The sequence below is a fragment of the Nocardia amikacinitolerans genome (assembly GCF_900215415.1).
In the GTDB taxonomy this organism is placed as follows: domain Bacteria; phylum Actinomycetota; class Actinomycetes; order Mycobacteriales; family Mycobacteriaceae; genus Nocardia; species Nocardia amikacinitolerans.
Genome location: NZ_OBEG01000001.1, coordinates 1,672,188 through 1,729,858 on the forward strand (window position 1 = coordinate 1,672,188; position 57,671 = coordinate 1,729,858).

50 protein-coding genes and 1 pseudogene (1 of these 51 only partly in view) are annotated in these 57,671 nt (G+C 68.6%); 35 read left to right on the forward strand and 16 right to left on the reverse strand.

All coding sequences use genetic code 11. The features are described 5' to 3' along the window. The first annotated feature begins 135 nt into the window (after window positions 1-135). From CRP45_RS07685 to CRP45_RS07720, 8 genes are all read left to right on the forward strand, one after another. Entirely contained in the window at window positions 136-1,245 is a 1,110-nt protein-coding gene (locus CRP45_RS07685) for a lycopene cyclase family protein (RefSeq protein WP_372509844.1), read from the forward strand. Beyond that, window positions 1,245-2,177 carry a non-homologous end joining protein Ku gene (gene ku, locus CRP45_RS07690; RefSeq protein WP_097244347.1) on the forward strand — a complete coding sequence of 311 codons (933 nt, stop codon included), beginning with the start codon at window positions 1,245-1,247 and terminating at the stop codon, window positions 2,175-2,177. Before CRP45_RS07685 ends, ku begins: the two co-directional genes overlap by 1 nt. 126 nt (window positions 2,178-2,303) lie before the next feature. Beyond that, the gene (locus CRP45_RS07695) at window positions 2,304-2,723 is read left to right on the forward strand and encodes a DUF4247 domain-containing protein (protein WP_097244348.1); all 420 of its coding nucleotides are present in this window, start codon (window positions 2,304-2,306) and stop codon (window positions 2,721-2,723) included. A gap of 12 nt (window positions 2,724-2,735) precedes the next feature. After that, window positions 2,736-3,161, forward strand: a complete 426-nt coding sequence (locus tag CRP45_RS07700; protein ID WP_067780720.1) for a DUF350 domain-containing protein — start codon at window positions 2,736-2,738, stop codon at window positions 3,159-3,161. A 2-nt stretch (window positions 3,162-3,163) separates the two neighbouring features. After that, on the forward strand, window positions 3,164-4,732 hold the full coding sequence (locus CRP45_RS07705) for a polyamine aminopropyltransferase (RefSeq protein ID WP_097244349.1): 1,569 nt from the start codon (window positions 3,164-3,166) through the stop codon (window positions 4,730-4,732). A 47-nt stretch (window positions 4,733-4,779) separates the two neighbouring features. Beyond that, entirely contained in the window at window positions 4,780-5,334 is a 555-nt protein-coding gene (locus CRP45_RS07710) for a GNAT family N-acetyltransferase (protein WP_097244350.1), read from the forward strand. 506 nt (window positions 5,335-5,840) lie between these two features. Continuing rightward, window positions 5,841-6,494: a response regulator transcription factor gene (locus tag CRP45_RS07715; protein ID WP_179830785.1), complete on the forward strand. Its 654-nt coding sequence runs from the start codon at window positions 5,841-5,843 to the stop codon at window positions 6,492-6,494. A 159-nt stretch (window positions 6,495-6,653) separates the two neighbouring features. Continuing rightward, window positions 6,654-7,292 (forward strand): MerR family transcriptional regulator, encoded by a 639-nt coding sequence (locus CRP45_RS07720; RefSeq protein ID WP_067780711.1) that lies wholly within the window; start codon window positions 6,654-6,656, stop codon window positions 7,290-7,292. On the opposite strand, the gene CRP45_RS07725 is transcribed toward CRP45_RS07720, so the two are convergent. Next, a complete protein-coding gene (locus CRP45_RS07725) occupies window positions 7,262-7,936 on the reverse strand; it encodes an HAD-IA family hydrolase (protein WP_097244352.1) in 675 nt (224 codons plus the stop codon). The two genes, CRP45_RS07720 and CRP45_RS07725, sit on opposite strands and share 31 nt — an antisense overlap. Window positions 7,937-8,205: 269 nt before the next feature. On the opposite strand from CRP45_RS07725, the gene CRP45_RS07730 reads away from it, so the two are divergent. The 11 genes from CRP45_RS07730 to CRP45_RS07780 all read left to right on the forward strand — a co-directional run bounded on the left by CRP45_RS07730 (window position 8,206) and on the right by CRP45_RS07780 (window position 28,136). Then, entirely contained in the window at window positions 8,206-9,933 is a 1,728-nt protein-coding gene (locus CRP45_RS07730) for a fatty acyl-AMP ligase (protein ID WP_097244353.1), read from the forward strand. Beyond that, window positions 9,930-15,533 (forward strand): type I polyketide synthase, encoded by a 5,604-nt coding sequence (locus CRP45_RS07735; RefSeq protein WP_097244354.1) that lies wholly within the window; start codon window positions 9,930-9,932, stop codon window positions 15,531-15,533. The genes CRP45_RS07730 and CRP45_RS07735 overlap by 4 nt, the downstream gene beginning before the upstream one ends. After that, entirely contained in the window at window positions 15,530-18,595 is a 3,066-nt protein-coding gene (locus tag CRP45_RS07740; protein ID WP_097244355.1) for a type I polyketide synthase, read from the forward strand. The genes CRP45_RS07735 and CRP45_RS07740 overlap by 4 nt, the downstream gene beginning before the upstream one ends. Continuing rightward, window positions 18,592-19,407, forward strand: coding sequence for a thioesterase II family protein (locus CRP45_RS07745; RefSeq protein ID WP_097244356.1), 816 nt, complete (start codon window positions 18,592-18,594; stop codon window positions 19,405-19,407). The genes CRP45_RS07740 and CRP45_RS07745 overlap by 4 nt, the downstream gene beginning before the upstream one ends. Further along, entirely contained in the window at window positions 19,404-20,420 is a 1,017-nt protein-coding gene (locus tag CRP45_RS07750) for an AfsA-related hotdog domain-containing protein (protein ID WP_097244357.1), read from the forward strand. The genes CRP45_RS07745 and CRP45_RS07750 overlap by 4 nt, the downstream gene beginning before the upstream one ends. After that, window positions 20,417-22,063, forward strand: coding sequence for an FAD-dependent monooxygenase (locus tag CRP45_RS07755; RefSeq protein WP_179830787.1), 1,647 nt, complete (start codon window positions 20,417-20,419; stop codon window positions 22,061-22,063). Before CRP45_RS07750 ends, CRP45_RS07755 begins: the two co-directional genes overlap by 4 nt. Before the next feature lies 1 nt (window position 22,064). Beyond that, the gene (locus CRP45_RS07760) at window positions 22,065-23,015 is read left to right on the forward strand and encodes a cyclase family protein (RefSeq protein ID WP_097244359.1); all 951 of its coding nucleotides are present in this window, start codon (window positions 22,065-22,067) and stop codon (window positions 23,013-23,015) included. Window positions 23,016-23,113: 98 nt separating this feature from the next. Further along, window positions 23,114-25,354, forward strand: a complete 2,241-nt coding sequence (locus CRP45_RS07765) for an MMPL family transporter (RefSeq protein WP_218841096.1) — start codon at window positions 23,114-23,116, stop codon at window positions 25,352-25,354. A 68-nt stretch (window positions 25,355-25,422) separates the two neighbouring features. Next, on the forward strand, window positions 25,423-25,869 hold the full coding sequence (locus CRP45_RS07770) for a nitroreductase family deazaflavin-dependent oxidoreductase (RefSeq protein ID WP_097244361.1): 447 nt from the start codon (window positions 25,423-25,425) through the stop codon (window positions 25,867-25,869). Further along, a complete protein-coding gene (locus CRP45_RS07775; RefSeq protein ID WP_097244362.1) occupies window positions 25,866-27,437 on the forward strand; it encodes an MFS transporter in 1,572 nt (523 codons plus the stop codon). Before CRP45_RS07770 ends, CRP45_RS07775 begins: the two co-directional genes overlap by 4 nt. A gap of 27 nt (window positions 27,438-27,464) precedes the next feature. After that, window positions 27,465-28,136, forward strand: coding sequence for an MspA family porin (locus CRP45_RS07780; protein WP_097244363.1), 672 nt, complete (start codon window positions 27,465-27,467; stop codon window positions 28,134-28,136). Window positions 28,137-28,165: 29 nt separating this feature from the next. Here the strand turns inward: CRP45_RS07780 and CRP45_RS07785 are convergent, their stop codons facing one another. Beyond that, a complete protein-coding gene (locus CRP45_RS07785; protein ID WP_097244364.1) occupies window positions 28,166-28,789 on the reverse strand; it encodes a hypothetical protein in 624 nt (207 codons plus the stop codon). Window positions 28,790-28,987: 198 nt separating this feature from the next. Beyond that, window positions 28,988-30,109: a serine hydrolase domain-containing protein gene (locus tag CRP45_RS07790; RefSeq protein WP_179830788.1), complete on the reverse strand. Its 1,122-nt coding sequence runs from the start codon at window positions 30,107-30,109 to the stop codon at window positions 28,988-28,990. A gap of 411 nt (window positions 30,110-30,520) precedes the next feature. Between CRP45_RS07790 and CRP45_RS07795 the strand changes: the two genes are divergently transcribed. Then, a complete protein-coding gene (locus CRP45_RS07795; protein WP_245909966.1) occupies window positions 30,521-30,871 on the forward strand; it encodes a hypothetical protein in 351 nt (116 codons plus the stop codon). Between the two features lie 194 nt (window positions 30,872-31,065). Then, on the forward strand, window positions 31,066-31,566 hold the full coding sequence (locus CRP45_RS07800) for a hypothetical protein (RefSeq protein ID WP_097244366.1): 501 nt from the start codon (window positions 31,066-31,068) through the stop codon (window positions 31,564-31,566). Window positions 31,567-31,594: 28 nt separating this feature from the next. Here CRP45_RS07800 and CRP45_RS07805 read toward each other — a convergent pair whose 3' ends face one another. Then, window positions 31,595-32,401, reverse strand: coding sequence for an LLM class flavin-dependent oxidoreductase (locus CRP45_RS07805; protein ID WP_097244367.1), 807 nt, complete (start codon window positions 32,399-32,401; stop codon window positions 31,595-31,597). A 75-nt stretch (window positions 32,402-32,476) separates the two neighbouring features. Here CRP45_RS07805 and CRP45_RS33710 point away from each other — a divergent pair, with 75 nt between their 5' ends. Both CRP45_RS33710 and CRP45_RS07810 read left to right on the forward strand, forming a co-directional pair. Then, complete coding sequence (locus CRP45_RS33710) at window positions 32,477-32,617, forward strand: hypothetical protein (protein ID WP_179830789.1); 141 nt, start codon at window positions 32,477-32,479, stop codon at window positions 32,615-32,617. A gap of 35 nt (window positions 32,618-32,652) precedes the next feature. Continuing rightward, the gene (locus tag CRP45_RS07810) at window positions 32,653-32,895 is read left to right on the forward strand and encodes a hypothetical protein (RefSeq protein WP_179830790.1); all 243 of its coding nucleotides are present in this window, start codon (window positions 32,653-32,655) and stop codon (window positions 32,893-32,895) included. Between the two features lie 330 nt (window positions 32,896-33,225). On the opposite strand, the gene CRP45_RS07815 is transcribed toward CRP45_RS07810, so the two are convergent. Next, window positions 33,226-33,906, reverse strand: a complete 681-nt coding sequence (locus tag CRP45_RS07815) for a nuclear transport factor 2 family protein (protein WP_067780675.1) — start codon at window positions 33,904-33,906, stop codon at window positions 33,226-33,228. A gap of 290 nt (window positions 33,907-34,196) precedes the next feature. Between CRP45_RS07815 and CRP45_RS07820 the strand changes: the two genes are divergently transcribed. Next, on the forward strand, window positions 34,197-35,024 hold the full coding sequence (locus CRP45_RS07820) for an MHYT domain-containing protein (protein WP_097244369.1): 828 nt from the start codon (window positions 34,197-34,199) through the stop codon (window positions 35,022-35,024). A 400-nt stretch (window positions 35,025-35,424) separates the two neighbouring features. Here the strand turns inward: CRP45_RS07820 and CRP45_RS07825 are convergent, their stop codons facing one another. Further along, window positions 35,425-37,191 (reverse strand): GNAT family N-acetyltransferase, encoded by a 1,767-nt coding sequence (locus CRP45_RS07825; protein WP_097244370.1) that lies wholly within the window; start codon window positions 37,189-37,191, stop codon window positions 35,425-35,427. A gap of 59 nt (window positions 37,192-37,250) precedes the next feature. Here CRP45_RS07825 and CRP45_RS07830 point away from each other — a divergent pair, with 59 nt between their 5' ends. Beyond that, window positions 37,251-38,030, forward strand: a complete 780-nt coding sequence (locus CRP45_RS07830; protein WP_067780663.1) for an alpha/beta fold hydrolase — start codon at window positions 37,251-37,253, stop codon at window positions 38,028-38,030. A gap of 63 nt (window positions 38,031-38,093) precedes the next feature. Here the strand turns inward: CRP45_RS07830 and CRP45_RS07835 are convergent, their stop codons facing one another. The 4 genes from CRP45_RS07835 to CRP45_RS07845 all read right to left on the reverse strand — a co-directional run bounded on the left by CRP45_RS07835 (window position 38,094) and on the right by CRP45_RS07845 (window position 40,454). Beyond that, entirely contained in the window at window positions 38,094-38,606 is a 513-nt protein-coding gene (locus CRP45_RS07835; protein WP_097244371.1) for a nitroreductase/quinone reductase family protein, read from the reverse strand. A 93-nt stretch (window positions 38,607-38,699) separates the two neighbouring features. After that, window positions 38,700-38,858 carry a hypothetical protein gene (locus tag CRP45_RS33715; protein WP_157107611.1) on the reverse strand — a complete coding sequence of 53 codons (159 nt, stop codon included), beginning with the start codon at window positions 38,856-38,858 and terminating at the stop codon, window positions 38,700-38,702. A 720-nt stretch (window positions 38,859-39,578) separates the two neighbouring features. After that, the gene (locus CRP45_RS07840; protein ID WP_097244372.1) at window positions 39,579-40,007 is read right to left on the reverse strand and encodes an NUDIX hydrolase; all 429 of its coding nucleotides are present in this window, start codon (window positions 40,005-40,007) and stop codon (window positions 39,579-39,581) included. A gap of 15 nt (window positions 40,008-40,022) precedes the next feature. Beyond that, window positions 40,023-40,454, reverse strand: coding sequence for a DegT/DnrJ/EryC1/StrS family aminotransferase (locus CRP45_RS07845; RefSeq protein WP_143861367.1), 432 nt, complete (start codon window positions 40,452-40,454; stop codon window positions 40,023-40,025). Window positions 40,455-40,691: 237 nt separating this feature from the next. Here CRP45_RS07845 and CRP45_RS07850 point away from each other — a divergent pair, with 237 nt between their 5' ends. Continuing rightward, window positions 40,692-42,068, forward strand: a complete 1,377-nt coding sequence (locus tag CRP45_RS07850) for a DUF4365 domain-containing protein (protein ID WP_097244374.1) — start codon at window positions 40,692-40,694, stop codon at window positions 42,066-42,068. Between the two features lie 812 nt (window positions 42,069-42,880). On the opposite strand, the gene CRP45_RS07860 is transcribed toward CRP45_RS07850, so the two are convergent. From CRP45_RS07860 to CRP45_RS33205, 3 genes are read right to left on the reverse strand one after another with little or no spacing between them, the layout of a single operon-like run. Next, window positions 42,881-46,186 (reverse strand): DEAD/DEAH box helicase, encoded by a 3,306-nt coding sequence (locus CRP45_RS07860; RefSeq protein ID WP_179830791.1) that lies wholly within the window; start codon window positions 46,184-46,186, stop codon window positions 42,881-42,883. Window positions 46,187-46,200: 14 nt separating this feature from the next. Next, the gene (locus tag CRP45_RS33200) at window positions 46,201-46,614 is read right to left on the reverse strand and encodes a hypothetical protein (protein WP_143861368.1); all 414 of its coding nucleotides are present in this window, start codon (window positions 46,612-46,614) and stop codon (window positions 46,201-46,203) included. Window positions 46,615-46,626: 12 nt separating this feature from the next. Beyond that, on the reverse strand, window positions 46,627-47,055 hold the full coding sequence (locus tag CRP45_RS33205) for a hypothetical protein (RefSeq protein WP_143861369.1): 429 nt from the start codon (window positions 47,053-47,055) through the stop codon (window positions 46,627-46,629). Here CRP45_RS33205 and CRP45_RS35265 point away from each other — a divergent pair. The 3 genes from CRP45_RS35265 to CRP45_RS07870 all read left to right on the forward strand — a co-directional run bounded on the left by CRP45_RS35265 (window position 47,024) and on the right by CRP45_RS07870 (window position 49,311). After that, on the forward strand, window positions 47,024-47,458 hold the full coding sequence (locus CRP45_RS35265; protein ID WP_425436917.1) for an MmyB family transcriptional regulator: 435 nt from the start codon (window positions 47,024-47,026) through the stop codon (window positions 47,456-47,458). The two genes, CRP45_RS33205 and CRP45_RS35265, sit on opposite strands and share 32 nt — an antisense overlap. Window positions 47,459-47,692: 234 nt before the next feature. Further along, window positions 47,693-48,730: a fused (3R)-hydroxyacyl-ACP dehydratase subunits HadA/HadB gene (locus CRP45_RS07865; RefSeq protein ID WP_097244377.1), complete on the forward strand. Its 1,038-nt coding sequence runs from the start codon at window positions 47,693-47,695 to the stop codon at window positions 48,728-48,730. Window positions 48,731-48,831: 101 nt separating this feature from the next. Next, window positions 48,832-49,311 (forward strand): nucleoside deaminase, encoded by a 480-nt coding sequence (locus CRP45_RS07870; RefSeq protein ID WP_097244378.1) that lies wholly within the window; start codon window positions 48,832-48,834, stop codon window positions 49,309-49,311. Between the two features lie 49 nt (window positions 49,312-49,360). Here the strand turns inward: CRP45_RS07870 and CRP45_RS07875 are convergent, their stop codons facing one another. Then, window positions 49,361-50,170, reverse strand: coding sequence for a DUF1460 domain-containing protein (locus CRP45_RS07875; protein ID WP_245909967.1), 810 nt, complete (start codon window positions 50,168-50,170; stop codon window positions 49,361-49,363). A gap of 151 nt (window positions 50,171-50,321) precedes the next feature. Between CRP45_RS07875 and CRP45_RS07880 the strand changes: the two genes are divergently transcribed. The 6 genes and pseudogenes from CRP45_RS07880 (at window position 50,322) to CRP45_RS07905 (ending at window position 56,748) form a co-directional block, all read left to right on the forward strand. Next, window positions 50,322-50,819 (forward strand): MarR family winged helix-turn-helix transcriptional regulator, encoded by a 498-nt coding sequence (locus CRP45_RS07880; RefSeq protein ID WP_097244379.1) that lies wholly within the window; start codon window positions 50,322-50,324, stop codon window positions 50,817-50,819. After that, complete coding sequence (locus CRP45_RS07885; RefSeq protein WP_245909968.1) at window positions 50,812-52,437, forward strand: MDR family MFS transporter; 1,626 nt, start codon at window positions 50,812-50,814, stop codon at window positions 52,435-52,437. The genes CRP45_RS07880 and CRP45_RS07885 overlap by 8 nt, the downstream gene beginning before the upstream one ends. 121 nt (window positions 52,438-52,558) lie before the next feature. Then, window positions 52,559-53,713, forward strand: a complete 1,155-nt coding sequence (locus tag CRP45_RS07890; RefSeq protein ID WP_097244381.1) for a hypothetical protein — start codon at window positions 52,559-52,561, stop codon at window positions 53,711-53,713. An 87-nt stretch (window positions 53,714-53,800) separates the two neighbouring features. After that, window positions 53,801-54,094 (forward strand): annotated as a pseudogene (locus CRP45_RS07895) (OsmC family protein); the annotation flags it as partial. 24 nt (window positions 54,095-54,118) lie between these two features. After that, window positions 54,119-55,423 (forward strand): bifunctional o-acetylhomoserine/o-acetylserine sulfhydrylase, encoded by a 1,305-nt coding sequence (locus tag CRP45_RS07900; protein ID WP_097244382.1) that lies wholly within the window; start codon window positions 54,119-54,121, stop codon window positions 55,421-55,423. Between the two features lie 383 nt (window positions 55,424-55,806). Further along, window positions 55,807-56,748: a formylglycine-generating enzyme family protein gene (locus CRP45_RS07905; RefSeq protein ID WP_097244652.1), complete on the forward strand. Its 942-nt coding sequence runs from the start codon at window positions 55,807-55,809 to the stop codon at window positions 56,746-56,748. A gap of 77 nt (window positions 56,749-56,825) precedes the next feature. On the opposite strand, the gene CRP45_RS07910 is transcribed toward CRP45_RS07905, so the two are convergent. Next, window positions 56,826-57,485: a GAP family protein gene (locus CRP45_RS07910; protein WP_097244383.1), complete on the reverse strand. Its 660-nt coding sequence runs from the start codon at window positions 57,483-57,485 to the stop codon at window positions 56,826-56,828. A gap of 60 nt (window positions 57,486-57,545) precedes the next feature. Beyond that, window positions 57,546-57,671: the 3' end of an AI-2E family transporter gene (locus tag CRP45_RS07915; RefSeq protein ID WP_097244384.1), read on the reverse strand. 1,023 nt of this gene lie beyond the right edge of the window; only the last 126 of its 1,149 coding nucleotides appear in the window; its start codon lies beyond the right edge, outside the window; it ends in the stop codon at window positions 57,546-57,548.

The following is a 57,671-nucleotide window of genomic DNA, read 5'->3' on the forward strand; positions in this document are numbered from 1 at the left end:
ACGGCCGCTGGGCACCGCGCGACAACGGCCGCTGGGCACCGCACGACAACGGCCGCTGGGCACCGCGCGACAACGAGCGGCCGGGGCCGAGCGGCGGCAGGCGGCGCGGCCCGACCGACGGCGGCGGCGGCGGCCATCGTGACCGACATCGTCGTCTGCGGCCTCGGTCCCGCCGGGCGGGCCCTAGCGCACCGGTGCCTTGCCAGCGGCATGTCGGTCATCGCGGTAGATCCCGCCCCCTCCCGGCAATGGACCGCGACCTACGCCGCCTGGGCGGACGAGCTGCCCGGCTGGCTGGATCCGGCGGTCACGGCCGCGACGGTCGCGCGCCCCGTCGCGTGGGGCGCGCGCCGCCACGAACTCGATCGCGCGTACGTGGTGCTCGACACGAAGCGGTTGCAGGACTCGCTGGACCTGACCGGCGCGGAGATCGTCGCCGAGCGTGCCGTTCGGCTCGACCGACACGGCGTGACGCTGGCCTCGGGCCGGACCCTGACCGCCGAGCGGGTGATCGACGCGCGCGGGATCGCCCGCTCCCCCGCCCGCGCCGAACAGACCGCCTACGGCGTGCTCGTCGACGAGACGGCCGCCGCGGGCATGGAGCCGCTGTTCATGGATTGGCGCGCCGACAACGGCGCGCATCCGGCCGCGCCGCGCTCGTTCCTGTACGCGGTTCCGCTGGGCGGCGGCACGATGCTGCTCGAGGAGACCTGTCTGGCCGGGCGGCCCGCGCTGGACACCGGCGAACTGCGCACCCGCCTTCGGCACCGGCTGCGCGCCCGCGGCATCGCGCTCGGCGGCGACGAGCCCGTCGAGCGGGTGCGGTTCCCGGTCGAGGGCGGCCGACCCGGGCAGCGCGCGTTCGGCGCGGCGGGCGGATTCACCCATCCCGCAACGGGATACAGCGTGGCGGCCGCACTCGCCGCGGCGGACGCGGCGGCGGCGGGAGAGAACCTCTGGCCGCCGTCGGCCCGCGCGGTGCGGGCCCTGCGCGCGGCCGGGCTGCGCGCGCTGCTCGCGCTGCCGCCCGCCGACCTGCCCGCCTTCTTCGACGCCTTCTTCGACCTGCCCGCGCCGCTACAACGCGCCTACCTGTCCGGCCGCACCGACCTGGCCGGGACCGTCGCGGCGATGGGCGCGCTGTTCGCGTCGCTTCCGGCCGGATCGCGGTTCCGAATCGCCGCCGCGACCTCGGGGATTCCGGTTCGCTCGCGCGGCAGGGGTGGTTCGGCCATCATGGAGTGATGGCACGAGCTATCTGGAAGGGCTCGATTGCATTCGGGCTGGTAAACGTCCCGGTCAAGGTGTACACCGCCACCGAGGACCACGACATCAAATTCCACCAGGTGCACGCCAAGGACGGCGGCCGGATCAAATACCAGCGCGTCTGCACCGTCGACAACAAACCCGTCGAGTACGTCGACATCGCCAAGGCGTACGAGTCGCCCGACGGCGACCGGGTGATCCTCTCCGACGAGGATTTCGCCCGCCTGCCCGCCGCGGAGAAGCACGAGATCCCGGTGTTGCAGTTCGTGCCGTCCGACCAGATCGACCCGATCCTGTTCGACAAGAGCTACTACCTGGAGCCGGACTCCACCACGCCGAAGGCCTACGTGCTGCTGGCCACCACGCTCGAGCGCATCGACCGGACCGCGCTGGTCCACTTCACGCTGCGCCAGAAGACCCGGCTCGCCGCGCTGCGGGTGCGCGAGGGCATGCTCGTGTTGCAGACGCTGCTGTGGCCCGACGAGGTGCGCGCGGTCGAGTTCGAGTCCCTGCAGGACGCGTCGGAGCCGCGGCCGCAGGAGATCAAGATGGCCGAGACGCTGGTCGAGTCCATGTCCGACGATTTCGATCCGAGCCAGTTCACCGACGAGTACCAGATCGAACTGCAGAAGATCCTGGACGAGGCGATCGCCAGCGGCAGTGACCGGGTGACCACCAAGCCCGAGGCCGCGCCCGCCGAGATGGACGCCGAGGTGGTCGATCTGGTCGCCGCGCTGCAACGCAGCCTCGAGGCCAGCGGCAGGCGCGCGGCGGGTTCCGGCGGCGGCGCGCAGAAGAAGGCCGCCAAGAAGGCCGCGCCCGCGAAGAAGACCGCCAAGGCGGCCAAGAAGACCGCCGAGAAGCCCGCCAAGAAAGCCGCGAAGAAGACCCAAGCCCGCAAGGGCGCCTAGCGCGCGATCGCCTCGGAGACTGGACGCGGACGGCCGCGTCGGTGATACAGTGCCCGACGAGTTTTCGACAGAGGGGACTCGACGTATCACCTACCGGGCTCGGCCCGGCGCTCTACGGGGGGACACATGCACCACCTCGGCAGGACGGTCATCGGCTTCGTCGCGGTGGCCGCGCTGCTGCTCTCGGTCGTCGGCTGTGGCGACGACATCGAGAGCGCGCGCGATTTCGTCGCCGCCAAGTATTCCCGTGCCACCTCGCTGGACCAGGCGAACGACGGCCGCGCCTACACCGCCGCCCTCGCGCCCGCCGCTGTCGGCAGCGCCATCGTCGCGGCCTCACAGCCGCTGGACAACCGCCGCGTCGGCGACCGCACCTATCTGCAGTATCGCAACGACATCATCACCGTCGCCCCGCACGGGACCGGCTCGATGATCCTCGTCGACCAGTACGGCAACGGGTACCGGCGCCACCAGTCGACGGTGTCGAGTTTCGGCTGGCCGAGTCAGCCGCCGGGCAGCGAATACCGCGGCCAGAGCGGCAAATAGAAGGAGAAACACATGCTGGCAGATCTCGCGGCCGACGCGGGCGCGGCGCTCGCCTACACCGGCGTCGGCATCGCGTTGATGGCGCTCGGTTTCGTGCTCGTGGACGTCATCACGCCTGGCAACCTGCGCGAGCAGATCTGGGTCGAGCGCAACCGCAACGCCTCGCTGCTTGTGGCGTCGAACCTGCTCGGTGTCGGGATCATCGTGGCGATGGCGATCTGGACCTCCCAGGGCGCGATCGGCGAGGCGCTGCTGGCCAGCGCGGTGTACGGCGTGATCGGTCTCGGCGCGATGGCGCTGTCGTTCCTGCTGCTCGATCTGCTGACCCCCGGCCAGTTCCGAGACGTGGTCGCGGACGGCGCGATTCACCCGGCCGTCTGGGTTACCGCGGCGCTGCATCTCGCGGTGTCCTTCGTGGTGGCCGCGGGCCTGTCCTGAGCATGGTGGCGGGCACCGAGACCGCACCGCTACCGCCGCGGCTGCGGCGCCGCCCGGCCCGGATCGCGCTGCTCGTCACCGCGTTCGTCTGCGCGGCTTGCGGTCTGGTCTACGAACTGTCGCTGGTGACGCTCGGCAGCTACCTGCTCGGCGACACCGCGGCGCAGGCCTCGATCACGTTGAGCGTCATGGTGTTCGCCATGGGCATCGGCGCGCTGGCCGCGAAACCGCTGCGCAGGCACGCGGCGGCGGCGTTCGTTGCGGTGGAGCTGATCCTCGCGCTGCTCGGCGGGCTGTCGGTGGTGATGCTCTACGCCGCCTACGCGTGGCTGAACATCTACACCACGGCGCTGATCGTGATCGCGAGCATTCTCGGCATTCTGGTGGGCGCCGAAATCCCTTTGCTGATGGAGCTTTTGCAGCGGATTCGCAAGCAGGAGCCGGGCAGCGCGGTGGCCGACCTGTTCGCCGCGGACTACGTGGGCGCGCTGCTCGGCGGGTTGGCGTTCCCGTTCCTGCTGTTGCCCGTGTTCGGCCAGATTCGCGGCAGCCTGATCGTCGGCGTGGTCAACGCGGCGGCGGGGCTGGCGCTGGTGTTCCTGTTGTTCCGCACCGAACTCCGGCCGCGGGCGCGGTGGGGCTTCGGCGCGCTGACCGCGCTCGTCGCGGCGACGCTGTTCGGCAGCTACTTCTACGCCGACCGGTTCGAGGCGACGGCGCAGCAGGCGCTGTTCGCCCATCCGATCGTGCTGCACGAGCGGACCAGGTACCAGAACATCGTTCTCACCGAGTCGATCTCACCGTTCGGCACCCCGGACACCCGGCTGTTCCTCAACGGCGATCTGCAGTTCTCCTCGGTCGACGAGTACCGCTACCACGAGGCGCTGGTGCATCCCACCCTCGCCGGTCCGCGCCGCGATGTGCTCGTCCTCGGCGGCGGCGACGGTCTGGCGCTGCGCGAGATCCTGCGCTACCCCGATGTCGAGACGATCACCCTGGTGGAGCTGGACCCGGAGATGATTCGGCTGGCCCGCACCGATGCGCGGCTGACGGCGTTGAACCGCAACGCTTTCGACGATCCGCGGGTGCGTGTCGTCAACGAGGACGCGTTCTCCTGGCTGCGCGGCTCCCCCGGCGCCTACGACGCGGTGCTCGTCGACCTGCCCGATCCCGACCAGACCTCGATCGCCAAGTTGTACTCCAAGGAGTTCTACGCGATGGCCGCCCACGTGCTCGCCCCCGGCGGCACGCTCGCGGTCCAGTCCGGTTCGCCGTTCTTCGCACCGCGCTCGTACTGGTGCATCGCGAACACGATCCGCGCGGCGGGCCTGCGGACACTGCCGTACCACGTGGATGTGCCGAGCTTCGGCGACTGGGGCTTCGTGCTGGCCACCAGGGACACCGAACCGCGCCTGCGCCTGGACCCGCCCGCCCCGCTGCGCTCGCTCGACGAGGCGACGCTGGCCGCCGCCGCGGTGTTCGCGCCCGACCGCCGCGACACCGGCGCGCCCGTCTCGACCCTGATGCATCCGGTGATCGTCGACTTGGAACTGCGGGAATGGCGACGCTGACTCCCGCATGAGCGGCACGGCGGCTAGCCCCTGGCAAACTATGCGCCATGGACACCGCCACCGTGATCGTCCCCATGGGCCTCGGCCACTTGCGCCAGGTGCTCGATCTCGGCCATCAGGTCTTCGACACCGGCACCAAGCCCTACACCTCGTGGTCGCTGACCAGCGTCGCCGAGCACCTGGACAGCCCCGACAACGCGTGCTGGGTCGCGCTGGATTCCGATCGGGTCGTCGGATTCGTGCTCGGCTCAATGGAATTCGAGCTGCGTGACGACTGGGGCTATCTGGAATGGATCGCGGTCGCGCCCGACATGCAGGGGCACGGCATCGCGCGCATGCTGGTCGACGCGTGCTCGGCGGCACTGTTCGCGCGCGGCGCGCGGCGCATCGTCACCGACGTGGAGAACAACAACACCGCCTCGGCGACGCTGATGACCCGCAGCGGTTTCCGTCCCGCCGCGACCGTCACACTGTTCGTGCGCCCCAACCCCGACGAGCCGGCAGCCGATGCCGACGCGGCGCTGCCGCCGATCACCCCGGGAACCAAACGCGATCTCATCCGCCGCGGCAGGCTCGCGGGCGAGGGCCGCGGCGGTCGTTGAGTACGCTCGACTTCCCACGAATCCCGTTGCGTGCCCCTATTTTTCGCGGCTTGACCGCGAATTTCCGTACGCGCTTCTCACAACCACGTTTCCGATCCTTGCGGTAAGTGTTAACGGATCGGGAACATTCGAAGCCTAATTGTGCGCTGCGGAACAACCGGGTTGTGGAGTGCACCGTTAGCGGATAGGGTCACTTCCTATAACCGGTCGCAGGTTCCAAAAGCCAAGTGTCGGTAGTCGTTTCGATACCGATCCGGGGCGGGGCCGGTTTTCTGGTTCATCGTCGAACGAAATCCAGCGGGTTGATGCCGCGCGCTCTCGTGGCATCGGCCGACGGGTCGGCTACACGCCGGAGGTCGTCCTCGTGGCGACCGCCGGGTCCGACTCAGCAAACCCCGAGGTGGATGGTGGAAATGAGCGGAACCGCCCGAATGAGACGTACGGCAGACGTGGAAAGCGCGATAACGGACGCCGTTTCGGAATGCTCCGCTCCACGCCTCGTATCGGTGATACCGACAAACGGTCTGCCGCAGCGCGTCGTCCACATCCAGATTGTCACGGACAACTTCCTCACCCGCGAGATGTTGTGTGATTTCCTGAATTCCGAAGAGGATTTCACGGTGGTCGGTGACGTGTCCTGGAACGAGGCCGGATATCTCGCCGCGGCCGTGCGTCCGGACGTCATCGTGTTGGACAACGACGAAATCGGCAGTGCCACCGTGCGCATGGTGCGCTCGCTGACCCGCGCCTGCCCCGGCGCGGCGGTCGCGGTGCTCAGCTCGACGGGCACCGAGACCCTGCTGTACGACATGCTCGACGCGGGCGTGCGTTGCTTCCTGCACAAGAAGATCTCGCGCAGCGAGCTGGTCAGCGCGATCCGGGGGATCGCCGCGGTGGAGGATCAGATCACCGTCAGTGTGCCGCGGGATTTTCTCACCGGCGCCGGGGCCAATCGCGGCAGGCTCTCGGCGCGCGAGGAACAGGTGCTGCGCCTGGTGTCGGAGGCGATGACGAATCGGCAGATCGCCAATGCGTTGTCCATCACCGAGGGCACCGTGAAACGGCATCTGCGTAGTATTTTCGACAAGCTCGGCGCGGTCTCCCGCATCGACGCGGTGAATCGGTATCGGGCGCACATCGGCCAGCAGGATTCCGCCTGACGGCGCCGCCGGACACGATCACTTCGGAGCCCGCGCATGGCCGTAGCGCACACGAAAGTACGTCCATGCGGCCGGAGCATTCGAACAGCAACCGGAACTGGCCGCTATCCGTCTGACCTACACTTGGGCGACCAGTAGTAGCGCGGACGGGAGGCGGATATGCGTATCGCCGAATTGAGCAAGGTCTCGGGCGTGCCTGCACCCACCATCAAGTACTACATGCGCGAAGGGCTGCTCTTTCCCGGCGAGAGGACCAGCCCCAACCAGATGCAGTACGACGACTCACATGTGCGGCGGCTCAAGCTGGTTCGGGCGTTGATCGAGGTCGGCGGGCTGTCGGTGGCGGCGACAAGGGAAGTCCTCGACAAGATGCGGACGCCGGGGATGACGGTGCTGGAGTCCGCGGGCAAGGCGCAGTTCGCGATGAGCAAGCCCCCCGCCGGGGAGCCGGACGACGCGCAGCTGGCCGCCGCCGATCAGGTCCGCGATCTGCTCGCCCGCCGCGGCTGGCAGGTCCGCGAGACGAACCCGGCGCGCGGCACCCTCGCCGCGGTGCTCGCCACCCTCGGCAGGCTGGGACAGCAGCACTGGGACCTGCTCGACGACTACGCCGAGCTGGCCGAACGGATCGCGGCCAAGGAGATCGACACGTTGCTGCGCCAGCCGAACGCGGAGAGCATGGCCGAGGCGCTCGTCGTCTGGACGGCGCTCGGCGACGCGATGTTCAGCGCTCTGCGCCGGCTGGCGCACGAGGACGCGGCCTCGGCCTATATCGCGACGCCCTCGGCGACGAGCTGACGCAGCTCGGCGTCCACCTCGGCGATCGCGGTCGCGGCGTCACGGAACAGCACCGCGCGCCACCCGGCCGCCCGCGCGCCCGCGCAGTTCTGCGGCAGGTCGTCGATCAGAATGCAGCGGTTCGGTTCGACGCCCGCGCGCGCGGCCGCCAGCTCGAAGATCTCGGGATCCGGCTTGCGGCAGCCGACCTGCGCCGAGTTCACGACCTCCTCGAACAATTCCTCCGCGACCACCATCCGCCGCCAGTGCGGCTCCCACGCGGGCGGCATGTTCGACAGCATGCCGACGAAGTGTCCGGCGCCTCGGTAGCGGCGCAGCGCGTCGTCCCACTGCGCGTTGGCCTTTCGGCCGTCGAACCAGGTCTCGGCGAGGCTGGGCACCGCGGTGTGCACGCCCTGCCCGCGCAGCGCCGCGCGCACCAGATCCAGCCACTCGTCCTCGCCGATCAGCGGCGTGTCCAATGGCAGCATCATGTCCTCGGTGCCGAACGTCGCGGTGACTTCCGCGATCGCGCGGCGCAAAGGATCCGGCGCCAATCCCGTCTTCGCGCAGAATGCCGCGAATGTTTCGGCTACCGGCGGCGTGAGCACTCCCCCGAAATCCGACCAAATGGCGATGCGCTCCCGCGCTGTGCTGCTCGTCACAGTTCTACTCCGCTCTGTGTTCGGCAATTCTTCGGTGCAGCGGGACCGTATCTGCGAGACTGCGCCGGTCGCCATTGCACAAAGGTGACAATCCCTCCGGACTATTCCTTCCGAGAGTTTTCCGTCCGAAAGTGATACGTCTTCCGATCCCGCGTGCGTCACCCTTCGGACCACGTTCTGCGCCTGTCCATTTCGCCGCCTCCGCCCGTAATGTCCCTGTTCTGTCGGCACCGTCGTGATGGCTGCCGGCTGATCGAGGAGGGATTGCGATGGAAACCGAACTCCGGGCTCGAACGCTCGCCGAGGCAATTTCGCAGCGCGCCGCCGACGCTGCCGACAGAATCGCGTACACCTTTTTGCCGGACGGCGAAAAAGAATCGCATTCCTGGACTTTCGCGGAACTGGAGCAACTGACCCGCGCACTGGCCGCGCGTATTTCCCGAGAGGTCGCGCCCGGCGACCGGGCGCTGATCGTGGCGCCGGATTCCGCCGATTTCGTGCTCGCGTTCCTCGCCTGCCAGTTCGCGGGCGTGGTCGCGGTGCCGGTGTACCCGCCGTTCCCGGTGACCTCGCCGCGCCGGGTGGAGACCCTGCGCACCATTGCCGAAGACTGCGGCGCCGCCGCGGTGCTGTGCGCCGCGCCGGAGCAGACCCGCGCCATGCTGATCGGGGCCGCCCCGGAACTGGATCGCCTGCGCTGGATCGGCATCGTGGCCGACGCGGACGGCGCCGCGGACTTCGAACCGGTGCCGGTGACGGGCGCGGATGTGTCGTTCCTGCAGTACACCTCGGGCTCGACTTCCGCGCCGAAGGGTGTGGTCGTCACCCATGACGCGCTCATGCACAATCAGGAATTGCTCTGCCGGACAATGGGTTACAGCGCCGAATCACGCATCGTCGGCTGGCTCCCGCTGTTCCACGACATGGGCCTGATGGGCATCGTCGTGCCCGCCGTCTACGCGGGCAGCCGCACGGTGCTGCTGCCGCCGCTGACCTTCGTGCAGCGGCCGGTCCGCTGGCTGCGCGCGGTGACCCGCTATCGGGCCACCATCACCGGCGGTCCCAATTTCGCCTACGAGCTGTGCTGCCGCCGCATCCCCGCCGCCGATCGGGCGGGCATCGACCTCAGCTCGCTCGAGGTCGCGTTCAACGGCGCCGAGCCCATCCGCGCGGAGACCCTCGACAAGTTCGCCGCCGAATTCGCCGGGCACGGCTTCGATTCCAACAGCTACTACCCCTGCTACGGGCTGGCCGAGTCCACGCTCATGACCACCGGTTCGCGCCGCGGAGCGGGCGCGGTCACGCTGACGGTGAGCCGCGCCGAATTGGCCGAGGGCCGCGTCACGCCGGGCCAGGACCAGACGCTGGTCGGTTCCGGACGCGTGGCGTTGCACCGCGAACTGCTGATCGTCGACCCGGACACAAGGGTTCCCCTGCCCGACGGACAGGTCGGCGAGATCTGGATCGGCGGCCCGGACGCGGCGCTGGCCTACTGGGGCAACGAGGACGCCACCCGGGAGACGTTCCGCGCGGAAACCGTTGCGCCGCAGTCGGGTCCGTACCTGCGCAGCGGCGATCTCGGCGCGCTGGTCGACGGCGAGCTGTACGTGGTCGGCAGGCGCAAGGACTTGGTCATCGTCGGCGGGCGCAACTACTACCCGCAGGACATCGAGCACACCGTCGAGAATGCCGACCCCCGAATCCGGCGCGGCTGCACCGCCGCGTTCGCGGTCGACCGCGAGGGCGGTGAGGAGCTGATCGTGGTTGCCGAGGTCAAGGCGGACGCCGATCCCGACATCGCCGCGCTCACCGCGGCGTTGCGCGCGGCGGTCAGCGTCGACCACTCGATCACCCCCGCGCGGGTCGTCCTGGTGCGGGCGGGCACGGTGCCCAAGACCTCCAGCGGCAAGTTGCAGCGGCGCGCGACCCGCGCGGCGTTCGAGGCGGGCACGCTCGACGAGATCACCGCCGCCGCGACCGAGGCGGTGCAGCTATGAGGTCGGCGGCCGACATCGAAGCCTGGCTGGTCGCCAGGATCGCCGAGCTGCTCGGCGCCGATCCGGCCGGTCTCCCGGTCGACGTGCCGTTCGCGGCGCTCGGCCTGTCCTCCATGCAGGCGGTGGAGCTGTCCGACGATCTGCAGCGCTGGGCCGACACGAGTTTGTCGCCGACCTTCGCCTACGACCACCCCAGCGTGGCCGCCGCGGCCGCCGCGCTGGCCACCGAACTCGGTGGCGCGGCCGAGACGCCGGAACAGGCGGCGATCACCGCCGATCCCGGCGACGCCGTCGCCATCGTCGGGATCGGCTGCCGATTTCCCGGCGCCGACGGCCCACGGGAGTACTGGGACCTGCTGCGCGCGGGCGTGGACGCCATCACGGAGGTCCCCGCAGATCGCTGGGACGCGGCGGCGCTGTACGACCCCGACCCGGACGCGCCGGGCCGGATGACCACCAAGTGGGGCGGATTCCTCGACGATGTCGAGCATTTCGACGCGGAGTTCTTCGGCATCGCGGCCAAGGAGGCCACCAGGATGGACCCGCAGCAGCGGCTGCTGCTCGAGGTCGCCTGGCACGCCATCGAGGACACGGGCATCGGCCCGAGCAGGCTGGCGGGCACTACGACGGGGGTCTTCCTCGGCGCGTCGTCCTACGACCACGGCGTGGCCGTTTTAGCGCCGGGCACCGAGGTGTCGGCGCAGGACGGCACCGGCTCGGCGCTGAGCATCGTTGCCAACCGGCTGTCCTACTGCCTGAATCTGGCGGGCGCGAGCATGGTGGTGGACACCGCCTGCTCGTCCTCGCTGGTCGCGGTGCACCTGGCCTGCCAGTCGCTGCGCGCGGGCGAATCGGAGATGGCGCTGGCGGGCGGCGTGAACGTCATCGCCGCGCCGCGGGTGGCGCTGAGCTTCAGCAAAGGCCGGTTGATGGCGCCCGACGGGCGCTGCAAGCCGTTCGACGAGCGCGCCAACGGCTACGTCCGCAGTGAGGGGGCGGGCGTGGTGGTGCTCAAGACGCTCGCGCGGGCCCGCCGCGACGGCGACCGCGTCTACGCCGTGATCCGCGGCGGCGCCGTCAATCAGGACGGCCGGACGAACGGGCTGATCGCCCCGAGCCGTCCCGCGCAGGAGCGGGTGCTGCGCGCGGCCTACCGCGCCGCGGGCGTCGACCCGGCCAGGGTCGCCTACGTGGAGGCGCACGGCACCGGAACCGCGGTCGGCGACCCGATCGAGGTGGGCGCGCTCGCGGCGGTGCTCGGACAAGGCCGCGATCCCGAGCAGCCGCTGCGGGTGGGTTCGGCGAAATCGAACCTCGGCCACCTGGAAGCCGCCGCCGGTGTCGCCGGGCTCATCAAAACCGCGCTCTCCCTGCATCATCGGGAGTTGCCGCCGACCATCCACTACAAGCGGCCCAACCCGCTGCTGGAGCTGGACCGGGTCCCGGTGGCGGTGCAAGCGGTGGTCGAGGCGCTGCCCGTCGACGCCGACGGCGCCGCGATCGCCGGGACGAGCTCGTTCGGATTCGGCGGCACCAACGCGCACGTCGTGCTGTCCACCGCACCGGCGACCGAGCCCGACGAACCGACGGGCGCAACGGATTTCGTGCTGTTCCCGGTGACCGCCCGCTCCGCGGCGGGGCTGCGGCGACGGGCACGCGGCTGGGCGCGCGCCGCCGAGCGGAACCGCGACGATTCGACCTGGCTCGCCCGCGCGGCCGCCACCGCAGCGCTGCGCGGCGACCACGACGGTCACCGCGCCGCGGTGGTGGCCCGCGACATCGAGGAACTGATCGACGGCCTGACCGCGCTGGCCGACGGCGAACTGGTGCGCGGTGTCTGCGAACCGCAGGCGCCGAGCCGTCGCGTCCGGCGGACCGCACTGGTCTTCCCCGGCCAGGGCTCGCAGTGGGACGGCATGGGCCGCGCGCTGGCCGCGTCGGTGCCCGCGTTCGCCGAGGCGATGCGGCGGTGCGCCACCGAATTGGAGCGCCAGCTCGGGGTGTCGCTGTGGTCGGCCGAGCGCGGCATCGTCGCGCACGGCACCGCGCAGGTACCGCCCGCCCTGTTCGCCATGCAGGTCGCGCTCGCCGAGACCTGGCGGTCCTTCGGCATCGAACCCACCGCCGTCTGCGGGCACAGCATGGGCGAGATCGCGGCGGCGCACGTCAGCGGCGCGCTGTCGCTGGCCGATGCCACGCGCATCGTGTGCGTGCGCAGCGCGCTGCTCACCGAGATCTCCGGCCGTGGCGGCCTCGCGCTGCTGGAACTCGATGCGGCGCAGGTCGATTCGGCGCTCACGGAGTACCGCGATCGCGTGTCGGTGGCGGCGGTGAACGGTCCGCGCGCGACCGTCATCTCCGGTGAGCCGCGAGCGCTGGACGAGATCGTGGCGCGGCTGGAGGCCGACGGGGTGTTCGCCCGCCGCATCGCGGTCGATTTCGCGGCGCACAGCCCGGCCGTCGAGCCGCTGCGGCCCCGGCTGCGCGAGGCGTTGCGCGACATCGCGGTGCGCGAGCCCAGCGTGCCGCTGTACTCGACCGTCACCGGCGGCCCGCTGACCGACACGCTCGTCGACCCCGACTACTGGGCGCGCAACCTGCGCGAAACGGTGCTGTTCGACACCGCGATCACCGCCTTGCTCGCCGCCGAGCACGACACGTTCGTCGAGATCGCGCCGCACCCGGTGCTGGCCCGCTCGCTCACCGAGATCGCGGCCGAGAACGCGCCGGGCGCGGACGTGGTCGCGGTGTCCTCGGCCCGGCGCGACGAGGACGAGGTCTTCGCCTTCCTGCACGCGCTCGGCGTGCTCTACACCCGCGGCGCGGAGCTGGACTGGACGCGGCTCTACCGGCCGGGCACGCCGGTGCCGATTCCCCCGCAGGGTTGGAACGCGCAGCGATTCCCGCTGATTCGCCCCGCGAGCGCGGCGGCCGCTGTCGCGCCGGTCGGCGGCTGGCTCGGTCGACGCGTGCGGATCGCCACCCGCCCCGAACTCGGCGTGTGGCCGCTGCAGGCGGACGCGGCCCCCGAACTCGCCGATCACGTGGTGGACGAGGTGCCGGTGGTCCCCGGCGCGTACTGGCTCGGCGCGGCGGCGCAGGCCGCGCGCGAACTGGCCGGTGGCGATACGCCGACCGTAGTGCTGACCAACGTCGCCTTCGAAGCGCCGCACGTCCTGCTGCCGGGTACGGCCCCGTCGCTCCAGCTGGTCGTCGAATCGGCGGGCGGGCGTTCGGAATTCGTGATCGTGTCCGACGCGCAGGGCGCTCCGGTCACGCACGCGCGCGGCCGGCTCGACCAAGCGCAGGCCCCGCTCACCGATCGACCCGCACCGGAGATCGCGGAACTGCTGGCCCGGTGCGCCGAGCCGGTGCCGATCGCGGAGTTCTACGAGCGCCTGGCCGGCAACGGTCTGCACTACGGACCGACCTTCCGCGGGTTGACCCAGCTTTCTCGCGGCGGCGACGAGGCCGTCGGGAAGCTCACGCTGCCAGTGCAACTCACGGCCGGTACGGGACTGCATCCCGCGCTGCTCGACGCCTGCCTGCACACCGTCGCGGCGGCGGCCGGACCGCGGCTGACCGACGCGCTCGCGCTGCCCGCGGGCGCCACCCGGGTGCAGTTCGCGACACCGACCGCGCCCGTCACCGACGTCTGGTGCCACGCCCGGATCGTGGAATACGGTGAACGGGATCTGATCGCCGACCTCGTGGTACTCGGCGCCGACGGCCGAGTCCTCTTCTCGGCCATGGACTTCCGCGTCACCACCACCGAAGCATCCACCGCCGAGCGCGGCAGGCTGTACCGGCTCGCCTGGCAGCCGTGGGAATCCGAGGGCGGGCGGGCGCCGCGCGGCGGCTGGCTGATCCTCGGCGGTGCGCATCCTGCGCTGGACGCGCTGGCCGAACGCCTCACCGCCCGCGGGGACCGCGTGGTGCGCACCGAAGCGCACGAGGCGGCCGACTACGAGACCGCGGCGGCCGAATTGGCCGAAACCATCGAAGGATTGCGCGGCGTCATCGACGCACGGGCCTATTCGAGCGCGGGCGAGGACCCGGCCGAGTCGGCCGCCTACACCGCGGACTCGGTGGAGCTGGCCAGGTTCCTGATCGGCCGCACCTGGCGGGAGACACCGCGACTGTGGCTGCTCACCCCGGACACCCAGCGCGCGGTGCGACCGTCGCGGTTGTCCACGGCGAGCCTATGGGGCGTGAGCCGGGTGATCGCCACCGAGCATCCCGAAACGGCCTGCGGCGTCGTCGATCTGCCCGCCGCGCCCAGCGGCGCAGACATCGATCGGCTGGTCACGGTCCTGCGGGATCAGCGAGCGCCGCAGCAGGTTTCGATCGACCGTGCGGTGCTCGCTCCCCGGCTGGTTCCGGTGCCGCGGGCCCGCACCTCGGTGACCATCGATCCGGACCTGTGCCAGGTCGTCACCGGCGGACTCGGTGCGCTCGGCTTGCGCGTCGCCGACTGGCTGAGTGCGCGTGGCGCGCGAAACCTGCTGCTGCTCGGTCGTTCCGCGCCGGACGCCGCGGCCGAACAGGTGATCGCCGACCTGCGGGCCAGCGGCGTGAAAGTCACCGTGGCGGCCGTCGACGTTGCCGACAGCGCCGCGCTCGCCGCGGTGCTGGCCGACGCCGGACGGATCGGCGGTGTCTTCCACCTCGCCGGCGTGCTCGAGGACGCGGTCGTCGCGGATCTCGACGAGGCCAGACTGACCCGCGCGCTGGCAGGTAAGGCGCGCGGCGCCTGGCACCTGCACAACCTCACCCTCGAGCAGCCGCTCGCGCATTTCGTGCTGTTCTCCTCGCTCGCCGGGCTTTTCGGCTCGCCGGGCCAGGGCGCCTACGCGGCGGCCAACACCTACCTGGACGCGCTCGCCGCCGCGCGCGCCGCGCAGGGACGGCCGGCGCACAGCATCGCATGGGGTCCGTGGGCGGCGATCGGCTTGGCCGCCGCGGTGGGCAGCGAACGCCGCCTCGCCGCGATGGGCGTGCCCGCGCTGGAGACCGAGGCGGCCATGGACCTGCTGGAGGCGGCGCTCGCCGACTCCGGCCCGGTCCTCGCGGCGGCCGCCTTCGACCTGCCGACCCTGGCCGGTCCCGGCACGCCACCGGCGGCGCGCGAGCTCCTGGCGAACCTGCTTCCCGACGACGAGAAGCCCGGCGGCCCAACCGATCAGGCACTGTCGCTGCACGAGATCGACGACCCCGGTGAACGACTGGAGCTGGTGCGCGGCTTCGTGCTCGGCCAGGTCGCGTCGATCATCGGAACCTCGCGACCGGTCGACCCGACGACACCCTTCCGCGATCTCGGCTTCGACTCGCTGATGGCGGTCGACCTGCGCAATCGGCTGGAAACCGGCATCGGCCAACGGATTCCGGCCAGCCTCATCTTCGCCCACCCCACCGTCGACCAGCTCGTCGATGAGCTGACCCAGCGGATGCTCCCGGCGACGGAGCCCGCGCCCGAAACGCCGCCACAGCGGCACGCCCGGCCCGAAATCGATGCGGACCTGGACCAGGCCACCGATGACGAACTCGCCGATCTCTTATCGGCGGAGCTGGATCTTTCCACCGAAGGGGACACCCGATGACGACCGAAATCACCGACGATCGCCGCGCGCTACTACGCAAGGCGCTCAGCGAGATCCGCAGCCTGCGAGCCGAAGTCGACCGCCGCACCGAGCCGGTGGCGATCCTCGGCGCCGCGGTGCGGATGCCCTCGGGCATCGAGGATCTGGACGGCTACTGGTCCGCGCTGCGCGACGGCCACGACGCCATCACGCCGCTGGTCGACAGCGAGGACGGCCGCCGCACCGGGCACGCCGCGAGCACCAGCCGCTTCGCGGGACTGCTCGCCGAGGTCGACGGCTTCGACGCGGAGTTCTTCGGCATCTCGGCCGCCGAGGCCGAGCGGATGGATCCGCAGCAGCGGCTGGTGCTCGAGGTGGCATGGGAGGCCATGGAGGACGCCGGGCTGACGCCCGCCGAGCTGCGCGCCGCGACGACCGGCGTGTTCCTCGGCGTGTACGGCAGCGACTACCTGATGATGCAGTTCGCCGATCCGGCTGGCATCAACGCCTACACCGCGCCGGGCGGTGCGCACAGCATTGTCGCCAACCGGCTGTCCTACCTGCTCGACCTGTCCGGCCCCAGCCTCGCGGTGGACACGGCGTGCTCCTCCTCGCTGATGGCCGTGCACTTGGCGGTGCGGGCGCTGCGTAATGGCGACTGCGACATCGCGCTGGTCGGCGGCGTCAACACGATCCTGTCGCCGCTGTCCACCACCGTCACCGAAAAGGTGCTGCCGCTCGCGCCCGGCGGGCGCTGCCGCACCTTCGACGCGGGCGCGGAAGGCATCGTGCGCGCCGAGGGCTGCGGCATGGTGGTGCTCACCAGGGAGTCGCTGGCGGCGGCGGAGGGCAGGCCGGCGCGCGCGTTCATCCGCGGCACCGCCGCCAACCACGACGGGCGCACCAACGGCCTCACCGCGCCGAGCCCGCGGGCGCAGACCGAGCTGCTGCGCCGCGCGCTGCGCGATGCCGCCGCCGACCCCGCCGAGGTGGTCTACATCGAGGCGCACGGCACCGGAACGCCGCTCGGCGACCCGATCGAATTCGACGCGCTGCGCGCGGTATACGGCGCGGGCGACGAGCCGTGCCCCGTCGGCGCGGTCAAGACGAACTTCGGGCACCAGGAGGCCGCGGCGGGCATCGCGGGTCTGGTCAAGGCGATGCTGGTGCTCGAACACGACGAGGTCCCGCCGAACCTGCACCTGGAGCGGCCCAATCCGGAGCTCGATCTCACCGGAACCCGGCTGCGCCTGCCGCGGGAGCGCACCCCGCTCGGTGGCGAAACCGGACGGAAGCTTGCCGCGATCAGCTCGTTCGGCTTCGGCGGCGCGAACGTGCACGCCGTACTCGCCGCCGCGCCGCGCGAGGAGGTCGATCCGCACGCCGAAGGCGCTCTGGTGCTTCCCATTTCGGCGCGCAGCGCGGCATCGGCACGGGCACTCGCCGGGCGCTACGCCGATCTGCTCGCGGCCGCCGATCACGCGACCGCGGCCGAGATCTGCGCGGCCGCGGCCACCCGGCGCGCGCACCTTCCGGTACGGCTGTGCCTCACCGGTGACACGGTCGACGCGCTGGTGGACCGCGCGCGAACGGCCAAGGCGGCCAGGCACATCGGCGCCCCGCGGCACCGGACGCTGTTCGTGTTCAGCGGGCAGGGTTCGCAGTGGCCGGAGATGGGCCGCCTGCTCGCCGACGAGCCCGCGGCAAGGGCCGAGCTCGACGCCTGCGACGCGCTCGTGCGGCGGCTTGCGGGCTGGTCGCTGTGGGAGGAGCTGCTTGCGGCCGAGTCCGACAGCAGGCTGCACCGCACCGATGTCGCGCAGGTGTGCATCGCGGCGGTAGAGCTGGCGCTCGCCGCGCTCTGGCAATCCTGGGGCGTGCGGCCCGCCGCCGTCGTCGGCCACAGCATGGGCGAGCTCGTCGCCGCGACCGTCGCCGGAATGCTGAGCAGGGAGCAGGCTTTCGAGCTCCTGGTGCGCCGGGCGGCGCTCACCGAACGGCACGCCCGCGGCGGCGCGATGTGCAGCATCGCACTGCCCGCCGCGGCGGTGACCGAGCTGCTCGCCGGACAGTCCGAGGTCACGATCGGCGCCGTGAACGGTCCGCGCTCGACCGTCATCACCGGTCCCGCGGACGGCGTGCGCCGCATCGCGGCGGAGGCGAGCACCCGCGGCGCGTCGGTCAAAGACCTGCCGGTCGAATACGGCTTCCACAGCACGCTGCTCGCCGCGTGCGCACCGGAATTCGCCGCGCACGCCGACGCGGTACGCGCCGCCCCGGGATCGATCCCGATGTATTCGACCGTCACCGGCAAGCGCGTCACCGCCGACCATCTCACCGGCGCGCACTGGGCCGCCAACCTCGCCGACGCCGTGCTGTTCGCGCCGGCCCTCCAGGCGGCGCTGGCCGACGACCAAGCGCTGACCACCGTGCTGGAAGTCGGCCCGCACCCGGTGCTGATCCGCGACATCGCCGCGGCGGCAGGCGAACTCGACCGTTCGGTCATCCTGGCGGCGAGCCTGCGCCGCGGCCAGTCCCGGTCCGCGTCGCTGGATCATAGCGTCGCCGAGCTCTACCTCGGCGGCCACGAGCTGGACTGGTCCGCGGTGCTCGGCACGCCGAGCGGGCGGCCGCCGCTGCCGCACTACCCCTGGAACCGCAGCAGGCACTGGCTGCCGGAACGGTGGGTCGTCGAGGAGCAGCACGTGCACGCCACCGTCCGTCCTGCGACGGCCAAGCGCAGGGCGTCCGGCCCGGTGGCGCTGGTGCGCGCGCACCACGTGGACCGGCCGACCCGGCTCGACGCGCTCACCGGGTTCGTCAGGGAACGGATCGCGCGTGCCCTGCGTAAACCCATCACCGAGATCGACGAGGCGACGCCGATCCGCGACTACGGGCTGGAATCGCTGGTGGTGGTCGAGATGAAGAACGAGATCGAGGCCGAGTCCGGCACCGTCGTGCCGCTGGCCCAGCTGCTGGAAACCCTCGAACAGGGCAGCGCGCGGGACCTGGCCAAGGTGATCGTCGAGGCCGAATCCGCCGCGGCGGTGACGGGCGACGAAGTCGGAAGCGGGTCGCTGTGAACGAGCGTCAGCGCGGCGGAGTCGTCAGCGTTTCCGCGAAGGCGCCGCTGTCGAACGGGCACCGCGGTGTGCTGACCTGCCCACGCCCGCAAGCGAATCCGGCGATCCGCTTGGTGTGCTTCGCTCACTCCGGCGGCAATCCGCGGATGTTTCAGCCGTGGGTCGATCAGCTCGCCCCCGAGATCGAGCTGTGGTGGGTCACCCTGCCGGGGCGCGGGCCGCGGTGGCGCGAACCGCACGCCAGGGTGTGGGAACCGCTGGTCGCCGACATCGCCGAGGCGGTGGTGGCACATGTGCCGCGTCCGGTCGCGCTGTTCGGGCACAGCCTCGGCGCGCTGCTCGCCTTCGACGTCGCGCTGCGGCTCTCCGACGCAGGCCTGCCGCCGGAGCACCTGTTCGTGTCCGCCCGGGCGCATCCGCGCAGGCAGTTCACCCTCGACCTGCCCGAGGACGACACCGAACTGCTCCGGCTGGTCGACCGGGTCTACCGCGGCGTGCCGGAGGCGATCCTGGATTCGCCCGAACTGGCCGAGCATTTCGCGCCGACGCTGCGCGCGGATCTGATGCTCGGCGCCGACTACCGCTACCGCGGCGCGGGCACCCTGTCGGTCCCCATCACCGCCCTCGGCGGCGTGGACGACCCGATGACACCGACCGAAGAGCTGGCCGCCTGGCAGGACCGCACCACCGCGACGGCGCGGTGGCGGCAGTTCCCCGGCGGCCACTTCTACCTCGACGAGTCCGAAGCGGGCGTGCTCCGGACGATCCGCCGCGCGCTCGCCGCACCGATGGGCAAAGGAGCAGAACGATGACCGAGACCGAAATCCGTTTCCCCGCAGCACCTTCCGCGCTGAGTTTCGATCGGACCGTACCTCGGGCCGAGGCGCACCGCCGCGCGCTCGGCGAGGTGTTCGTCGCCGACTCGATCGCCGATGGCGACTCCACCTTCTACACGGCGTTGCAGATCCCGCGCGCGCACAGCCTCTGGTACGACAGGACCACCGTCTATCACGACCCGTTCGCGATGGCCGAGGCCGCGCGGCAGGGCTCGTTCGTGATCCTGCACCGGCACGTCGGCGTGCCCGTGGGGCTGCCGTTCAGCATGCAGCGCTACGACTTCGCGGTCACCGACCGGGAGGCCTTCCGCGACGACGAGAAGTCGCCACTGGAGGGCATCCTGCGCTACGAGATCGTCTCGCGGGTCGATCGCAGCGCCGACTTCAGCGACCTCACGCTGGCGGGTGAACTCGTCATCGGCGGCCGCGCCGCCATGGAATTGAGCGCCGACGTGGTCTTCCTGGCCCGCGCCGACTACGAGGCGCTGCGCGCCTACCAGCTCGGGCGGGTCGCCGCGGGCGGACCCGACTACACGGCGGCGCCGCTCCCCGCCGCGGCCGTCGGGCGACGGGACTCGCGCAACGTGGTGATCGGCGCGCCGGTCGCGGTCGGCCCCGCATGGGACTACCCGCTGCTGCCGGACCGTCGCCACCCGGCGCTGTTCGACCACGACTACGACCACGTGCCGGGCCCGTTCATCATCGAGGCGTTCCGGCAGGCCGCGCTGGACACCGCGGTCCGCGAGGGCATGCTCGGCACGCCGAACGCCACGGTCGTGTCCTGCTCGTCCCGCTTCACCCAGTTCGCCGAGTTCGGCGCGCCGCTCGAATGCCGTTGCACGCCACTGGATCCGACCCGGCCGGGCACGGCACGCATCGATCTGGAACTGCGCCAGTTCGATCGGGTGCTCACCGTCGGCACGCTGGAGCTCGCCGAGTTGACCGGCGCCGAGGACAGCTACCTGAACCGGACGGAGCAGCCGTCATGAGCGAGATGTTGCACGTGCTCGTGGTCGGCGCGGGGCCGACCGGTCTCGCACTGGCCACCGAACTGCGCAGGCACGGACTGACCTGCCGGATCATCGATCGCGCCGTCGATCGTCCCGCCAATCAGGCTCGCGCGCTGACGATGTGGGACGGCGCGCTGGACGTGCTCGACCGCCACGGCACCGGGGACGCGGTGCGGGCGCGAGGTCTTCCGATGACCGCCGCCCGCTACTTCTCCGGCGGACGCCCGGTCGCGCAGGTGCGTTTCGGACCGGAGACCGGCAACGACGCCGAGCCGCTGATCATCACCCAGCCGTCGGTGGAATCCGTTCTGGTGCAGAACCTTCGGACGCTCGACGTGCCGGTGGAGTGGCGCACCGAGCTGGTGGAGCTGACCGATCGGGGCGAGCACGTCGAGGTGCTGCTGCGCCACGACGACGCGGAAGAACGACTCATCGCCCAGTGGGTGGTGGGCTGCGACGGTGCGCACAGCGCGGTGCGCACCCTGAGCGGCATCACCTTCGAGGGCAGCACCTATCCGCAGTCCTACACGCTGGGCGACGGCGTCATCACGGCGCCGGTGCCGCCGGGCGAGGCGCACTACCACCTGCATCCCGACGGCGTGCTCGTTGTCGTGCCGCTGCCGGACGGTCAGGTGCGAGTCTTCGCCGACGCCAGCGGCATCGGCGGCGATCCGGACGCCGCGCCCACCGTGGACGACCTGCAACAGCTGGCCGACAAGCGCGCGCCCTACCCCATCCGCATTCACGAACTCCAGTGGGCCACCAGGTTTCTGGTGCACATGCGGCACTCGGCCGCTTTCCGCAAGGGCCGCTGCGTGCTCGCGGGCGACGCCGCGCACGTGCACAGCCCGGCGGGCGGCCAAGGCCTCAACACCGGCATCCAGGACGCGGCCAACCTCGGCGGAAAACTGGCGGCGATCATCAGCGGCGGCGCCGACGCCGAGGTGCTGCTGGCAGGCTACGAGTCCGAGCGGATGCCGATCGCGCGCGAGGTGATCCAGGCCGCCGATCGGCAGACCAAGTTGTGGACGGTGGGTTCGCGTCCGGGACGCGCGGTGCGTGACCTGGTGCTCGGCACCCTGAGCCGCAGCGGGCTGCTGGAGAAGCGGCTGGTGCCCTCGCTGGCCCAGTACGAGCTCGACTACCGGCACAGCCCCGCCGTCGGCAAGCGCGGCGGACGCCGGGCGCTCGGGCGCGCGATCCCGGAGGCGGCGCTCATCGGCCCCGACGGCGCGGCGACCGGGCTGCGCCGGTTGCTCTCCGCCCCTTGGCATGTGCTGCTCGCGGTGCTCGACGCGACGCCGTCAGCGGACGACGCCGGGCGAGTGTCGATGCTGCGTGCGCGAATCACGGAGTCGGGCTTGCCTTTCCGGCTGCACGTGATCGTGCCGGGCGATCCGTCCACGACCACCGCGCCCGACCTCGGCGAGGTGTACTACGCCCCGCCGGGCTTCGCGCCGAAGCACGAGCTCGCGGGCTGCAAGCTCATCGCGATCCGGCCGGACGGCTACGTCGCCGACGCCTCCCCCACGCTCGACCTCGACGAACTGCTCGGCAAGCTGCCCGGATTCCGCGCACCGCACGGTGTCGCACCCACCCCGCTCGGACGGAAGGTCTCCTGACATGTGCTCCCCGCAGATCCTCGCCGCCGCCCTGGCCGAGGCGCCGCCGCACGACGACCTGTGCGCTGGGCACGGACACCGCGCTCGGGAACCGCACGCGGCGCACGAGCACGGCCGCAGCGCGACACCCGCCGAGGGCATCGGCCGTCGGCGTGCGCTGCGCACCGCACTGGGCGCGGCGCTCGGCATCGCGGGTGCGTCGGCCGCCGCGGGGGCGGTCGGCGCACCGCGCGCCCAGGCGCAACCGCTGAACCTCAGCGGATTCGGCGTGCGCGACCTGACCCACGCGGTGGGGCCGGACTTCCCGGTGTTCAACCTGTATGTGCGCCCGCCGGTGCAGCGTCAGGTGATGTTCGAGGAGATCATCGGCTTCAACACCGCCGAGTGGACCATGAACGAGCACACCGGAACTCACATCGACGTGCCGGCGCACTCCCAGCGCGGACTGGCGCGCGCCGACGCGATCCCGGTGGAGAACCTGGTCGCGCCGCTGTGCGTCGTCCGCATCGCCGAGCGGGCGGCGCAGGACACCACGACCGAACTGCACGTGGAGGACCTGCTCGACTGGGAGCGGCGCAACGGCCGCATCCCCGACGGCGCGTTCGTCGCGATGGACACCGGCTGGTACCACCGCGTCCACGATCCCGCCGCCTACCTGCCCTTCGACCCGCTGCGGCTGGCCCTGCTGATTCCCGGCATCGGCCCCGACGCCGCCGAATTCCTGCTCACCGAACGATCCATCGTCGGCTTCGGCACCGATACCAGCAGCCTGGACGTCGGCACCCGATTCGAGCCGATGGTGCACCGGATGTTGCTGCGCTCCGGCCGGTACGGCATCGAGAACCTGGCCGCGTTGGACACCGTCCCGGAAAGCGGCGCGACCCTCGTGGTCGGCGCCGCCAAACTGCGCGGCGGCTTCGGCGCGCCGGCGCGGGTGCTGGCGTTCGTCTGATTGCTGTTGCCGCGCTTGGCAACCCGCCGTAGCATTCCAGAAATAGATAGCAGCACTACCTGTAGCGGATAGTACGACTCTATATAGGTGGAGGAATCGTGTTCGAGAAACTCGGCAGGTGGTCCGCCGCCCATCGCAGATGGGTGGTGGTAGGCACCGTTCTGTTCATCCTGCTCGGCGGTCTCTGGGGCTCCGGTGCGGGCAACCTGCTCGGCGGCGGCGCCGGACTGGACGACCCGACCAGTGAGTCGTCCCACGCGGACGAGATCCTGGAGACCACGCTCGGCAGGCACGTCGCCGACGTGGTGGTCATGTACGAGAGCGCGGAGATGACCGTCGACGATCCGCGCTTCCGCGCGCGGGTCGAGGACGCGGTCGCCAAGGTCCCGCGCAGCTCATACACCTGGCTGGAGACGTTCTGGACCACCGGTTCCCCGGACTTCGTCTCCGCCGACCGGCACAAGACCTACATCTCCATGCAGCTGCCCGGCCAGATCGAGGAAGACCGGGTCGTGGTGTGGCGCGAGATCGAGCACCTCTTCGACCAGCCCGGTCTCGAGGTCCGCTTCGGCGGCCTCGTCGCGGTGAACGATCAGTTCAACGACATCACCGAGGAAGACCTCGCCCGCGCCGAGCTGATCTCGTTCCCGCTGCTGCTCATCCTGCTGATCGTCATCTTCCGCAGCGCGATCGCCGCGGCGCTGCCGCTCGCAGTCGGCATCGTCGTCTCGGTCGGCTCGCTCGCGGTGCTGCGGGTGGTCGGCAACTTCACCGACCTGTCCACCTTCTCGATCAACCTGGTCGTCCTGCTGGGCCTCGGCCTCGCCATCGACTACGCGCTGCTCATCGTCAACCGCTTCCGTGACGAACTGGCCGCGGGCCGCACGGTGGACGACGCCATCGGTACCACCATGGCCACCGCGGGCCGCACCGTCGCCGTCTCCGGCATCACCGTCGCGGTCACCCTCGGCGGCCTGGTCATCTTCCCGTCGCGGTTCCTCACCTCGCTCGGCTACTCCGGCGTCAGCGTGGTGCTGTTCGCGGTGCTCGGCGCGCTGATCGTGATGCCCGCGCTGTTGCGTTTCGCGGGCATGCGCATCAATTCACTGCGAATCCCGCTGCCCTCGTTCGGCAAGCGCGGCGGCGAGCCGGGCGCGCGCTGGTACAAGGTCGCGCACGCGGTCATGCGCCGTCCGGTGCTCGCCGCGGGCAGCATCGGCCTCGTGCTGGTGCTGCTCGGTCTGCCGCTGCTCGGCGCGACCTGGTCGCGGCCCGCCGACTGGGCGCTGCCCGCGGGCACCGACAGCCGGGTCGTCTCCGAGGAACTCGATCGGGACTTCCCGCTCGATCCGACCAAGGTGATCACCGCGGTGGTCGACATGCCCGGCGATGCCGCGAGTCCGCAAGCCCAGCAAGCGCTTTCGGGCTACCTCGACCGGCTGCGCGCGGTGCAGGGCGTGGACAGCGCCGCTGTCACAGGAACGGCGGGCGACCTTGCCCGCGTCACGCTCGGCTACTCGATGGACTCGATGGACGCGCCGATCCGCGACGTGGTGCGCCAGCTGCGCGCCGTCGAGCCGCCTGCCGAGGCGACCGCCTCGTTCACCAACCGCCCCGCTGCGGTGGCCGACCTGCTCGACATGCTCGCCGAGCGGCTGCCGTGGATGCTGCTGATCGTCACGGTGGTGTCGTTCGCGGTGCTGTTCCTGGCCTTCGGCTCGGTGCTGCTCCCGCTGAAATCGGTGCTGATGAACCTGCTTTCGCTGTTCGCAACCTTCGGCATCGTCGCGCTGATCTTCCAGTACGGATTCCTTTCCGGCCCACTGAATTTCGTTCCCGCGGGATTCATGGACGCGAACATGCCGATGATGATCATGGCGATCGCCTTCGGTCTGGCCATGGACTACGAGGTGTTCCTGCTGGCCCGCATCCGCGAGCACTACCTGCGCAGCGGCGATCCGGTGGAGTCGGTGGCCTTCGGCGTGCGGCACACCGCGCGACTGATCACCAGCGCCGCGCTGTTGCTCGCGGTGGTGCTCGGCGCGTTCGTCTTCTCCGGCATCACCATCGTGAAGATGATCGGCGTCGGCCTGGTGCTCGCCATCTTCCTGGACGCCACCATCGTGCGCGGTCTGCTGGTGCCCGCCACGATGCGACTGCTCGGCGACAAGGCCTGGTGGGCGCCCAAGCCGCTGGCCAACTGGTGGCAGAAGTACGGAATTCCCGAACCTGGAGCCGATGTGGCTCCGGAACCCGGCGGTGCAGGCCGGCCGAGCGGCATCGAACCGGCAGATGCGCTCGGCACAACGGTGGCGACCTCGACAGCGCTGTCGCGGTGATCGTCGGTTTCGTGGCGGGCCCGGTCGACTCCTCTGACCGGGCCCGCCGCCCCGGAAGGACATAGCTCATGGCAGCGAAGTACCAGGCCGGTCCGTTCCGTAGGGTCATCAACCGCGCCGTGATGGCGTTGGCCGCGCGCGGCGCGGGACCGGACGGCATGTACATCCTGGAGACCATCGGAAGGCGCAGCGGCCGCGCGCGCCGAAACCCGGTGCGCATCATCGAATTCGACGGAGAGCGATGGCTCGTCTCCCCCTACGGGGAGGTGGGCTGGGTGCACAACGTGCGCGCACGCGACGTCGTGCTGTTGCGCCGCGGCAACGACGAACAGCGGGTGTGGGCGGAGGCGGTGCACGGCGAGCGCGCGGGCCATGTGCTGCACCACTACGTCAAGAAGGCGCCGGTGACGACCCCCTACTTCGACGCCTCACCGCGCTCGGCGCCCGGCGTGTTCACCGCCGAGGCGCACAGACATCCCGTCTTCCTATTGCACGGCTGGAGCGAGACCCCATGACCACCACACGCCCCGTGACCACGGCTTCGGCGGCGCTCGAACCGGTGCGCGATCCGAGCCGGTGGTGGGTGCTGGCCACCGTCTGTGTCGCCACGTTCATGCTCACCCTCGACATCACCGTGGTGAACGTGTCGCTGCCCGCCATCCAGGCCGACCTGTCGGCGAGCTTCGGCGCGCTGCAGTGGGTGGTGGACGCCTACGCGCTCGGTATGGCCGCCTGCCTGCTCACTAGCGGCTCGCTGGCGGACCGGGTTGGCAGGCGCAGCCTGTTCGCCGGTGGTCTCGTGGTGTTCACGGCGGCGTCGGTGGCATGCGGCGTCGCGGGAAGCCCTCTGCTGCTGAACCTTTCGCGCGGCGTCCAGGGCGTCGGCGCGGCCGTCCTCTACGCGGTCGGCCCCGCGATGCTCGCCGCGGCCTTCACCGGCAAGGAACGCGGTACCGCGTTCGGCCTGTTCGGCATGGTGACGGGAATCTCCGTCGCCGCCGGTCCGCTTGTCGGCGGTGCGCTCACCGAAATCGATTGGCGCTGGGTGTTCTATCTGAACGTGCCGACCGGGCTGCTGGCGTTGCTCGTGGTGCTGGCGAAGGTGCCCGAGAGCGCACGACGGGGCGGCAGGCCGGTGGATCGCGCCGGGCTCGTGCTGTTCTCGGCGGCGCTGTTCCTGTTGGTGTACGGGATCATTCGCGGTCCGGTGGTCGGATGGACGGCGGGTTCGACCATCCTGTGCTTCACCGGCTGCGTCGTGCTTGTCGCCGCGTTCGTGCTGGTGCAGCGCCGCGGCAGGCATCCCATGCTCGATCTGGGGCTGTTCGCCAACCGCACCTTCGACGCCCTGTCGGCGGCGACGTTCGTCCTGAATTTCGCTGTGATCCCGGTGATTCTGTTCGGTGTGCTGTGGATGCAGGGCGTGCTTGGCCACTCGGCCATCGAGACCGGTCTGCGCTTCCTGCCGCTCACCGCGATGCTGCTGGTGGCGGGCGTGCTCGGCGGCGTGTTGAGCGTGCGGGTCGCGACCAACCGGTTGATCGGCGCGGCGCTGATCCTGACCGGTATCGGGTTCCTGCTGCTGAACGCCATCGGCCCCGAGGACGACTGGACCGCCGCCCTTGTGCCGTTCCTGGTCGCGGGCATCGGCATGGGGTTGTTCAATCCGCCGCGGGCCAACGCCTCGGTCGCCATCGTCGCGCCGGAGGACTCCGGCATGGGCTCGGGAGTGAACGAGACCTTCCAGCAAGTGGGTTCGGCGCTCGGCGTCGCGGTGCTCGGCGCGGTCGCGCACGCGCGGATCGCCGACAGCTTGTCCGGGCAGCCGGTGTCCGCCGCCGCGGTGGACACGGTCGCGGCCGGATCCATCGACCGGCTCACCAACGAAACCTCCGCCGCGCACGCGGCCGAGTTGACCGACGCCGCGCACCGGGCGTTCGTGTCCGGCCTGCACGCCGTGGCGACCATCGGCGGGCTGGCCAGCGTGATCGTCGGCGCCGCAGCACTTTTCCTGATCCGCCGCCAGGATTTCGTCCAGGATCCCGCGGCACCCGAACACGACGACGCACCCGCCCCGTCCTGACGGGCGGGCCGAGATCGAAGGGGAATCATGAACTGTCGCAAACAGATCGGACGAGCCACGGCGGTGGTGGCGGCGGGTGTCGCCGCCATGGCTTGCGGCACCGCGGGCGCCGACGTGGTGGTGCCGCTACCCGGCGCCCACCAGGTGCAGACGCTCATGGACGGGACGGTGGTCACCGTGCGCCTCACCGGCGAATCGGTGACCATCAGCCCCTCGCTCGGCGCAACGCCGCTGCACCGCAACGCCTGGGTGTCCGGCAGCGCGCACGTCGAGGTGGCCGGCGCGGGCGACCGGCCGGGCGGCAAGCTCATCCCCGGCTACACCGTCGGCTGCCAGGTGGACATCTCCGGCGGCGCGATGGAAGGGGGCGTGGAAGGCGGGCTCAGCTGGCGCGACGGGCAGAACGTGCGCCCGAACGTCGGCGCGGAGTCCGGCGGCGCGCTCTCGCTCGGCCCTGGCCAGACCCGCTCGTTCTATCTGCTGGATGTCGAGGTCCCCGACGACTTCGGCAACGAAGACCACAAGCCCGTCAACCGTTTTCGCGGCAACACCGCCTCGGTCATCTGGGCCGACTCCACCATCGCACTGACCGGATGCGCGGGCTACGCCCAAGCCCGAGCCTTCATCCGCGTGGAAATCGAAACCGCGAACGTCGCGTCGCACCTCACCGTCTGGGGCGCACCGTTCAGCCTCGGCTGAGCGCCGAGCGATCGGGCGCCGGTCGGCCATCACTCACCGGCCGCGGCGCGGTCCCTGCCCTCCTCGAAGAACGCCAGCAACCCGGCGACGGTGCCCACCTGCGCACGCGGGCGCAGCGCGCCGAACGGCGCGTTCCAGAACTCGCCGGTGCGCGGTGTCCACGGCCCGACATACGCGTACGGACCCGGATGCGACGAATCACCGGGCGACACACCGAAATTCACCTCGTCCAGCGTGCTGGACAGGTCGAAGTGCTCCGGCCACAGCACCGGGGTGACGTCGGGCGCGAGGCAGCGCAGGGCCGCGTCCCCGGTGGCGAACCAGTCGGCGATCACGGCCGCGGCCTTCTCGTCGACGCGGATCTCGTCGTCGAGACCGCGCCCGCTGGATTCGGCGTACACGCCTTCCGGTGCGCCCGGCTCGAGGCCCGCGGCCTCCGCCAACTGCCGGTAGGTGCCGGTCAGCGGTACGCGACCGGTCGGCCCGATCAGGCTCGCGCCGACCACCGACACCGGTAGCCGGGCCCCGCCGAAACCGCCGAGCACCACCCGTAGCCGAATCGTGCCGTCGCGCCGGTACTGCGGCCCGGCGATCAGCAGCTCCGCCGTGCCGTGCAGGGAGTTCCTGGTCTCCCGGTACGTCGCCTCGTCCACTCCCGCATCATTCCCCGCCGCGGATCGGCGCACAGCGGTTTCGCCGCATCGTGCCCCGCTTACCGGAGCAGTCGGCCCCGCCCTGGGCTACCCTCGGTGCGCGGCCGCCCGCCGCGACATCGGCGCGTGCGCAGGCCGGGAACCGCTCCGGGTTTCGGCCGGAGCCGCTTCGCTCGGAATCGGCGTTCCGAGCGGCACTCACCGGGCGAGGTCGCACAGGACCATGTCGATCACGTCCTGCACTCCCCCGCGCGGAGCGAGCGAGGCGACGAGGGTGGGGAGCTGATTCATCGCGATGGTGACCGCGTGCCGCTCGGTGGCCGCACCCACCACGCTGCTGCCCGCGATGGAGCCGCCGTGGCCCCACGTCTCGATGCCGCACCGATTCACCCTGCGGAACAGCCCGAGTCCGATCTCCTGGTCGAGCAACGGCACCCCGCTCGGAATCGTCGTGCGCATCTGCTCGAGTTGCGCTGGCGCGACCACTTGGCCCGTGATCAGCGCCATGAAGAAGCGGTTCAGGTCCCGTCCGCTGGCGACCATCGCGCCGTCGGCGAGTCCCCAGTTCGGATCGATATCGGTGATGTCGACGCGTTCCGGTCCGACGACGAGATAGTTGCGCGGATGCGGTCCACGCACCACCTGCTCGACCGGATACAGCGGCCAGTAGGTCTCCTGCAGGCCGAGCGGCAGGATGATCCGCCGCGTCACCTCGACGCCGACGGGCAGGCCGGTCAGCCGTTCGATCAACGAGCCGATGATCAGATAGTTGGTGTTCGAGTACCCCCATCGGGCACCCGGCTCGAACTCGGCGGGCCGGTCCAGCGCGGCTCGGATCAGCTCGGACGCCGGGCGATACCGCTGCATGCCGGCCACGCTGTCGAGATCCACCTCGTTCAGGTAATCGGGGATGCCGCTGGTGTGCTGGAGCAGATTGCGCACGGTGATGCGGCGACCGTCGCCGCCGGGTCCACTGACCTCGCCGGGCAAATAGGCATCGATCGGCGAATCCAGCACGACGCGCCCCTCGCCTACCAGTTGCAAGGTGACAGCGGCCACGAACGACTTCGTGTTGCTCGCGATGCGGAACCGCGCGTCGTCGGGGAACGGGGCTCCGGTGCCGATATCGCCCACCCCGCTGTTGAGCCGCATCTCGCCCGCGTCGCCGCTCACCACCAGCTGCGCGCCCGGCACCCCCGAGGTGAGAACGACCCGATCGAACTCCGCCTGCCAGTTCGCGCCCGGTTCCGCGCCGACGGGACTCGCCGCGGGCCACACCATCGACACGACCAGAACGGCCGCCACCGCGAACCAGCGCACGATCTCCCCTCTCCCCCGATCCCACCGCGATCGCCCGGCTCGATGCCTGCGATCCCGGAGATCGGATACAGAGCGAAATGCCTCGGACATCTGTCTCACGCTTTGATTCGAACAACCGTATGAACGGCCCGCCGCTCGCGGACCGACCGATCCGACACACCCACTCCAGCCTCCCTCATGTCGAGCGTTCGAGATAGTCCCCTCCGGTCGGCGGCTTCCGACCCGCAGGTCAGCTAGGCCCGTGACGTCGGCCCGTTTCCGACGTTGATCGGGACCACAGCGTCGCGCAGCTTGCTCGAAGCCGGTCGCCGGCGGAGATGAGCCGGAGCACTGTCCTCCGGTTTGTAACGACGCACGGTGGGCGATCGATACTCGAGCGACAGTGAAGCAATGCGGCAGAAGGGATTTCGGATGCGAAGGACGACAGCCATCGTGGCCGCCACCGCGGTGTCGGGTTTCGCCACGGTGCTCGGATCCGGTGCGGCCCAGGCCGCGCCGCAGGACTGCGCTGTCACGCGGGACCTGGTCGGCGCGACGGCGAAGTGCCACGACGACGGACCCCCTGGGCGGGAGTACGCCCTGATCGTCGAGTGCTTCGGCCTGCACGGCGTGCCCAACGCCTTTCCGCTCATGGCCATCGGCCCTTACCAGGGGTCGTGGAGTGGTTCCTTCGGCCCGTCCGGCCAGGGCACGGCCTCGTGCTTGGGCCCGATGAGTATCGGGACCGCTACCAACGCCTACGTAACGATCTACCGAGACTGATCCATCACGCGGCGTCGACCGCGACAGCTCGAACAATTCGAAATCCCTACTCGCACAGTCGCTCCAGCAGCGACTGCGATCGAGGCTGGGCTCTACCAGGAGACACTGTGACTCGAACTGCTCTACTCGCTGCCGTTACGGCCACCATCGCTCTATCTCTCACGGCGTGTGGTGGTGAAAGCGAATCCGATCCCGTGACGTCGGCCTCTGGCACCGGTGCGGCCACGGTGACCGCTGCGCCGACCGCATCATCCGCCGCGCCGACCACGGTTCCCGCTGCGCCGACCACGGTGCCCGCTGCGGAGAAGCCGCCGACACCCGCCCACGGGGGCACCGAGCCCGTTTCCGCACCGACGCCCGAACCCTCGGCCGCGCCCGCACCGCCGCCGACCGCGGCGCCGGTGGCCGATCCCTGCGCCGAGGTGACTCGCGAGTACCTGATCACCACGTTGCGAATGACGGGGCTGCCTCGGTATCCCTTGGCCGATCTCCAGCAAGCACGATGCAGTGGCACCTTCGCCTCGGCGATGGCCCAGCCGGAGGGCACTCTGCACCCGGTCATGTACCTGTTCGAGTACTCCGAGCAGAACGGCCACACGCACTGGCGCGTCATCGATGTCGGAGAGGCCCTCGACTGCGTGAACAGGCACGGCGTTCCCGCCAACGTGGGCAGCGCGATCGGCTGCGCCTCCTAGATTCGCGAGGTCTGGTCTCGACGTCCGGCTACCGTCCGGCGAGCTCGGCGACGACCGGAGCGAACCTCTCGGCGAAGTCGGCGCCGAAGACGAAATAGGAGAAGCCGATCTCCTCCCGGCGCCGCTGGATTTCCTCGGCGGCGGCCGCCGGATCATCCGGAAGGATGGTCAGTGCGTCCGCCGCGCGAAGCGCAGCGGGGTCGGTGGAGGGGTGCGCCATGTGCGGCGCGACCGAGTCACCGATCACCCCCACGGCGAGCGCGAGCTCGACCTTCCCGCTGAGGCGGAAGTCGCGTGCCAGCCGTTGAACTTCGCCCCGAGGGTGATCGCCCAGCGCGAAGGTGACCGTGTCCGCGACCTCGGCCGCCAACGCCCTGGCCTTCGGACCGAATACCGCCATCGCCACGGGCGTGCGACGGTCGGGACCGTCGAGATCTCGCAGCCTCTCGACGGTCTCCCGGACCTGTGCCAGACGGCCGTTCGGCGGTGGTACGGCGGGCATTCCCTTGTCACGCAGCTCGTCCTCGATTCCCGGTCTGCCGGTGCCGATACCCATCTCGAAGCGCCCCTCGGTCAGCAGCGACAGCGAGTGCGCTTCCCACGCCGTCAGCCAGGCAGGCCGAAACGGAGAGGCGTACACCCACGTGCCGACGCGCAGGTCGGTCAAGGCGGCGGCGGTGGCCAGCATGGGCCCTGGCGCCGGTTGCATCAGCGGGAAATCGGGAACCAACAGCGTCGAGTAGCCGATGTCGGCGATGCGGCGCACGCGATCCCGCCACGTCGGGAGATCGGACCTGAGCGGGGCAACGACCCCGAAGCGGAACGGTTTCGTCATGCCTGGACTCCTGTCGTTCGGTCTATCCAGAGGAACCGACGGCGGATTCGCCCGAAATTCATCGGTGCAGCGGAGATGTATCCGCTTCGCGGCTGCTCCGCTCGGCTCGAAGGCCTGATCGAGACGCTGATCGGTGGTTTCGTCGTGCTCGGCAGCCTCGGCTACGGCATCGTGGTGATCGCTCGCGTCCACGAACTCCGCCGGGAGAGTTCCTAGCGTCGGTGCGCGGCCACTTGTCGGAGGAGGTGGCGGTGGATCTCGATCTCGCGGCGGTGCGCGCGTTCGTCGCGGTGGCCGACGAGGGACAGTTCGGCTACGCCGCGTCACCATCGTCGACCCGACGCCCGCCTATCCCCTTGCGCTCCTGTGGTCCACACGCCAACCCACACCCCGGACTTCCCCACCTCGTCGAGCACGTCGCACAAAACTACAACCGCGACACCGCCACGCAGAGCTGGATCCCGGACGCGGACCGCCCACTGTTCATGTCCTGAACACGGAGGTGGAGCCGCACCGAGGCGAGGCCCCACCGCATCGCGGGTCGATCATCATGCCCGTCCCCTCCGCGCGCCGATGTCTACGGATCGAATCGTGTTCGCGCGCACACTCGTTACTTGCTCGCAAGACGGGAGTCGACGGCCGCGGTCGGACTGACCGCGTGCGCGCCGATCGACGCCACGTCACCAGATGGCCGCTGTCACGCGCGAGGAGATCCGGACAACACCGCCCCACACGGCAGACCTGCGGGATGGCCGTCTGCCGCATTACCTCGGAGTCGTGAGCCCGCGTTCCAGGATTGATGTCGCGCCCCGGCTCTCGACTGGCTACGACTTCGAGCCGGTGACCGGGCAGCCGTGGGCCAGGGGGCCGAGCAGCGTGCTGTTGTCGTAGAAGTGTTCGAGCTCGAGGATGCGGAGGTCGTCGCTGACTCTGGCGATTGTGACGCCGAACATCTCGATCAGCTCGCCGGTGGGCTGGTGTTCGCGGTACGGGCCGTCGTAGGTGCCCCAGTGTCGCCAGCGGAAGGTGACATTCGGCGGGCCCGCCATCACTTCCAGTACCTCCCAGAAGAATCCGTTCGGCATCGCGGTGTGGAAAATGTGGTGCGAGCTCTCGAAGGTCTCGTTCTCGGCGTCGTAATACGGGTTGTCGCCGATCAGGATGTTGTAGCTACCGATCCGCGCGAATTCCTCGGCGTCCTGCCACGGTCCGCCGTTGACGCGGCCACGGTAGTGTTCGGCCACGAGCGAGACCCAGGTCGCCGGATCCTTCTTGTGTGAGACCTCCATCTCGAAGACCCGGACCAGATCTTCGACGATCGCCTCGAGCGATCCCGGCGCGTGCTGGGTGGTTCGCTCGCGCGGGACGGTGAGCTCGGTCAGGTGGTAGTCGGGCGCTCCGTTGCGCCAGTCCTCGGGCTTGGCCGCCGCGACCACGGCATCGCGGCCTCGCAGCCACAGCGGTGTTTCCGCGGCCGACGTCGAATCTGTTGCGTCAACTGTCATTTCGTTCTCGTCCCGTAGGCTGTGTCGGACGCGAAGACGTTAGCAGCAGACCATTGCCCGCGAAAGCTATTGCGCAACTGAGACATCGGCTTGACCGTGCGTGTGATGGGCACGCACGGAGGCGTCGTCGTCGATGGTCTCGGAGCTGCCTTCCAGTGAACCGCCATGTGACTGAAGCCACTGTCCCCGTTGACGCTTTGTGGCACCCCCGGCCGGACCTCACCGTTAACGTGAGGGCCGACAGACTGCTTCGAGGTTCACGACCAAAGCCGGTCGGTAGCGGGGATCGAGTGCTGCATATTTACCACTTCAGCTACGGGTGGCTGACGCCCGTGCTGGCCTATCTCATGTCCTTCGTCGGATCACTGCTCGGATTGCAGTGCGCCGCCCGCGCCCGTGCGGGTGAGCACCGGGCGCTCTGGCTCGGACTGGCCGCGCTGGCCATCGGTGGCACCGGCATCTGGGTCATGCATTTCATTGCGATGCTGGGGTTTTCGATCCAGGACGCGCAGATCCGCTTCGACGTGCCGATCACGCTGTTGAGCGCGGCCACCGCCATCGTCGTGGTCGGCATCGGCTTGACGCTCGTGCAGGCGCCCCGGCCGCGTCCTCTGGCGCTCGGGGCGGGCGGCGCGATCACCGGCCTCGGCGTCGGCGGTATGCACTACACGGGCATGTACGCGATGAGATCCGACGCGACGATCGGCTACGACTGGCGGGTCGTCACTCTGTCGCTGATGATCGCGGTCGTCGCCGCCACCGCGGCGCTGTGGTTCACCGTGCACGTGCGTGGCATGGCCGCCGCCGTCGGCGCGGCGTTGATCATGGGCGTCGCGGTCTGCGGCATGCACTACACCGGTATGGCGGCTATGCACGCGCACCGCGGCCATCACGGCACCCCGCCGGGCACCGACCCGCTGGCCATGCTCGCACCGCTGATCGTCGTCATCAGCCTGGTCACGATGCTGTTGCTCATCGCGGTCAGCCTGACCTCGATCGAACGCGACATCGACCTTCCGCCCCTGCGGCCAACCGCCGTGCGTCCGGTCACCGACGATATCGCCCCTCCGCCGAAAAGTTCGCCTTCCGGAACCGGATACCCCCGGTCGGGCGGGTGATCCAGGTGCCCGCAAGCCTGGATGGCACCGCACAGGTTCGCGCCGAAATCGCTGATCGTCGTCTCGAAACAGATAGCCACAGTGCGTCTTTCGGAGATCGACGAGCTCGAAGCGCGGTTGGGCATTGCGATGCCACCCGGGTATGCCGACCTCCTGGCAACGCGATCGCCGCAGCGGACCTGCACGTCGCACAAGATGGCTTGCACTCGAAGGTGCGAACGTTCCTGATCCCGGCAATCGGCGGCCGTGTGGTTGTCGCGGAGAGCTTCGGCGGTGACGATGTGCACGTGAACGTGTGTTTCGAGCCGGGATGCATGCCTTGCTGGCCGTCGGAGCGATCAGAGTCTCGCGGTGGAGCTCGGACCGGACGGAGCGGGTCTGAGCGAGCGGCGGGGATCCGTCAGAGCGCCCGCTTCAGCCCGACGTGACTGTTGTCGTACCCGAGCCGTGCATAAAAGGCGTGAGCCCGCTTGCGGACCCGGTCTGTGGTGACCTGCGCGAGTGTCGCACCTCGGTGCCTGCCGTGGTCGTGCGCCCACTCGAGCATCGCGGTTCCGATGCCGCGAGAGCGTTCCGAGGCAGCGACCCGAACTCCCTCGATCTGGAGGCGGGTGGCGCCGCCGCGGGACAGCCCCGGAATGATGGTGAGCTGCATGGTGCCGACGATCCTGTCGCCCTCGTCCCGGACCACGGCCAGATAGTGCGAGGGATCCCTGGTGACGGCGTCGTACGCCTCCTCGTAGCGGGCAATTTCGGAACCTTCACGGGTACGGCCGATCTCGTCATCGGAGAGCAGCGCGACCAGCGCCGGCACGTCGGCACGCCGCGCCCGCTGCACACGATAGATCCGGTCGCCGAGTCGGAGCCGACCACCGACCGAAGCCCGTGCCCGCGACTGCAGCCGGGCGATCAGCGTGTCCAGCCAGGCGCCAACGTGCCGCCGGGCCTCGGGAGTGTCCGGGTACCGGCAGCGCAGGTGCAGCCCCGCCTCGTCGAGGACGAACCAGAGCATCACGCCGTCGGTCCGAATCGTCGCGCCGACATATTGCGCCTCCAATCCGGTCGCGTCGACTCGCACCGGCAGCCGACGCAGGTCCAGCCACGAAATCGCGAACATCCCCGGCACCTCGGGCATCCCGCCCCACGGACGCAGGATGTCCTCCAGCGGCCAGGACCCCATCCGGACGGCCTCCTTCACCGCCTCGGCACTGGCACGGGGATCGGAGTCGGCCGATTCGAGCACCGAGTTGGTGATGAACCACCCCACCGAGTCGTGCCAGGTGGCGTCATACCGACTGTGCACCGGAAACACCGCCCGCAGTGCGGTGCCGGCCAACTCGCGGGTCACCTCGGTCATCGCCCCCACCACCAGCGCCAAGGTCGAGACGCCGTCGTCGCGGGCCTGCGCCGAGAACGCGGCGCTGTCATCGACATCCAGGACATCGCGCACCTCCACGCGCTCCTCCTGCAACGTCGCCTCACCCAGCGACAGCGGGAACCGTGGCATCACATCGCCGCTGCCCGCCAGCACCTCTGCCCAGCGGCGGTGCACTTCGGCGGGCGCAGGCGGGCGGTCCCGCAGCGAACGGGTGTGCTCCGCGAAGGCGGGTACGGGCGGCAACGACGGTGAACGACCCTGCTGCACCGCGGCCAGCGCGGCGAGCAGGTCACGCGCGATCACCAGCATCGACCACAAGTCGACGTGCGAGTGGTCGGCGGCCACCACCACGGTCGGCCCTACCGCGGTCTCCAGCACACATAGCCGGTGCGAAGGACGACCGTACGGCGAACAAGCACGGTCGAGCACGGCGCGCAGCGCATCGTTGACTGCCTGCCCAGGAGCGATCACATGCTCGACCCAACCGCCAGGGCGGATATCGACCTCGTGCAGCCGAGGCTCGCCGTCCTCGCCCGGCACGAAGATCGACCGCAGCGTGCCGTGCCGCTCGATCACCGCCAGCCAGGCGGTCGCGAGCTCGTCGGGCGGTACCGGCGCGGAGAGCCTGAAGGACAACGCCATCCAGGATCCCGGTCGGTCGCCGGCGCCGACGTGGCGTCGCTGATCGAAGGACACGGGAAGTGACCGGCCCACCCGACTCACGGTGACGTCGAAGCCCAGCAGGCGGCCGAACGGCAGGCGCAGGTGCGCGACGTTGGTCAGCCGCATGACGGTATCCTAGGCTCCTTCCCGAGCGATCGCCGTCTCACCAGCACCCTGGAGCCACCGTGCCGACCTTCCGCGTTCCCGGCGCCGACCTCGACGTGGAACTGAGCGACGAGGGCGGCCATCCCGTCGTCCAACTCCACGGCCTCACCTCCAGCCGCCACCGCGACCGTCTGATGGACCTCGATCTCGGTCGCGGACTCAGCCGAACCCGATTGCTGCGGTACGACGCGCGCGGCCACGGCCACTCGACGGGTCGTACCGTCCCCGAGGACTATCGGTGGCCAGTTCTGGCCGATGACCTGCTGAACCTGCTCGACCACTGGTTCCCCGGTGAGCAGGTGCACGGTGTCGGTCCTTCGATGGGTACCGGGACACTGCTGCATGCCGCTGTCCGCGACCCTGGCCGATTCGCCGGCCTCACCCTGCTGGTGCCCGCGACCGCTTGGCGCACCCGCGCCGCGAAGGCCGACATCTACAAGAACAATGCCCGCTTGATCGAGGAGCAGGGACTCGACGCCTTCCTCCGTGCCGATCTCACCGCGCCTCGCCCGCCGGCCACTCTCGGAACGCCGAAAACCGTGCCGGATGTCGCCGAGCACCTACTGCCCTCACTGCTCCGCGGGGCAGCGATGAGCGACCTGCCCGCCCCCGAGGCGATCGCCGCGATCAAGGTGCCGACCACAGTGTTGGCCTGGATAGACGATCCCGCCCATCCGGTGTCGACCGCCGAGGCGCTGGTGGACCTGCTGCCGAAGGCCACACTGGAGGTGGCGCACACACCGGCCGATCTCGCTCGCTGGCCGAGCATCCTGTGCGAGGACGTGGCACGACACGGGTAGGCACGACGCCCTTGCGATTCGTTCTGTGGCCAACCGACCGAACCGCGCTGACCGAACAAGCGCTCAGCCCTCGCCGTTGAAGGTCAGCAAGACCAGTGGAATCGGCCGGTCGACCTTGGACTGGAAATCCGCCAGCAGCGGGTTGTTGGCCAGCACCCAGGCCGCGAACTCGTCGTAGTCCTCGGCTTCGAGCACCTTGCCGGTCGCCTGGTAGGTCTTGTCTCGGAGTTCGATGGTGACCTGCGGATTCGCCTTGATGTTGTACCACCAGGCCGGGTACTTGTCCTCGATGAACGAGCTCACGTACATGGTGTCGTCCCGGTACAGGGGTCCCAGCGGAGTCGTGTGCCGCTTGCCGCTCTTGGCTCCGGTGGTGGTGAGCAGGATGAGGTCCCCGCCCGCGTAGGCGCCACCCACCTTGCCCGAGTTTTCCCGGAACTCCTTGATCACATCATCGTTCCAGTTGGCAATGCCGCCTTCCTGGTCCCACGCCTGGTTCCACGGCGCGTTCGGATCGTTGTAGTCGGTGATGTCGGCCTGATCCGGCTGTCCCGCAGTCGATTCGATTTCGCTCATAATTCGAGTATGTCGGGGAGATAGGACAGTGCCGGTCCTAATTCACCGAGAAATAAAGTATCCTGGAATGCCGAGTTCAGCGAGTCGGCAGGATCAGCCGCAGACCAGGAGCAATTCAAAGGCACTGTGCAGGTCGGGCTCATCGAAGATCTGAAGCTCGCAGCCCGATGCGGTGCGGTCCCAGACAAGGTAGTGGACAGCCAGATAGCGCAAATCGCCCCACGGCTCCTGCGCGTGGACTCGCGCGAGCACGCGGCCGCACCGCACGCAACCTCGGGCCGGCTTGTCGCAGCGAGTTCAGTCCTGTGGTTCGAATCCTGGGCACCACTGCGCTACTACGAGAGCTGGCGCGGTAAGGGGCCCAGCCGGGTACGGGACGCGATCGCCGCAGCGGACCTGCACGTCGCCCAAGATGGCTTGCACTCGAAGGTGCGAACGTTCCTGATCCCGGCAATCGGCGGCCGTGTGGTTGTCGCGGAGAGCTTCGGCGGTGACGATGTGCACGTAAATGTGTGTTTCGAGCCGGGATGTATGCCGACCTATGCACGGATCGAGGCCGCCTTGCTGGCCGTCGGAGCGATCAGAGTCTCGCGGTGGAGCTCGGACCCGACGGTCTCGGATCTTCGCGGGGCAGGGGATGGTTGAGAGGTCAGCGGCCCGGACGTTCTGGAACCGGTCTGACCGCCGCAGTGTTACTCCACCTTCCTCAGCCGGACTTGCCGGCCTTGGCCATAGTCGTCTGGATGGTGCTGCGCCGCAGGCCGAGCCGGATGTGTCGTCCGGGCTGTAGAAATCCCTAGCCGCCTTTACCGCGGGCATCCGGAATCCCGAGTTCATCGCGGCCCGATCCTGACGAGATCGCGCCCGAACCTGCTGAGCCGCGGGACCGGCAGAGGCCTCGGCCCAGCAGAGTTTTCGGAACACAGCGGTATATCCGAGCCTGTTGGCGACCGGATTCGGGTGACCGAGCTATCAGGCAGACGTCAAGGAGCCGAAATACGTTTCGAGAATTGCGTTGTCGCCGTAGGCAAGCGGGGTCCTCTCGGCATCGTCGCGGGAGAACCATCGCAACGCCTGGCCCTCTGTGAGCGTCACGTCCTCGATGTCGAAGTCGGCGGCTGCTGTGAAGGTGTGCTCGATGCCGAAGTCGAGGTCCCGTGTGCACAGGTGCGTCACCTTGGCCGGGTCGAGCTGGAAGCCGATCTCATTGGCGTTATCGATCAGCTCCTCGGCGATCTCACGAACGATGCACTCGAGCGGGGTCTCACCGGGCTCGAGCATCCCACCGAGCAGACTCCACATGTTCGGGTAGAGGATGTCCGGCTTGTCGTCACGCAGATACAGCAGCACCTGGCCGTGCGGGTTGACCAAGATGATTTGCGTGCCTTCCTTTTTGACCACGGTGCTGCCGTCCTTTCAGTGTTGATAGGCGGTGGTGATCTTGCGGACCCCGGCGGCGACGTCATCGACGTCGGCGTCGGTCATCGCGGGGTAGAGGGGCAGGCTGAGCATTCGGCCGGACACCCGGTGGGCGATCGGCGCGGTGTCGGCCGTCATCGCGTGTTCGCGCTCGAACGACACCCTGGCGCCGGGCACCAACTCAGCCACCTGACGCTGCAGACGCTCTTCGAACGCCTCGCACCAGGAGTAGAAGCGGCTGAAACCCACCGGCTCCGGCGAGCTGACTCGGACATCGACGGTCCCGTCGCTATTGTCGCTTCGCGCCAGCACGACCTCATGCTGAAGTCGCTCCTCCCACACCACTCGCTCGAACAAGGCCGACACCGCATCTGCCTGCGTGGGCACCAAACCAGAAACGGTGAAACAAACATCGATGCTCGTCGACATCAACCGACCCTACAGACGACCGCCAAGTTCGCTTTGTCGACGGCGCACTACAATGCCGCTGATCGCGCGGGCTGCTCCGGGCCTTAGGAGTGCAGAGTCAGTCCTACTCGCCGGGGTGGATGTCCGCTACACACTCTTTGATAGGTCCCCCAGCCGTTATCCTCCGAACGCGTCCAACCAGTCGCGGACCATCCTCTGGTCACCGCGCGCCATGATCCGGAGGGTCCGTTGCCGAAAGTGCCTGATGCTCGCAAACCTAGTCGTGCGGCGGTCAACGCGCTGCGGGCACTGCTGGAGCGACACAATCACATCGTTCAGGAGGTGGATGGCCAGAACGACTTCGGCGAGGACCAACACGTCACGTTCACCGAGGACGGTGAGGTCACCGGCGACCTGGTCAAGATCCAGGTCAAGGGTGGCCGTTCGTGGCGCAGGTCCGGCGGGTATGCCGTGCCGATCGGTGACCACGGCGGCACCTGGGCCGATGGCAACATCCCGGTGCTCTGCGTTGTGCATGACCCGGACACCGACGGTCTCTATTGGGCCAATGCCACCAAGCAACTGCTGTCGGCACGGCGCGAAGGTGAGGTGCTCAGGACGATCACCGTCAACTCGGACCAGGAGTTGAATGACGATTCCATGGCTGACTTCGTCGCCGAGGTCAGAGCCTACCTGAGCCGCTATCGGGGCAACCGGATCATCCAGGCCCAGTTGGGTGAGATGGCGGGCGTCGAGTTCGGTCCATCGGACATCGTGCAGCACCACGTGAACGTGTTTGGCGAGGACTTGATCTTCTGGCAGCGCCGCGGTGAGGGATTCGCGACTTTGCTCCACAGCGACCTCGACTGGTATCCGGAGCACATCGGCCCCGAGCACTTCTATCCCAACGGCCGACCAGGTCTCCTTCCCGGCATGTCCGTTGTGGCGGACAAGATACTGAGCAAGGCCGAGGCGCAGTGGCTGGCAGCCTGTTTCGACGCGGCTCAGTGGGCTCGCAAACCCGCCGTCGACGAACCTCCGCTTCATACCAACATCGACGCACGTGACAACTACGTGGCCAGGCGAATTGAACACCGTCTTCGGGTCGAACCCGATGCGTTGACCCGGTCGATCCAGGTACTCCACACCGAAACCGCGACCGACCACGATCTGGCTGCCATCGCCACGGAGTTGGAGTCGGATGCTGACGCATCTGCCGAGGCGCTCTCGAAACCGTGGCGCGCGATGTCAGATAGGGCGCGTCGGCTCGTCGCGTTCTACCTAGTTAAAGAAGTGCGCGTGGGTCTACCTGCCCTGCCGATCGACGAGCAGTTCCGGATCGTCTGGCGATGCCCTCGGCCGACCGGGGAATACGGTTTCGATGCGCGGGTCGGACAACCGAGTACTCGCATGACGTCGGGCCGACAGTTGGTCGGCGCATACGAGCTAAGGCCGGGAGACAGAATCTACTGGCTGAGCCGCTTTGGAAACGAACGGGGCCGGAACGTGTCGGCTGTCTGGGATTCCGAGGACAAGCCGGGAACCGTCTGCGTTCTGTTCGATCAGCTGACGTTGGGAGACACCTTCTGGCCGGAGGAGCTCTTCGTCCGGAAGGCGTCCACCGAGCCGCGGTGACGGCGCCACCAGCAGACTGTCTTGACTTGCCCAGGAATGGCCTGTCTGCGCGCGATGACCCCATCTCGGTGAGCTCTTATGCCGACAACCGCCCGCCCGAAACAGCGGGTCGCCTGATGTGGGTAAGAGCCTGGCCGAACACTGGATGCACCTGTGCACCACCAAACCCGATTAGGTCGACCTTCGCCACCGTCCGTTCACGCAAATCCACCACGACATGTGGTGGGCGATCTCGGCGAGGATGCCTTTCTGCGGCTGATGAGTTTGGTGCATCGGGTCGCGCGGGCTGTGCAAGCCACTGTGCAGGTTGAACATACGTATCTGCTGAGCCTGGGTAGTCAGCAAGGCAATTCCCATGTGCACTGGCATATCTCGCCGTTGCCTCCGGGCGTGCCGTACCACGAGCAATAGTTCCCACGCGCTGATGGCGGAGAACGGGGTCCTGTCGTGGACGCAGGAGGAGGCTGGTGCGTTGCCAAACGATTGCGTGCCGCCATGGCATCTTGAGCCAAGGGTGTTGGCGAACATCCGCATCTGCCGCCTATCGAGCGGTCGGACAGCCTGTCTGGCACTCGAAATGCCTCCTGGGCGCTGAATGAATCGGCCGACCCGATTGGTGGTGGAACCGAGAGAATTCTGAGCTGTTCCTCGCGCTGCTCAGGCGACATGGAGTACGTAGTGCGCACATCTGGCCGGGGTGAGACGTTCGTTACACACTCCCGAGCCTGCACACGGGGGGGAGACGACAATGTGTCACTCCTCTGTATAGCTGCACCTGGCCCCGTTAGATTGTATAGCTGCACCTGGTCCCGTTAGATCGCCGTACTTGCGGTGATCAACGCGTCGATCAGCGCTCGTTCTTCTTCCGTGTTAGCAGGTCGAATCTCTCGCATGCCGATGCTTCGGAGCTGTGTGCGTGCCCAGGAGTGAAGCGCATCGTCGTCCAAACCGGTAGGTGGGTGCACGAGGCGATCCAGGAGATGGGCAACAACACGTGGTCGTGCCCCCGCCCGCATCCAGGCGATGACGCTGGGAGAGCCAGCACCGTATCGAATCGCTAGCGGCAGGAGAGCGAGAGTTCGCGTGCTGTCTTCGGGCAAATCCCAGGTGGGCTCGGCCGAGTTTTCACGGCCAGCAGCTACGATCGCACCGAGCGCGCCAGCGACGATGGACAAGCGGAAGCTGAACCCGTCGTTCACGACCCGCAGCGTTCGAGGAAGCGGATCCTGTTGCCCACGTTCGAACTTGCCTTGAGGGTCTTTCTGGTCTATATGGCGAGCGACTTCTATCAGCGGCTCACCATCGAACCACGCCCCCAATGCCGAGTTCAGCGTGCGCCAACCCGAGTTCTGGTCATTCGCCCCCGACCAGATAGGTGCAATCTGCGTTGCTGCAAACGGCTTCGCGGGGAGCACTTGTTCGAGTTCGTCGCTGTCCAGCGTGTACAGCACGACCAGCATGGCCCTCGCCCACTCTCGGATCGTGCTCGGTGGGGCGTTGTCGATCAGGTGCTGTTCGAGCACCCGATACAGACTCGCGGCGTCCGGCAGCGCGACCCCGGCGCGGTGTGCGGCAAGTGCTACCCAGGCTGGTGCCGATCTGCTCCTGAGAAAGGCGCCGCCCGCGTTGTCGAGCATTCGACCGAGCTGCGCGGCAGATGAGGTTGCGCCTGCGCTGTGGACAGCCCAGCTACGGCGTAGCACTCCCTCGGCTGCGTTTCCCTCGGCAGCATAAGACAGGAAGGCGAATGCAGTCTGTTCAGAGCTTGTCATGGTGTCGACATCGAGCGATCCGTTCATCGCATCGTCGATCAGACCGCGGAGTTGGCTAGATACTTCTGTCGAAGCATCTTCATCTCTAAGAAACTCGGCCTGGACGACGGTGTTAGCAACCTGGGTGTTTGTGTCTACTTCGATGGCATTGTCCGGTACCACGATAGCCATCGAGCGTGGTGCAACGTTCGCACGCCCAGCGCGACCGATCGCGTTGAGCAGCTGTGCGCGTGCTCGCTCCTTCTCCTCCTGGCTGCTTGCCGTCTGGTCCCAACCGATCTTCGTGCCTCCGATAACGACAACTGTCGCCGGAAGATTCAGCCCTTGAGCGATAGTTCCAGTGGCGAACATCGCACGCGCAATTCCCCCCTCGAAGGCAAGTTCACTTGCTCTGCGTTCCTCAGCCAGCATCGCACTCGTATGTACAGCGAGGCGCTTGCCGAGCGCTGCGCGCAACGCGCTCGGTCCTCCCAGCTCCGCTTCTGAAAGCAGCAATTGAGCGTCGATTTCGTCGGTGAGTTCGACAGGTCGTGCTTCTGGGAACCCGGTCATCTTTCGGGCGGCGGCGAAACAGTAGTGCTTGCTAGAAGGCAAGAAAGCGAGGACTCGATGCTCTTCCCGCCCCAACGCTTGCACCAACGCATGGACCGTCGCATTAACGTATCCAGACAGGTCGACACCGTTGTCGCGGTGATACTTTAGTGAGATTCGAATCGAGGTTGGCGCGAGAGCAAAGTCGGACGGATCTGAGGTCCGCCACGCCCCCTGCAAGCCCACGAATAAAGCCAGCGGCGCATCGAACGGCGCGTTTTTGAGACGTCCCGACAAACCTGCCGCCTTCTTCGCGGCCGCATGCCTGTTCGAGCGGTAGAGACCTCGATCCAGCCCTGCAATTGCACGTAGCGTCCGTGTCGGCCTCCACGGTGTGTCCACAACACAGGCATCTACGCCCGTCGCACCCTGAAGCCAGTCGGCGATGTCCGCTGGATTCGCCATCAAAGCCGACAGCATCAGAACCCTGGCGGCCGGTGCTCGATAAAGGACTTCAGATACCACGAGTTCTGCGATGACTGCTCGCTGGCCAGCTTCACCAAGTGCGTGCGCCTCGTCAACCACACATAGCGTCATCCGTTCGAAAGCAGTCGGGTCCTGCCGAAGTGCGAGTGAGCACTTTTCGGGTGTCATGACCAGGATCTGGCTCTCGCCGACAGTTCCCAGAGCCTCGCCCTCCAGCTCTGTGTACTCTGCTCCCCCAACGAATTCACGAATCATCACGCCTGGAAGCGCGCCAATCACCTCGTTGAGTTGTCGCCGGATCTGCCCCGCGAGAGCGTTAGTAGGAGAAAGGTAGAGCACCCAGCCATGGCGAATCGCCTGTGCGATTGCAAGTTCGGCAACAGCGGACTTCCCTGCGCCCGTCGGTACTGAGACCACAGCATGTGTATGCGGCCCCGGCATCGCTGCCTTCACGTAGGCCGCAGCGGCGGGCCACAGCAAAGGCCGTTCCTCCGACCGATGCCGTTGAAACCGCACAAATCGACCACCGTCGTCCGGTGGCGGCGGAACCATCCGCAACGCGCGGTCTGCTGTACCTCCCAGCGCCGCCAACAGCAGCAGCGCAAGGTGGTGAAGGTCTGAATACGACGCGCTGGCATCAAACCCCGCGGCCGGGCGCTCAATATCCGCGATGAGGCTCCTGATGGCACCGATCCCCCTGGTGCTGTCGTCAGTGATGAACATCAACCAGAAAAGATGTGCCCGGACCGCTTCGCCTAGGCGTAACAGAATCGCATCTCTTAGACGGTCGTGCAGCTTGGCATAAAGCGCGAGAGGAGGTGGCTGAGCATCGCCAGGGGGCAACTTCAGCAGGAGCAGTGCTCGAATGCTAGCGAGCGTCCATGACTCCACTTGGCCCGCGGCTGTTGGCTCATTGGTAGGTCGGATACCGAGATCTCTGCCGACCAGAGCGGCATTCGCGTCGTAGCCAGCGATCAGATAGAGCAGCCCCGCTTCGACTCGCTGGAAGCGGTCCTCGGTACCAAAAAGCCACGGACGGGACAGGCCAGGATTGAGTGTTACAACTTCTCGGACAACTTCGAGGGCCTCTGCCGCCACGAAAGCACATGCTTTCCGCGTTTCTGAATCAATCTCATCGGCAAGGATGGCATACACCTCCAGCGCCGTGGCCAATCGGCGGAGATCGCCGAGATCCTGTGCGCCGCTGACGCCGTCGCCGCCCAGATCGCGAAGATCGACAGCCTCCAGCCACGCGCGAGTCAGCATCCGACGTATGCGATCAGCATCAAGCCCTCTCAATTGAGGTAGAGCGCGTAGCAGTTCGTCCACTCCACGATTGAACATCAGCCTACGACCTCGCAAATCCCCGATCGCATGGCATCCGCGATCGAGTCGAAGAACGCATGAAAATCGTTGAGGCGCAGCGCTACCAGACGCCGCCGTTCGACAGGCGGCTTCAAATTACGCAGAGTGGGTCGCTCAGCAGAAATATCGAAAGCTTTCTCGTGAAATACAACCGGCAGATAGCACAGCTTATCTTTCCAGAGCGCCTCGGTCACCTGTGGCAGCAAGTCGGGAGTCAAGGCTCTACGAAGATTCAGAAGCGCCGCCCGCAAGTCCGTCCCATACTTCCCGTCATCAATTTTGCGGAACATGGATGCAGACTCAGTCAATTGACCGCTGCCATCTAACCGGGAGGCCTTGCTCTCGCCGACTGCAAGCATTATTTCTAAATCATCCGAATAGATGGCGACCAAATCAAGGCCCTGCTAGCTGGGCTTGCTGTGCTGCTCTTTCAAGGCATGAACTGGACCCGCCAGAAGATCAGAGTTTTGTCGCGCGCGGACCACCAGCAATGCGTGTGCAACACCTTCCGCTATCCACGCATTGCGGCGTGTATCCCGAAACTTCGTTTCAGATTCTTGCACAAACGTGTTGGTATCGCCGATCAATTCCGATATGGTCGCCGCCAATTCCTGTTGCGCATCAATCCCTGTACCCAAGAGCGCTGTCGACAGGCGTGCATCTATATCAACCAACCCCGCCAGGACGGCCACAAGATACCGGCCCAGCGCCAAAGTGACTTCGGGCTGCTCAAGACCTTCGGCAATAATTGCGGTATGAGAAGTGGGGTGCCGAAGCTCTCGAACCGCCACGCGCCGGGCTATGTCAGAGATCGAGTCCTCGATCAACTTCACGGGAGGCGTGGTCGCAGTCACGCCATTCGGCCATCGCGTGAGAGATCAACGAGCAACACTGTTGACACCGACCCATTCTCCGATCGACTCGTCTGATCAGCTCAGGACTCTACGCCCCCTCCGCAGCGCAGACCTAGAAACCATCCAGCTGGTCTCGTTCGAGTGTCCCCGGCGGTCGCCTTGGAGCTTCTATCTCGACTGGCCCGCCGTCGCCCGCAGCGTCGTCGCCGGTTTACGCGTGGGATACGGTGCCGCATCGCATGATCGGCGGGTCGGTGAGGTGCTCGCCGAACTGCTCGACGTGAGCCCCGAGTTCACCGAAATCCGAGCCCGGCACGACGCGCGTGGAAAACTCTGGAGCGCAAGCGGTTCAATCATCCTGAGATGGGACCGCTGGAGCTGACCATGCAGACCTTCGACGTGCGCTCTAGTACGGCACAAGGCAACTGGACCCGAACCACTCCTGGTTCGCGCTGCCGCCGATGCCATCATCCCCGTCGACGGCGGCCTTGACATGTCCACGAACCCGGACGACAGGCATGGACCGTGTGTGATGTGGAAGGGTGGGGTCCGTTCGTGAAACGGGTTCTGCGGATGCCGAGAACGAGATCCGAGGAATGCCGGCAGGAGGAGTGGTCTGGTGGAAGCAACGTTCGAGGTGGCCGAGCTCGTGGGACATCGCTATCGCGTGGACGACTACTACGAGGTGGGTCGGGAGAAGATCCGCGAGTACGCGCGAGCGGTGCAGGATTTCCATCCGGCGCATTGGAGCGAAGACGCCGCCTGCGAGCTCGGATACTCCGGTTTGGTTGCGCCGACGACGTTCATCTCGACCGCCGCGATGCTGGCCAACCGTCGGCTGCTCGAGACCGTCCTCGCCGACTACGACATGTTCGTCCAGACCGATCAGGTCTTCGAGATGTACAAGCCGGTGCTCACCGGTGACCGGTTGGTCAGCGACGTCGAACTCGCTTCGGTTCGCCGTGTAGCGGGCAAAGACCTGCTCACCATCACCAACACCTTCACCGACCAAAGCGGTGAGGTGGTGCAGATCATGCACACGACCGTCGTCGGCATCACCGGTGAGGACGTCGATGACGGCATCGGCGCCGCGGTCGAGCGGGTCGTCATGCACGGTCTCGACGTGCCTTCTCGGACCACGCCATCGTCCGCGACCGAGCAGACCGAGACGAATCCGGCGCCGGAGATCCGCCCACGACATTCCGCGATCTCTCGGACACGTGTCCCACGCACCGCAATTCGATTCGACGACATCGCCGTCGGCGACGAACTTCCCGCTCGGATCGCGCGGCTGACGCGAGGGGATCTGGTGAACTACGCCGGGGTCGCCGGCGATGCGAACCCGATCCACTGGCACGCCGAAACCGCCGCGCTGGCGGGTCTGCCCGATGTCATCGCGCACGGCATGCTGACCATGGGCCTGGGAGCCGGATTCGTCACCGCGTGGCTCGGTGATCCAGGTGCCGTGACCAGGTATGCCGTCCGGCTCTCGAATTACACGGTCGTCGAAGCCTCCTCCGCCGGGAGCGTCGAATTCACCGGTCGGGTGAAATCGGTGGACCCCGAGAACAAGACGGCGGTTGTCGTGATCGTCGCGAAGTCCGCTGGACGCAAGGTCTTCGGCCTCGCGACCGCCGACGTCCGTCTCGCATAGTCAACGACACGCCAGACCGACCTTCGGTGGCAGTCAGGATGCCGCCACAGACGCGGCGGCGGCGCCGAATGGGACTTCGAGGCAGGGCCTAGGCTCGGAGCATGGTCGATGATGCCGATATGGCGTGCCTGCGGCGCTGTGTGGACCTGGCGCGGGAGGCGCTCGACGGCGGGAACGCGCCGTTCGGGTCGCTGCTCGTGAGTGCGGGCCGGGTCGTGGCCGAGGCGCGGAACGAAGAAGGCGGCGGCGATCCGACGCGGCACCCGGAGCTCGAGCTCGTGCACTGGGCGATCGCGAACCTCACCCCCGCCGAACGCGCGGCCGCGACCGTCTACACCTCTGGCGAGCACTGCCCGATGTGTTCGGCCGCGCACGCCTGGGCCGGTCTCGGTCGCATCGTCTACGCGAGCTCGGCGGCGCAGTTGACCGAATGGCTCGCCGAGATGGGGGTACCGCCCGCGCCGGTGCGGTCGCTGCCGATCAACGAGGTCGCACCGGGCGTCCCCACCGAGGGTCCGGCCCCGCAACTGGCGGGCGCGATGCGCGAACTACACCGCCTCCACCGCAGACCGCACGGCTGAGCCGCGCCCACAGCCGAGCCGGACCCGAGTCATCTCCGGCGTACCAGCACTACTGCGGCCGGAGCACCACGATCCCCGGCGTCGACCGCACGTAATCGAGCAATGGCGAATCCACCACCTGGTTGTTCGCGGCGAGGGAGGACGCGTTTCGGAAGACCGGACCGTTGGGCGTCGTCACGAAGATGCCGACGTGGGTGACGTCCAGGCCAGGTTGGTCGGCGTACGCGCCGATGTAGTCGCCGGTGCGGAGCTGTCCGATGACGTGCTCGTCCACCGCGGCGCTCGGAATGTAGGTGATGTCGCGGGCGACCACCGGAAGCCCCGGAAGATATGTTCCCCCATCACCTTTCGCGTTGAGTTGCTTGCCGACGGTGCTCGCGGCGGCGGTCAGTGAGGCGGTGATGTCGGTCGCGGCGATTCGAGGCGTGTGCGCCCAGTCGGTGAAGAAGTGCTTGCGGTGCTGGAAGTCGACCTGCCCGCCCGCGTAGCGAGTCTCGATCAGGTTCGCGACGAACTGGTCGCGGTCCGCGGATCTGGTCAGCGCCTCGACGTAGTCGAGATAGGTGAAGCAGTCCACCCGCCGCAGGTCGACGACCAGCTGCTCCGGTTGGGTCGCGGAGCCGACCAACATGTTCGCCTGGTACGGCGTGCCGAGGAAGCGACTCGACAGCAGCTCGATCAGCTCGCCCTTGGTCGCACCGGGCACGGTCGCGCGCAAGGCCAGCAGCTCGTCGATCTTGCGGGCGCTGGCGTCATCGATGCTCGCCGCGTTCGGCGCTCCCACCGCCACGGGCAGCGCGCCAACCATGCCGCCTGCGACGGCCAACAGAACGAGCAGTACGCGGGCGATGGTGCGCAAGACGCCTCCCGAGAGTCGATCGGTCCACGAGTGCGGTTCCCACCGTAGCCCGCTCCCCCGACAACCCGAAGCCGGATATTTAGTTGCTTAGCTCAAGCAATTGAAATATAGTTGCTGACTGCAAGCAATTGATCTCGTGCGGGGAGCGGATATGCCGGTGTCACCCGATACGGCGCAAAGCCTGATCAAGGAGCTCTACCTGATCGGCAGGGCCATCCGGATCGCCCTTCTTCATCCGGAGGAAGGACAACTACTGCCGGGCGGTATCGGCGTGCTCGGCACGCTCGAATCGAAGGGCCCGTGCCGCCAGGGCGACCTGGCTATCGACCTGTGCATCAGCGCGTCCGCGCTGAGCAGGCACGTCACCGAACTGGTCGCCGCCGGCTACATCGGCCGCGACGCCGACCCGAGCGACGGCAGGGCCACCGTCATCCAGGTCACCGACGAAGGCCGCGACCTGCTCGGCCGGGTCCGGGCGTCGCGGGCGCGCGGCCTGCAAACCGCCCTCGCCGACTGGAGCGAGGACGAAGCCGAGCAGGCCTGCGATTCGGTACGCAAGCTCAGGAATTCGCTCGCCACGCACGCGCAGCACGCGGGAACGGCGCACCCCCAGCCGGTTTCGAAGGAGAGTCAGGGAGCAGATGTCTAGTTCAGTCGAGACGCCCGCGCGGCGCGATCCGGCCGCGATGACCCATCGCGAGGTCCTCGAGGCGATGACCGGCCTGCTGGCCGCGCTGTTCACCGCCCTGTTGAGCACCACGATCGTCGCCACCGCGCTGCCCACGATCATCGGCGATCTCGAGGGATCCCAGACGGCGTATGCGTGGGTCATCACCACGGCCCTGCTGGCCAACGCGGCGTCCACGCCGATCTGGGGCAAGTTCGCCGACCTCTTCAACAAGAAGCTGCTCGTGCAGTCGGCGATCGTCATCTTCGTGATCGGCTCGATCGTCGCCGGATTCGCCCACAATGTGGCGCTGCTGCTGGTCGCCAGGGTGATCCAGGGCGTCGGCATGGGCGGGTTGACGGCGCTGGCCGTCGCGATCATCGGCACCATCGTCGCGCCGCGCGAACGCGGCAGGTACTCCGGCTACATGGGCGCGGTAATGGCGGTGTCGATGTCGGGCGGCCCGATCCTCGGCGGCGTCATCGTGGACAGCCCGCTCGGCTGGCGCTGGTGCTTCTTCGTCTGCGTGCCGCTGGCCGTGATCGCCTTGGCGCTGCTGCACCGGACGCTCCGGCTGCCCACCGAACGTAAGGCGGGCGTCTCGATCGACTGGCTCGGCGCGGCCCTGCTCACCGCGGGCGTCTCGGTGTTGCTGATCTGGGTGTCGTTCGCGGGCAAGGCGGGCTACTACGAGTGGGTCTCGCGGGAGTCGGCGCTGTATGTCGGCGCGGGTGTGCTGCTGCTGGTCGCGACCGTGTGGGTGGAGGCTCGCGCCGAGTCGCCGATCATCCCGCTGCCGATCGTCACCGAACGCACGACCGGCCTGGCGATCATCGCCTCGGTCGCCGTCGGCGTCGGCATGTTCGGCGCGACCACCTTCCTCGGTCAGTACTTCCAGACGGCGCGCGGCTACTCCCCGACCGCGGCGGGCGTGCTGAGCATTCCGCTGGTCGTCGGCATGCTGATCGCCTCGGTCGGCTCCGGACAGCTGATCACCCGCTTCGGCAAGTGGAAGCGGTTCGTGGTCGCGGGCGGCGCGCTCCTCGTGGTCGGGTTCGCGCTGCTGTCGACCATCGATCACGCGACGAACCTGTGGCTGGTGTGCGCGTACACGGTTGTCGTCGGGCTCGGCGTCGGCATGATGATGCAGAATCTCGTTCTCGCCGTGCAGAACACGGTGAGCGTGCACAACATCGGCGCGGCATCCAGCAGCGTCGCGTTCTTCCGTACCTTCGGCGGCGCGATCGGCGTCTCGGTGCTCGGTTCGGTGCTGGCCACCCGGGTGAGCCAGCTGTCCACAGAGGGATTCGCCAAGCTGGGCATCCACACCGGCGCCTCCGGCGGCAGCAACCTGAATCTCGACGCGCTGCCCGGGCCCGTCGCGGCGATCGTGCGCACCTCCTACGGCGACGCGACCGGCCGCATCTTCCTGATCGCCGCGCTGGCCACGGTCGTCGCGCTGATCGCCACCGCGCTGCTGCCGAATCGTCCGCTGCGCAACACGATCGACATCGATCCGGCGTTGGATCCGATGCGCGCGAACGCCGAGGACACTCCCCCGGCCGTCGCCGACGACAGGGTTCGGGTACTCCAGAACTGAGCGATCAAGGGGCGGCGCCGAAAGCGCCGGGCGCGGAACCCACAGAGTTCTCTCACAAGTTGTGGGCACGAGAGCGCGACCTCGCGCAGTAGCATCCGCGGAATACGAGAGGAGATCGCGCATGGCTGGTGGGCGCAACGGATTCCTGCTGCTCGGTGGTGTGGCGTCGGTCGGAGCGGGTGCGCTGCACCTGTTCGCCGCGGGACTGCACACCGAGCACGCCACGCTCGCCCGGCTGATGGTCGTGCTGGCGGCAGCGCAGTGCGCGGCCGGGCTGCTGGCGTCGGTGAGCACGCGAAAGGCCGTGCCTGCCACGGTGATCGGGGTGAACCTGGTCGCGGTGGCGATTTGGGGGTACACCCGCTTCGCAGGGTTGCCGTGGCCCGACGGTCTCGGCACGGCGGAGGCGCCGCAGTTCCTCGACAGCACGTGCGCGGTGCTTGGCTTGCTCGCGATCGCCGGTGCGACCGTCGCCCTCGTGCGTCCCGGGGCGACACTGCCCACGGCGCCGACCGCGATCGCCGCCGGTCTGGCCGGCGTCCTCGCGGTCGCGGCGATGCTCGGCGGCACAGGACATGTGCACAGCCACGGCGATGACGCCCACACCCATGCCGCCGGCGACCACAACGACCACGGGACCGGCACCGCATGGCCGCGGCCGTTCGATCCGGCGACCCCGATCGACCTGTCCGGTGTGCCCGGCGTGACCACCGAACAGGAGCAGCGCGCGGCCGCTCTGATTCGCAGCACCCTCGACCAGTTGCCCGCGTTCGGCGACGTCGCTTCCATCGGCGCGCTGGGCTTCCGATCCATCGGCGACGCGGCCACCGGCTACGAGCACTACATCAACACCAGCTACATACGCGACGACCGATTCCTCGACGCCACCCACCCCGAGTCACTCGTCTACCGGGTCGACGGCGCGAAGCGAACCCTGGTCTCGGCGATGTACATCGCCAAGGGCAAGAAGATCGACGACCCCGAGCTGGTCGACTACGGCGGGCCGCTGATGCAGTGGCACGTCCACGACAACCTCTGCTGGCGGGCCGGCGACAACGGCCCCCAGGTCGCCGGGGTCACCGACGCACAGGGCAACTGCCCGCCCAACTCGATCAATCCCGGCGCGGGCAATCCGATGGTCCACGTCTGGATCACCGCCCACCACTGCGGACCGTTCGCGGCTCTGGAAGGCCACGGCGCGGGGCAGGCGTCCACCGGCGCGGACGGCCGCCGCACCGACACCTGCTCCCACGATCACTCCGGCGGGCACCGCTGAGGTAGCTACCTTTCGGCTCACCGGGAATGTAAACCTCGTCAAGAGGCGGGCCGGTTCCTACCGTCGGTAGCCGTGACAGCGAACGCCAGCACCCTGATCGCCTGCCAGCTCGTCACCTACCGGTTCTGGGCGCAGCGGCTCGACATCATCGTCGACGACATCGCAGTGGCGGCGGAGGGCGATCTCGACGTTCGCGGCTTCTTCGGCATCGACGACACGGTCCGCCCCGGCTTCCAGGCCGTTCGCGTCACGGTTCGTATCACCGGACCGGAGACCGCCGAACGCTATGCCGAACTCCAGCGAGCCGTGGACGCGCACTGTCCGGTCCTCGATCTCTCGACCGCGCCGACGCCGGTCGAGACCACGCTGATCACCGCCTGACCCCCTCTCGCACTGGAGCACCCGATGACCGAATCCCCGCAGCCCGCCGACCCCACCCAGGCGTGGAGCTTCGAAACCAAGCAGATCCACGTCGGCCAGGTGCCCGACGGCACGACCAACGCGCGGGCGCTGCCGATCTACCAGACCACCTCGTACACGTTCCGCGACACCGAGCACGCGGCCGCGCTGTTCGGACTGACCGAAGCGGGCAACATCTACACCCGCATCATGAACCCGACCCAGGACGCGGTGGAGCAGCGCATCGCGGCGTTGGAAGGCGGTGTCGCCGCGCTGCTGCTGGCTTCCGGGCAGGCCGCGGAGACCTTCGCGATCCTCAATATCGCGGGTGCGGGCGACCACATCGTGTCCAGCCCGCGCCTGTACGGCGGCACGTACAACCTCTTCCGGTACTCGTTGCCAAAGCTCGGCATCGAGGTGTCGTTCGTGGACGATCCGGACGACCTCGACCAGTGGCGCGCGGCGATCCGGCCGAACACCAAGGCGCTCTACGGCGAGACGATCTCCAACCCGCAAAACCACATCCTCGACATCCCAGGCATCGCGGCGGCCGCGCACGACGCGGGCATCCCGTTGATCGTCGACAACACGGTCGCGACGCCGTACCTGATCCAGCCGCTCGCGCACGGCGCCGACATCGTGGTGCACTCGGCGACCAAGTACCTCGGCGGTCACGGCACGGCCATCGGCGGCGTGATCGTGGACGGCGGCACGTTCGACTGGACCGGCGGCCGATTCCCCGGCTTCACCGAACCCGACCCCAGTTACCACGGCGTCCGCTACGCCGACCTCGGCGCGCCCGCCTTCGCGCTCAAAGCCCGCGTGCAACTGCTGCGCGATCTCGGCGCGGCCATCTCGCCGTTCAACGCGTTCCTCATCAGCCAGGGCCTGGAAACACTGAGCCTGCGCATCGAGCGGCACGTCCAAAACGCCCGAGCCGTAGCGGAATTCGTGGTCGCGCGCCCCGAGGTCACGTCGGTGTCCTACGCCGGTCTGCCCTCCTCGCCGTGGTACGAACGCGGCCGCGCGCTCGCGCCCAAGGGGGTCGGCGCGGTCATCGGCTTCGAACTGTCGGGCGGAGTGGACGCGGGCAAGCGCTTCGTCGAAGCGCTGACTCTGCACAGCCACGTCGCCAATATCGGCGACGTGCGCTCGCTGGTGATCCACCCGGCCTCGACCACCCACTCCCAGCTCACCCCCGAAGAACAACTCTCCGCGGGCGTCACCCCGGGCCTGGTCCGCCTCGCCGTCGGCATCGAGCACATCGACGACATCCTCGCCGACCTACGCACCGGCTTCGCCGCAATCTGATCGCGCCCGCCCGCCATGGCTTCTATCGAAAACCATTGCGGGCGTTGCCATCTACCGCCTGATGGGTGAAATGCCCCGGGAAGCCTGGGGCACGAGTGCGCGGCCCGCGGGCCGAACGGCGGCGAGTGGCTCGAAACGAGCACTTGCCGCCTGGGGTGCACGCGGCAGGTGGCCCCACCTGTGCCGGTTCACCCGCAGGCGCTGCGTCGGCGCGGCTGCACCGGGGCGCGAACCTGGGGGCCGATGGCTGGTCGCGCAGCGTCGACGTGCGCCGATTCGGCAAATGCCAGCACACTTCGAGCTACTATCTCGAGGTCGTCGTCGACAACTCGACGCCAATTCCCGGCGGGCCCGAGCCCGCCCGGACGTGGGAGAGGACGGCCATGGAACACACCGGCAATCAGGCCGCGGGATGCTGTGCACCAACCGCTCGACGGAACGCTCGAAGCGACGCCGCGACCGGGGTGGTAAGCGGCGGCCAGGCTTCTGCCTCGCTGGCGTCCCTTCCCGGCGGAACGTTCCTCATGGGTGACGACAGCGCGTGGGCCTATCCGGGCGACGGTGAAGGCCCCCGCCACGAGGTGACCGTCGACTCGTTCGCCATCGATGAATACGCCGTCACCAACGCGAGTTTCGCGGCTTTCGTCGACGCCACCGGGTACCGCACCGACGCCGAACGCTACGGCTGGTCGTTCGTCTTCGCGGGCCAGCTTCCGAAAGACACGCCGCCGACGAGGAGCGTCGTCGGCGCGCCGTGGTGGCGGCAGATGGAGGGCGCGGACTGGCGGCACCCGTTCGGACCGGATTCGGGTGTCGACGACATCCTCGACCACCCGGTGGTTCATGTCTCGTGGGAGGACGCCCAGGCGTTCTGCACGTGGTCGGGCACGCGCCTGCCGACGGAAGCCGAGTGGGAGTACGCGGCGCGCGCAGGTTCCGCCGATCCGTTTCCCTGGGGACCTGACCTCGAGCCGGACGGCGAGCGCAGGATGAACGTCTTCCAGGGCAGGTTCCCCCGCACCGATCCCGGGGCGCACCTGGGCACCATGCCCGTCGATGCCTTCGCGCCCAACGCATTCGGGCTGCACAACGTCACCGGCAACGTGTGGGAATGGTGCGCCGACTGGTTCTCCCCCGGCTACTACCGGCACAGCCCCGCGCAGAACCCGACCGGCCCCACCAGAGGAGCCGGACGCGTCATGCGCGGCGGTTCCTACCTCTGTCACCTGTCCTACTGCCGCCGGTATCGCGTATCCGCGCGCCAGGGCAGCGAGCCGGTCTCCTCGACCGGCAACCTCGGCTTCCGCGTCGCGAAAGACGCCTGAGCCGCCGCCCAATCCGACACGCGTAGGGCCCCGCGGCGGCTCGAAAACCGGCCAGCCCGTCGTCACCGCCGCCCTCTCTACAGTCCGCCGATGCCTTTGCCGAGCACGACGGCGCCCATCACAAGCAGCACGATCGCCATCACGGCGTGGTTGTTTGTTTGCAGCCAGACCCGCGTGTCGTCGAGCACGCCGCGCACCCGGTCGGCGGCCAGGGCGTAACCGAGCACCACGACCAGCACGCTCGCGGCGGCGAGCACGGTGAAGACGACGACGGCCACCACCTTCTCCCCCGCCCCGAGACCACTGGAACCGATCGCGACCCCCGCGGACAGGCACAGCAGCAGATTCTTCGGATTGACCGCGGCCAGTGCCGCGCCCAATCCGGCGGCTTTCCCGGTAGTGAGCTGGTCCATCGCCCGCATCCAGCCCGGCGTCGCCGTGTCCGACCGGTTGCGCCACTGCTGCCCCGCGAGCACCAGCAGCAGGACGCCGAGGGCCACCCTGACCCACGAGGCGGCCGCCGCCGGCTCGCGGTCGGTGGAGACACCGAGCGAACCCGCGACGAGCGCGACGACCGAGGTCGCGACCACGATGCCCGCGACCCATCCGACCGCGAATCCGCTGCCCGCGCCCGCCGCGTTCTTCGACAGGATCATGAGGATCGCGGCCACGATCGGAATCGGCGAGATCGCGACCCCCACCGCCAGTGGAAGCAACTCGCCGAGGACTGTGCTCATCCGGCCACGCTAGAGTCGGGCCGCCGTTCGATCGTCACACGTTGCGGGTGAGATCGCGGGTCAGGTCCGTTCCTCGTCGGCTGTCGAATCCTGGACCTCAGGGGCCTTGTCGGCGATCAAGACGTTCGCCCATCGCGTCGCCGGATCGATGTCGAGCAGCGCGGCCTTGGCAAGCAGGGTGAGCGG

What these genes read in the sequence shown, in the direction of transcription:
- ku (WP_097244347.1), top strand. Translation starts at nt 1,245, where the DNA reads ATGGCACGAGCTATCTGGAAGGGCTCGATTGCATTCGGGCTGGTAAAC.
- CRP45_RS07695 (WP_097244348.1), top strand. Translation starts at nt 2,304, where the DNA reads ATGCACCACCTCGGCAGGACGGTCATCGGCTTCGTCGCGGTGGCCGCG.
- CRP45_RS07700 (WP_067780720.1), top strand. Translation starts at nt 2,736, where the DNA reads ATGCTGGCAGATCTCGCGGCCGACGCGGGCGCGGCGCTCGCCTACACC.
- CRP45_RS07705 (WP_097244349.1), top strand. Translation starts at nt 3,164, where the DNA reads ATGGTGGCGGGCACCGAGACCGCACCGCTACCGCCGCGGCTGCGGCGC.
- CRP45_RS07710 (WP_097244350.1), top strand. Translation starts at nt 4,780, where the DNA reads ATGGACACCGCCACCGTGATCGTCCCCATGGGCCTCGGCCACTTGCGC.
- CRP45_RS07720 (WP_067780711.1), top strand. Translation starts at nt 6,654, where the DNA reads ATGCGTATCGCCGAATTGAGCAAGGTCTCGGGCGTGCCTGCACCCACC.
- CRP45_RS07730 (WP_097244353.1), top strand. Translation starts at nt 8,206, where the DNA reads ATGGAAACCGAACTCCGGGCTCGAACGCTCGCCGAGGCAATTTCGCAG.
- CRP45_RS07735 (WP_097244354.1), top strand. Translation starts at nt 9,930, where the DNA reads ATGAGGTCGGCGGCCGACATCGAAGCCTGGCTGGTCGCCAGGATCGCC.
- CRP45_RS07740 (WP_097244355.1), top strand. Translation starts at nt 15,530, where the DNA reads ATGACGACCGAAATCACCGACGATCGCCGCGCGCTACTACGCAAGGCG.
- CRP45_RS07750 (WP_097244357.1), top strand. Translation starts at nt 19,404, where the DNA reads ATGACCGAGACCGAAATCCGTTTCCCCGCAGCACCTTCCGCGCTGAGT.
- CRP45_RS07755 (WP_179830787.1), top strand. Translation starts at nt 20,417, where the DNA reads ATGAGCGAGATGTTGCACGTGCTCGTGGTCGGCGCGGGGCCGACCGGT.
- CRP45_RS07760 (WP_097244359.1), top strand. Translation starts at nt 22,065, where the DNA reads ATGTGCTCCCCGCAGATCCTCGCCGCCGCCCTGGCCGAGGCGCCGCCG.
- CRP45_RS07770 (WP_097244361.1), top strand. Translation starts at nt 25,423, where the DNA reads ATGGCAGCGAAGTACCAGGCCGGTCCGTTCCGTAGGGTCATCAACCGC.
- CRP45_RS07775 (WP_097244362.1), top strand. Translation starts at nt 25,866, where the DNA reads ATGACCACCACACGCCCCGTGACCACGGCTTCGGCGGCGCTCGAACCG.
- CRP45_RS07780 (WP_097244363.1), top strand. Translation starts at nt 27,465, where the DNA reads ATGAACTGTCGCAAACAGATCGGACGAGCCACGGCGGTGGTGGCGGCG.
- CRP45_RS07795 (WP_245909966.1), top strand. Translation starts at nt 30,521, where the DNA reads ATGCGAAGGACGACAGCCATCGTGGCCGCCACCGCGGTGTCGGGTTTC.
- CRP45_RS07805 (WP_097244367.1), bottom strand. Translation starts at nt 32,401, where the DNA reads ATGACGAAACCGTTCCGCTTCGGGGTCGTTGCCCCGCTCAGGTCCGAT.
- CRP45_RS33710 (WP_179830789.1), top strand. Translation starts at nt 32,477, where the DNA reads ATGTATCCGCTTCGCGGCTGCTCCGCTCGGCTCGAAGGCCTGATCGAG.
- CRP45_RS07815 (WP_067780675.1), bottom strand. Translation starts at nt 33,906, where the DNA reads ATGACAGTTGACGCAACAGATTCGACGTCGGCCGCGGAAACACCGCTG.
- CRP45_RS07825 (WP_097244370.1), bottom strand. Translation starts at nt 37,191, where the DNA reads ATGCGGCTGACCAACGTCGCGCACCTGCGCCTGCCGTTCGGCCGCCTG.
- CRP45_RS07835 (WP_097244371.1), bottom strand. Translation starts at nt 38,606, where the DNA reads ATGAGCGAAATCGAATCGACTGCGGGACAGCCGGATCAGGCCGACATC.
- CRP45_RS07845 (WP_143861367.1), bottom strand. Translation starts at nt 40,454, where the DNA reads ATGTCGACGAGCATCGATGTTTGTTTCACCGTTTCTGGTTTGGTGCCC.
- CRP45_RS35265 (WP_425436917.1), top strand. Translation starts at nt 47,024, where the DNA reads ATGTCAGAGATCGAGTCCTCGATCAACTTCACGGGAGGCGTGGTCGCA.
- CRP45_RS07870 (WP_097244378.1), top strand. Translation starts at nt 48,832, where the DNA reads ATGGTCGATGATGCCGATATGGCGTGCCTGCGGCGCTGTGTGGACCTG.
- CRP45_RS07880 (WP_097244379.1), top strand. Translation starts at nt 50,322, where the DNA reads ATGCCGGTGTCACCCGATACGGCGCAAAGCCTGATCAAGGAGCTCTAC.
- CRP45_RS07885 (WP_245909968.1), top strand. Translation starts at nt 50,812, where the DNA reads ATGTCTAGTTCAGTCGAGACGCCCGCGCGGCGCGATCCGGCCGCGATG.
- CRP45_RS07890 (WP_097244381.1), top strand. Translation starts at nt 52,559, where the DNA reads ATGGCTGGTGGGCGCAACGGATTCCTGCTGCTCGGTGGTGTGGCGTCG.
- CRP45_RS07900 (WP_097244382.1), top strand. Translation starts at nt 54,119, where the DNA reads ATGACCGAATCCCCGCAGCCCGCCGACCCCACCCAGGCGTGGAGCTTC.
- CRP45_RS07905 (WP_097244652.1), top strand. Translation starts at nt 55,807, where the DNA reads ATGGAACACACCGGCAATCAGGCCGCGGGATGCTGTGCACCAACCGCT.
- CRP45_RS07910 (WP_097244383.1), bottom strand. Translation starts at nt 57,485, where the DNA reads ATGAGCACAGTCCTCGGCGAGTTGCTTCCACTGGCGGTGGGGGTCGCG.